This window comes from Xanthomonas melonis (assembly GCF_020783655.1).
Lineage (GTDB): Bacteria > Pseudomonadota > Gammaproteobacteria > Xanthomonadales > Xanthomonadaceae > Xanthomonas > Xanthomonas melonis.
In genome coordinates, this window is record NZ_JAJGQH010000016.1 from 1 (window position 1) to 57,671 (window position 57,671).

Here is a 57,671-nt window from a genome sequence, read left to right on the forward strand (position 1 = left end):
AGCCGCGCAACGTCTCGGCCGTACAGCCCACCTTGGCCGACACCGACACGATCGCCGACCACTGCGACGCGTACCCGTCCTGGTGGTCCAGCACCATCTTCACCGACCGCTCCCGGACCTCGGGGGAAAACTTGCTTGCTCTGCTCATGGCTCCATCTTCTCAAGTTATGGAGCCTCCGGGGTTCCCGGGGCCGTTCAAAGCTTCTAACACTTGCCGCCTGCTGTTCTGCAGGCAGAGATCGATGCAACCTTCGTTGATACCCGCGCTACACAGTAGGCAGAGGGTCAAGCACCTGACTTTGCTTGTCTTCCATTGGCAAAACGGATGTACGAAATTAGCTACAACTCAAGAGGCGGAGCCGGTCCCTCTCAAGCATGGACGGTACGAGACGAGTCACTGCCAGCAATTTTCGAGTGAAAGCCACCACTCGTCTACTTTATGGACGTAACGTAAGCAAGCCTGAATCGCAGGCAAAATCGCCCCTAGCAGGGGAAGGCGAAACCCATGGAAGTTAAAGCAAATACGTTGAAGGTTATGTGTATCCTCGCCTGCGCTTTGATGGCAGGCCAAGTCTCGGCTCAAACTGGCGGATGCTGTGCAGGTGGTGTAGGTGCCCAAGCAACAATGGGGCTGGGGGGGCGTAGCCCAGCAGCTGCCAACCTCACCCTAGATCCCGCTTGGTCGATCTACGAATTCCAACGTGACGGCGTGACATATCTGCAAATCAACGACGTCGCCGGGGAAGTTAGGGCAGTGGTCGCACGCGTTGATAATGCGCTCTGGGTACTGCCAATGGGCAAGGACGCCGATCGCGTCATAGTACCTGCAGCCAACACGATTTGGGCAAGTTCGTCGACGACGTCTCCAGCTGAGCTAGGACCTAGCGCAAAAATGGTATACCAGACCGCACACTTTACCGTGCGTGTCGAGCGGCAAGCCAACGTGGAACGCTGGAAGATTTCCCCGACGCGGTAACAACGGCTGTCTCGGACACGAGGAAAGTAAGTACTAACGCATGGCGGCGACGAAACAAGCCGCCATGCGACTTAAGCCGGGCCCGAAATTCATGTTCATCTTCAGGGGATTCACGCCGCACGGAATCCACCAAAGAAGTATCGGCAAAAACTCTCATGACGACCCCCTGCCCCCCTCGACCGCGCCAGACACGCGCGTGGATAAAATGCTTGCTGGACGCAGGCAGAAGTTCCAACGCGTTGAGTGTGCAACGATAAGCTGCAAGCTGCAGCCCAAGGGAGAGCTGCTGACAATCCCCTTGCATTAGACAGTCGAGCTTGGTGGAATTCAATCTCTCAAACGCAGCCGAACGCAGCGTTCGAAACAGGCCATGCGTTTCAATCTCCAATGGATATAACGCCGCAACATATTCATGCAGAAGCTGCGACTCCAGAACTGCCACGCGCGTTATCTCCATTGCTGCAGCATGGTGACCACGCTCACGAAGATCTGCTATAACCGATTTCCGCATCCTATTCATCTGGACGTTGATATCAGAGTATTCCACGACCCGATCCCGCAATGTCCGCTCAGCCGCGAGATAACTAGCTTGAATGGCCTTTTGAGCATCCGCCTTAATTCGCCCGATAGCGTCAAATCGGTTAAACGGCTTTACGAACCGCACACCAAAAACGAATAACAAAGTACTAACGAAGACATGAAAGATTTGAACCTCAAAAAGGCCAGAATTGTAATAACCAATCTCATATGTCTTTGGCAAAGTTATTGCTAACGCGAAATTCGCAAGCAGCGTCCCGAGAGCGGTCCCCGTCCACCCGTGACGACGCGTCAAGATAATTGCCGGGCCTATCAGGGCAGCCATCAGCATCTTCCGAAGTAACGGCTCCTGCGTATAGCCTAGTATATAAAAGAGGACAAGAATGACGACAACCGACAGTCCAAGATCTCGAGGCAGGTCTATGCGCGCCGGCTCTCGTTTTCGGGGCGACCACAACATGGCCGGAAGTAAGAAAATCAATATCCCCTGATAACTTCCCAACCAGTAGCGAACAAGGAATTCCAAGACCTTGTCCGTGCTCGGCCCGCCAAGGCTGGCATTGAGGACAATGCTCCACAGCGAATTAAAAAACCCAATGACAATCGCGAATGGAATTAAGAAAGGAGTCTGCTGAAAAAGCTTGCGCGCATAATGGCGTGCCAACCAGATGACGAACGCAATCATGGGGGCATGAACAAGTGGACTTATGTACGCCCAGGTCACGTCGTATCCCTGGTGCTGCGAGAGCGGAACACGCAGCCAAAGCATTGCTGCCGCATCACCTGCCAACAGGAAAGGCCACTCGCGATAGGGTCTGAATAAGAGGGTGACAACACGCAGGCCAACCGGCAGATACCACTGGTCGATTGAGCAATACCAAAGCGACAAAAACGCCAAGCAGTAGCACACGCTGATCAGCATGCCCCTGAGGACTTCTTTGGCTACCGCCATACCACCACTCCTTGGTTCCACGATGCTTCCTAGTCTGGAGGGAACTGCTTGGTGGAGTATAGCGATGGCGCACACATTGCGATAAAGGCTTGCACGTCTCGACCTACAGCGTGTGCGTTTAACGACACGTATTGCACTTTGCTGGTGCATCTGCCCCATGCATGGGTGAACCATGGGTTCGAGGGTAACACCAAGTAACGCATCTCATCGAGGATCCGCAAGCGCTTGACGCGATCAGGCGAATCGGACCTGGCCGCGTGGCTCGCATTGCCGGTGCCGCTTATGCCTGCGTGCATAAGACTTGGACATGAGGAGGCATTCCAAAAAAGAAAGCCGCGCATTGCGCGGCCTTCTTCGTTTTCCATGCTGATCTCGGCATAACCGACAGGATCAGCCCTCCATCTGCTCCAGCTCCTTGCCCTTGGTCTCGTAGACGTACTTGAGTACGAAGAAGACCGAGATGAAGGCGGCGACGGTGTAGATGCCGTAGGCACCGGCCAGGCCGATGCTGCCGAGCAGGATCGGGAAGCTGACGGTGATGGCGAAGTTGGAGGTCCACTGCGCGGCGCCGGCGATGGCCAGGCCCGAACCGCGGATCTGGTTGGGGAACATCTCGCCCAGCATCACCCACATCACCGGGCCCCAGGAGGCATTGAAGAACACCACATAGACGTTGGCGGCCACCAGCGCCAGCATGCCCATGGAGTCGGACATGGCGAGCTTGCCGTTGGGATCCAGCGAGGCCGTGGCGAACGCATAGGTGACCAAGGCGAGCGAGACGGCCATGCCGGCCGAGCCGATCCACAGCAGCGGCTTGCGGCCGATCTTGTCCACCAGCATCACCGTGACCAGGCAAGCGCCGATGCTAAGGCCGCCGGAGAGGACGTTGATCAGCAGCGCATCCTGTTCGGAGAAGCCCACGGCCTGCCACAGCACCGCGCCGTAGTAGAACACCACGTTGATGCCCACCAGCTGCTGGAACACGGCCAGGCCGATGCCGATCCAGACGATGGGGCGGATCTTGCCGGTGGCCTTGTTGATCAGGTCCGAGAACTTCGGCTTGTGCTGATCGGCGGCCATCGAGGCCGCAATCTCGCTCAGCTTGGTCTGCGCGGCGGCATTGCCGTACAGGCGCTTGAGCACCACCAGTGCCTGCTCGCGGCGCCCTTTGACCACCAGATAGCGCGGGCTTTCCGGAATGACCAGCAGCAACACCAGGAACAGGATCGAGGGAACCGCCTGCATCCAGAACATCCAGCGCCAGGCGGCCTGCCCGGCCCACAGCGGCTCGGTGGACGCGCCGGCGGCGTTGGCCAGCAGGTAGTTGCTCAGAAAGGCGCAGAACAGCCCGCTGATGATGGCGATCTGCTGCATCGTGGCCAAGCGGCCACGGTAGCGCGCGGAAGCGACCTCGGCGATGTAGGCCGGCGAGATGACGCTGGCCGCGCCGACCGCGAAGCCACCCATCACGCGGGCGAAGATGAAGAATGCCGAGCTATGCGAGGCGCCGGCACCAATGGCCGACAGCAGGAACAGCGCGGCGGAAATGATCAGCACCGCACGACGACCCCAACGGTCGGCCAGGCGTCCGGCGAAGAATGCGCCGATGGCGCAGCCCAGCAGCATCGAGGCGACCTCGAAACCGGTCTCGGCAGCGCTGGACTGGAAGGTCTGTTTCAGGCCATCGACGGTGCCATTGATCACGCCGCTGTCGAAGCCGAACAGAAAGCCACCAATCGTGGCCACACAGCTGATCAGGATGATGAAACGGGTGTTCTCGCCGGCATCGGGGGCGCCGTCAATGGAAACGCTGGACATGGGTTCACCTGGGAACATGCGAGGGAGCGGTCACCAAGCGACCGCATCGGCCGGCGGCGCAGGACGCCGCCGGCCACGGGACATCACCGCGTCAGATACTGATTGATCAGGTTCTCGTAGGCTTCCTGACGGCCGCTGATCTGCGTGGGCGCATTGCCGGCAGCATGCCTGGCCAGATCCGCCAAGGTGGTCTTGCCTGCCGCGAAGTCGGCGCCTGCGCCGCTGTCGAAGCTGGCATAGCGCTCGGCGCGCCAGCGTTCCAGCGGCGAAGACGTCAGCAGCGCATTGGCCACTTCCAGCCCGCGTGCGAACGCGTCCATGCCGCCGATGTGGGCCAGGAACAGGTCCTGCGGGTCGGACGATTCGCGGCGCACCTTGGCGTCGAAGTTCAGCCCGCCCGGCGCCAGCCCACCCTGGCGCAGCACCACCAGCATCGCGCCGACGGTGTCGTACAGGTCGGTCGGGAACTGGTCGGTGTCCCAGCCGTTCTGCGGGTTGCCGCGGTTGGCATCGATGCTGCCCAGCAGGCCGGCATCGGAGGCGACCTGCAGATCGTGCTCGAAGCTGTGCCCGGACAGCGTGGCGTGGTTGGCTTCGATATTGAGCTTGAAATCCTGGTCCAGGCCATGCTGGCGCAGGAAACCGATCACCGTGGCGCTGTCGAAGTCGTACTGGTGCTTCATCGGCTCCATGGGCTTGGGCTCGATCAGGAAGTTGCCCTTGAAGCCGATGCTGCGGCCATAGTCGCGCGCCAGGGTGAGGAAGCGCGCCATGTTGTCCTGCTCGCGCTTCATCTGGGTGTTGTGCAGGCAGGCATAGCCTTCGCGGCCGCCCCAGAACACGTAGTTCTCCCCGCCCAGCTCCACGGTGGCATCGATCGCGGCCTTGACCTGCACGGCCGCACGCGCCACCACGTTGAAGTCCGGGTTGGTGGAGGCGCCATTCATGTAGCGCGCATGCGAGAACAGGTTGGCGGTGCCCCACAGCAGCTTGATGCCGGTGTCGGCCTGGCGCTGCTTGGCGATGCCGACCATATGGCTGAGGTTGTGCTCGTACTCGCCGATGTCGTCCGCATCCGGTGCCAGGTCCACGTCGTGGAAGCAGTAGTACGGCACGCCGAGCTTGGTGAAGAACTCGAACGCCGCATCGGACTTGGCTTCGGCGCGCGCCAGCGCGGTGTTGCCCGCATCCCAGGGATAGGCGCGCGTGCCCGGGCCGAACGGATCGGCGCCGTTGCCGCAGAAGCTGTGCCAGTAGGCCACGGCAAAGCGCAGGTGCTCGGCCATGGTCTTGTCGCCGATTTTCTTGTTGGCGTCGTAGACCTTGAACGCCAGCGGGTTGTCCGAGTCGCGGCCTTCGAAGCCGATCTTGCCGATGCCGGGGAAGTATTCCTTGGCGCCGATGTACACGGTGTTGCTCATGGGGTGTGATGTCCTTGGTACTGGGGGAGTGATGAATCAGCCGGCGTAAAGCGGGCTGACGACGTGCAGATGCTTGAGGAAGGTCTGGTAGTGCTGCCGATATTGGGCGACGCGCTGCGGGTCGGGCTGCGCGGCAAGCGTATCGTCCACCTGCAGATGCTCCAGCACCACCTCCGACAACGCGGCGTCGCTGCCATCGTTGCGGTCGCAGGCCCACAGCGCCTGCAGTGCGGCGCCGAAGGCAGCGCCTTCGGGCTGGGTCGGTACCACGACCTGCAGGTCGAAGATGTCGGCCACCATCTGCCGCCACTGCGCGCTCTTGCTGCCGCCGCCGGTGAGCAGGATGGTATCGAACTGCAGGCCGGCAGCGACGAAGGCGTCGAAGCCGTTGCGCAGGCTGTAGGTGGCGCCTTCCATCGCGGCGCGGTAGAAATGCGCGGCGGTGGTGTTGTGCAGGTCCATGCCGAACAGGCAGCCGCGCGCGGCCGGCAGATCGGGAGTGCGCTCACCGTTGAAGAACGGCAGCAGTACCAGTCCATCGGCACCCGGCGCGGTGTCGGCGATCATCGCCTCGGTCTGCTCGCGGGTGATGGAGAACATGCGCATCACCGCCTCGGTGGCGACGGTGCAGTTCATCGTGCAGATCAGCGGCAGCCAGCCGCCGCTGGAGGAACAGAACGCGGCCCAGCGCGCATCGTCGTCCACTACCGGGTGATCGGCGTAGGCGAACAGCGTGCCGGAAGTGCCCAGGCTCATGGTCAGACGCCCCGGCACCACATTGCCGGTGCCGATGGCAGCCATCATGTTGTCGCCGCCACCGGTGGTGACGCGCACGCCAGCCGGCAGGTTCAACGCGGTAGCAGCGGCGTCGGACAACGGATACACCGCGCCGGTCTCCACCAGCGGCGGCAAGGCCGTGCGCAGATCGCGCTGCGCATCGACCGCGCCCAGCATGCGCTCGGACCACTGCCGGGTGCGCACGTCCAGCCAACCGGTGCCGGAGGCATCGCCGACTTCGGCAAAGCGCTCGCCGGTCAGCCAGAAGTTGATGTAGTCGTGCGGCAGCATCACCGTGGTCATGGCCGCATACGCCTCGGGGCGGTGCTTGCGCGTCCAAGGCAGTTTGGAGGCGGTATACCCGGCCAGGATCGGATTGCCTGCGGCCGCCACGCTGCCGGCGGCGCCGCCCACGGCGTCCATGATCTCGTCGCATTCCAGCGCGGTGCTGGTGTCGCACCACAGTTTCACCGGCGCGGTGACGCTGCCGTCGGCCGCCACCGGCACGAAGCCGTGCTGCTGGCCGGAGACGGAGATGCCGCGCACGCGCGCACGCTGTTCGGCATCGAGCTGCGCGAAGCAGTGCACGATGCCGTCGATCCACCACTGCGCCTGCTGCTCGCGGGTCCCGTCGTCGCGGCTGATCAGCTCCATCGGCGCGGCAATGGTGGCGACCACCGCGCGATCCTGCGGATCGTAGGCCACCAGCTTGACGCTCTGTGTGCCCACGTCCAGTCCTACGTACAAGCTCATTGCGTCACCAATCGGTTGTTGTTGAGTCCCACCTGCTGGGTGCGGCCTGCGCCCAGTTCCAGGTCCAGGGTCTGCCCGGCATAGGACAGTTGATAGCGCCCGCCACGATCGCTGTGCAGGCGTGCCTGCCGCAAGCGACCGGCGTCCCATTCCAGATCGACGCTGGCGCCGCCGCGCACACGCAGGCCACGTACGCTGCCGCGCGGCCATACCTTGGGCACGGCCGGCAACAGGAACACGCTGCCGCCCCAGCTTTGCAGCAGCATTTCGGTGATGCCGGCGGTGCCGCCGAAGTTGCCATCGATCTGGAACGGTGGATGGGCATCGAACAGGTTCGGGTAGGTGCGTTCGGGCGAAATCAGCAGCTGCAGGATGCGATACGCATGTTCGCCATCGGCCAGCCGTGCCCATAGGTTCAGCCGCCAGCCGATGCCCCAGCCGGTGGCGTTGTCGCCGCGGATTTCCAGCGAACGCCGCGCGGCCGCGGCCAGTTCGGGGGTATCGCGCAGGTTGATCTGGCTGGACGGATGCAAGGCGTACAGGTGCGAGACGTGGCGGTGATGGATCTCCGGCGCCTGCATGTCCCAGTCCTGCTGCCACTCCTGCAACTGCCCGGCCTTGCCGATGCGGTTGGGCGGCAACCGCTCGCGCAAGGCGGCCAGTTGCTGGGCCAGCTCCGCATCGACATCGAGCAATTTGCTCATGGCGATGCATTGCGCGAACAGATCGCGCAGCAGCTGCGCATCCATGGTGGGCCCGGCGCACACCGCCGCACCGAACGGGTGCTGGTTTTCCGGCGACATTGAGGGGGTGGTCACCATCGCGCCGGTCTGCGGGTCGCGCACCAGGGTGGCGACGAAAAACTGCGCGGCGCCCTTGAACAGCGGATAGATCTTGCTCAGGTAGGCACGGTCGCGGCCATAGTCCCAGCGGTCCCACAGCTGTTGCAGCAGCCAGACCCCACCCATCGGCCACAGGCTCCACTTGGCGCCATCGATCGGCCCGGCCTGGCGCCACAGATCGGTATTGTTGTGCACCACCCAGCCGGGTGCGTCGTACAGCGTGCGCGCGGTATGCGCGCCGGTCTGGGCCAGATCGAACAGCATGGATTCCAGCGGTTCGACGCATTCGTGCAATGCGTTGGCCTCGCTGGGCCAGTAGTTCATCTCGGTGTTGATGTTGATGGTGTACTTGCTTTCCCACGGCGGCTGCATCAGGTCGTTCCAGATGCCTTGCAGGTTGGCCGGCTGGGTGCCGGGCCGCGAGCTGCAGATCAACAGGTAACGCCCGTACTGGTGATACAGCGCGGCCAATGCCGGATCGTTGCCGTCGGCAAAGCGCCGCACGCGCTGATCGGTCGGCAACTGCGCGGCATCGCTGCTGCCCAGGTCGATCGCCACGCGCCGGAACAGGCGCCGATGATCGGCCAGGTGCGCGCGCAGCAAGGCGGGATAATCGAATCCGGCCGCCTTGCGCAGGCTTTCCGATGTCGACGCAAGCGGATCGCCATCGACCGCATCGAAGCGTCGATAACTGGTCGCGGCGGTCAGCAGCAACACCACTTCATCGGCAGCGTCGATCCGCAGGCGGTCGCGCACCTGGCTGAGCGTGCCGCCGGTGATCTTCGGAAGCACCCGCAAGGCGAACCGCAACTTGCCCTCGATACCGGCGAAGCCGCTGTTGCGACCGTGAAACAGCAGGCCGCCCTGCTCCGCCGTCACCTCGCCGGTCTGCGGGCTGTCGATGCCGACCCGCAACGAAATCGCACCAGGACGGTCGCACGACAAGCGCACCACGATGCATTGCGACTGCGCGGACACGAACACCTCGCGCCGATGCAGCGCGCCACCGGAGCGGAAGGTGGTAGTGGCCACCGCGGTGTCCAGGTCGAGCTGGCGACGGTAGTCGCTGATGTCATCGGCGCGATCGAAATCCAGCAGCAGATCGCCCAACGGCTGATACGGCATCTGCTTGAGCGGACGCGACAGCATGCTGGCGTCGGCCAGTCGCTCGGCGTCGGCGTAGCGGCCGGCGAAGATCAGCTCGCGCACCTTCGGCAACGCCGCCAGTCCATCCGGACTGGTGGCGTCGTAGGGACCGCCTGCATACAGCGTGTCTTCGTTGAGCTGCAGGCGCTCATGCGCGATGCCGCCCCACACCATCGCACCCAGTCGTCCGTTGCCGACCGGCAACGCCTCCACCCATTCGCTGGCGGGTTCGCGATACCACAACTGCAATGCATCCGCTGCGGCCACCGGCGGCAACGCGGTGGCTTTCGATAACTGCGCGGCATGTGCGATCACCGGCGCGGCACCCAGGACCGCGACAGCGGCTCCGGTTGCCTTGCACAGTTCGCGACGGGTCAGCACGGCCACCGCCGCACTGCCCTGCCGGAACCGCCCGCGACTGCCTTGCGGCGTTCCGGCATCTGCTTGCTCATCGACTGAAGACAGCCTGCGATCATCGGCGACGCGCTTTGCCGGACGCAATCTTGCGCTGCAACACGCTGACCGGCTTGCCGTCGTACTGGACGCTGGTGTCGGTCGCAGGTTCCAGCGCACCGGCATCGGCGCGCGGGCCGTCGACGAAGCGCACCTTGATGGTGCGGCTGGCCTGCATGCCGGTCCAGCTGCCTTCGCGCTTGCCGATGCTCAGCTCGCCCTTGGCCTGGTTCCAGACCAGCGGAATGCGGCTGAACTCGCCCTTCTCGTAGCCGTAGCCCTTGCCGTCGTCCTCGTACAGCGAGAACTGGCCATCGGCGCCGGTATAGACCACCACGGTGAGCGGTGCATCCGGCTTCTGGTCCACGTATTCCTGCACGGGGCCGGTCGGCACGATGGAACCGGCACGCACGAACAGCGGCATGCGCTCGATCGGCGCAGCCGCTTCGATGCTCTGGCCGCCCTCGTACCGCTTGCCGGTGGCGAAATCCAGCCAGCTGCTGCCGGCCGGCAGATAGACCTGCCGCGAGGTGGCGCCGAAGCGGGTCACCGGTGCGACCAGGAACGCCGGCCCGAACAGGTACTGGTCGTTGACGTCGCGGACCTTGGGATCGTTCGGGAAGTCCATCATCATGCCGCGCATGATCACGCCATCGCGCTGGTAGGTGTCACCGGCCAGGCTGTAGATGTACGGCAGCAAGGCATAACGCAGGCGGTTGTAGTAGGCCATGCTCTCGTAGAACGGCGTGCCTTCCGGGGCGATGTTCCAGATCTCGCGATACGGGAACTGGCCGTGCGAGCGGAAGATCGGCACGAACGCGCCGAACTGGAACCAGCGCGTATTGAGCTCGCGCCATTCGGGCAGGTGCGCCGGATCCTGGCTCTCGTAGCGCTTCTCCACCGCGAAGCCGCCGATGTCGAAGGTCCAGTTGGGCAGGCCCGACAGCGCCATGTTCACGCCAGCGGAAATCTGCTCGTGCAGGTCGTCCCAGCGCGAGACGATATCGCCGCTCCACACCGCCACCGCGTTGCGCTGGGTGCCGGCATAGCCCTTGCGCGAGAGGATGAACACGCGCTTGTCGTCGGCCGCGCGGTCGCCCACGTACACGCCGTGGGTGTGCGGCAACGGATACGAATTGAAGTACTCGGTGGACGAACCCAGTGCGTTGGGCGTGGTACGCGCCTTGCGCTCGCCGATGTCGAGATTGGAATGCACGTCCGGCTCGTCGGCGTCCATCCACCAGGCATCGAAGCCCTTGCTGTTGAGCTTTTCGTTGACCTGGCGCCAGAAGATCGCCTGCGCCTTTTCCGAATACGGATCGTAGAACGAGTTCTTGTAGCCCTTGCCGATCCAGTCCAGCTCACCCACTTCGACATTGCGCTTGAACATGAAACCGGCCGCGTCCAGTTCCTTGTAATTGGCGGTGGTGGGATAGAACTTGGGCCAGATCGAAATCATGATCTGCGCGTGCATGTCGTGCACGGCCTTGACCATGCCGTCCGGATCGGGGAAGTGCTGCGGATCGAAATCGTGCGAGCCCCAGGCGTCTTCCGGCCAGTACGACCAATCGAGCACGATGTTGTCCAGCGACAGCTTGCGCTTGCGGTATTCGGCCACCGCGCCCACCAGCTCGTCCTGGCTCTTGTAGCGCTCGCGGCTCTGCCAGAAGCCATACGCCCACTTGGGCAGCATCACCGACTTGCCGGTGAGTTCGCGGTAGCCGGCCACGGCTTGGTCGTAGGAATCGGCGGAAACGAAGTAGTAGTCGATCATCTGACCGGCTTCGGACCACAGCGACAGGTCCTTCGCTTCGGCGGCAGGCAGCGGATCGCGGTGCAGCAGCGCGATGTAGCTGGGATCGATCAGATCCCATTCGATCTTGACGGTGTGGCGCTGGCCCGGCTGCAGATCGAGGGTGAACTCGTGATTCCACGGGTTCCAGTTCTGGCGCCAGCGATCGATCACCAGCTTGCCATCCACGTACAGCTTGGCGTACTCGCTCGAGTACAGCGAGAAGCTGTGCTCGCCGCCGGTGAGCGCTTCGATCTCGCCCTCCCAGCTGACCTGCATGCGGCTGTCCTTGTCCTTGGTGATCGCCTTCTTGGGGAACTTGGTCAGGTCGCTGAGGTATTGATAGTTCACCTCGCTCTCGCGCCGCTCCAGCACCTGCTTGCCGTTGATGGCGTAGCGGGCGGTCAGCGCGCCGGCCTTGCCCTTGGCGTCGTACAGCTTGAGCGTCTTGGGCAGCGGCTGCAGGCCGCGCGGGTCGCCCAGGCGGCTGATCGAGTTGTTGTCCCAGAGCAGGCCGTAATTGCGGCTGGACACCAGGTAAGGCACCGCCATGTCGATGTTGTTCTGCTGCAGTTCGACGTTGCGGCCCTTCTGGTTCATCCAGCCCTGCTGGTGCTGGCCGAAGCCGTACAAGGCTTCATCGTCGGGCGACTGGAAGCGCTGGCGCACGCTCAGGTACTGCTTGCCTTCGACCTTGAGCGGCGCAAAGCTGCGCCCGCCGGCCACTTCCGACAGCACCGGCTTGCCGTTGGCATCGGCGAAGCTGACATGGCCGTCGACGGTTGAGACGGTGGCAGTGACCTTGCCGGTCTTCAGCTGCACGCTGTCGCCCTGCTCGGCCAGCTGGAACGCGGTGTCGCCCTGCACCGGCACCCGCATCAGGCTGGGGCTGCGCGCGAAGTCGCCATCGGGATCGGCGCTGACGCGGATGATGCCAGCATCGACCACCTGCAGCCGCACCGCAGCGGCGCCCTTGGTGCTGGGCACCACGGTGACGCCATCGGCGGCCTTGCGCACTTCCTGCGCGTGCGCGGCATTGGCCAACAAGGCCAGCGACAACGCCAGGCAGTGGGCGAGCGGCGTACGCCGATTGGAAGGCGCGGCGCTGGCGGAACGGATGGTGGTTTGCATGGTCACTCCCTTTGAATGGCGGAACGGCGCTGCGGGGGCAGCGCTGCATGGGTTGGAAGATCCGACGGCCGACCGCGGCGCGGGCGGGGACGACGTGCAGACACGGCAAGGTCGGTCGACCGCTGCCGCTTCCTGGCGCCGCCCGCGTCTGCCACGACTGCGCGGCGGCCGTGGATCGCGGTTACTTGTAGGTGCCGAGCTTGATCTTGAGCAGTTGCGGGGCGCTGGAGAAATTGACGCCGTAATCGGTCTGGTCACCATTCCAGTTGCGCTGGAACTTCCACTGCGTGCCCTCGTACACGCCCTCCTCGACGCGTTCGTAGATCATGTTGGCAGTGGCGTCGCCCGCCGGGTGCAGGGTCACGCGCGCGTGGTAGCCGGTGACCAGGAACTCGTCCGGACCCAGCTCGGCGATCAGGGCGGCACCGATCGGCTCCGGGTTACCCGGCGGCTCGCCCTTGAACCAGAACTGCGGCACGCCATAAGTGATGGTGGCGCTCCAGCGGTCGTTGAGCCTGAGCTCCTGCACGGCCTGGCCGGGTTCTTCGGCGGTACCGTGCAACTTGCCTTCGGACGCAGCCTTGGCGAACGGGCGCATGCCCATGCTCACCGCCTGGAAGCCCAGCGCAAACGGTGCCAGCGTTTCTTCGTTGACGTGCTTGGCGCCCAGCGGATAGTTGGAGTAACGGGTGAAGTCGATGCCGAATGCCGACCAGCCGATGCCGTCATGGCCCAGCGTGGGATACAGGTAACGCGCGTATTCCGGGCGGTTGCCGGTTTCGGCGACGAACAAGGCATTGTCCGGGCGCGCGTAGCGTTCCAGCACCGTGGTGTACATGCGGTATTCCGGCATGTAGATGTCTGGCGCCAGCAGATCGATATGCGGGCCGGCGGCCTTCCACACATCCAGCACGTTGTCGGTGGGGCCACCGCTGGCGTACTGGCCGGGCTGACCCGGATTGAAGGGCCCACGCAGCGCGGCATTGACGTACATCGGCAGCGGATATTCGGCCTTGCCGGCTTCGGTCACCTGGTCGATGTAACGGCCGATCGACCACGCATGGAAGATTTCATCGGCATCGGCGCCAAACACCTGCGCCCAGGTGCCGGGCTGCTTGTTCAAGCGCTTGAGCAGTGCATCCGGCACAGGGCCGTCGAACAGCTTCTGCGCCATCGGCGAGAAATCGCGCACGCTGCCGTAGGTGCCCGGCTCGTTCTGCGGCTGGATCATGATGACGGTGTGCTGCGGATCCACCTTCTTGAGGTGCTGCATGAAGGCGACGAAGGCCTTGCGGTCGGCGTCCAGGGTGGCCTGCGCATGCGGCGACAACGAACCGATCGCCTTGCCCTCGCGGGTGATCACGCGCGGGAACCGTTGATTGTCTGCCTTGACCCACAGCGGTGTGTAGGAAGGGCTGTTGTTCTTCCAGGTGGCGAACCACAGCAGCACCAGCTTCACCTTGTGCTCGCGCGCCTGGCTCAGCAAGGTATCGACGAAGGAGAAATCGAACTTGCCTTCTTCCGGTTCCACCTGCTCCCAGGCGATCGGCACCTGCACGGTGTTGGGGCCCAACACCTGCATCGCCGGCCACACCTTGTCCATGATGCCGGGATAGTTGCTGGAGTTGTTGACCTGCGCGCCAAGAATCAGGAACGGGGCGCCGTCGACCATCAACGCATGCTTGCCATCCTTGCTGACGAACTGCGGCATCGGGCTCTGTTCGGCCTGCGCCTGATTCGTGGCCGGGGTGGCGGCCGGCGCCGTCGCCGTTGGCGTGGTGGCGGCCGGTTTTGCGGCATCGCCCTGGTCACCGGATTGGCATGCGGCCAGGGCAAGCGTCAGCGCAGACAGCAGCAGCGGACGCAGGCAACGCGATGCGGTGATGGGGCGTGCGACGGGGATCTGCATGGACATAGGACTCCGTGTCACCAGGTATCGGTGCGAAATGGGGAAACAGGAAGGGTGTCGCGGTTGATCAGGTTGGCGTCGTCGGGGTTCTCGCTCCAGCCATAACGCACCGCGACCGGCGCAGGTACCGCATCGCTGCGCACCACGATGCGGTCGCCCTCGATCCGCGCAGTGGCCGGATGGAAGCGACGGTCGGCGCCGGCGATGCGAAAGCCCTGTGGTGCGCCGCCGCCTCGTACCTGCAGCGTACTGCCCTGCAGATCGAACTCCAGCTCGGCCTTGCCGTCGGTAAATCGCGCGCGCTCGAACACCGGAGCGCTGTACACCAGCGTCTGGCCGTAGGCCACGTGCCGTGCAGCCAGCGCCAGGCGATGCCCGACATCGCGCTTGTTGGTGGGGTGGATGTCGGTGGGATTGCCGATATCGATGATCACCGCCTGCGCGGTCGCCGGCAGCGCCAGCGTCTTGGACTGCGACTCGCGCAGCAGCGCCCACGGACTCAGCTCGCCCTTGTCGCCGCCAGCCTTGAAGTTGGCCAGCTGCACCCACAAAAACGGCAGGGCCTTCTGGCCACGTTCGGAGCGCCACTGCTGGATCATGGCGGCGAACTGTTCGCGGTATTTCAACGCACCGCTCTCGCTGGCATTGGTTTCGCCCTGGTACCAGATCACGCCCTTGACCGGGAACGGCTGCAACGGATGGATCATCTGGTTGTACAGCAGCGTCGGCAGTTGATTCTTGTTGTCGACCAGCGACACGCGCACCGCCGCAGGCCGGAACTTCCAGCCGTTCAATGCGCGCTTGGCGCCATCGTTGGTCTGCACGAAGCGCTGTGCGTCCGGGCCATGCATGCCGCCACCGCCGCTGAGATCCTCCACCCGGACCGCGATGTGGTTGACGCCGGCGTGCAGGACGGTGGCAGGCACCGGATAGACGCGCGCCAGGTTCCACTGCTTTTCGGTCGTGCCCACCTGCTGACCATTGACGTAGGTGATGTCCGAGTCGTCGATCTGGCCCACGCCCAGGGTGATGCCGGCCTTGGCCTCGGCCGCGCTCAGGGTCACCGTGGTGCGATACCAGGCAATCCCATCCATGCCATCGAAGCCGCTGGCCTCCCATTGCTGGCTGGTCGGGATGCTGTCCCAGTCGCTGTCGTCGAAGCCCGGCTCGCGCCACTGCGGGGTATCGCCTTCGACCTTGGGCCAGCGCGCGATGCGCTTGCCGGTGGCGGCCTGCGCTGCGGCATCGCGTTGCTTGATCGCCTCGATGGCTCCCTGGTTCTGGTCGGCGCTCAGCCCCAGCGAGGCGGCATCCATCCACGCCTCGATCGCGCTGCCGCCCCAACTGCTGTTGACGATGCCGATCGGCACGCCGGTACTGGCGCGCAGCTCCTTGGCGAAGAAGTAGCCCACTGCGGTGAATTCGCCGGCGGTGGCTGGCGTCGCCGCCTTCCATTCGCCGCCGGCCAGGCGCGTCTCGGGTCGCACCGACCACGACTTGGGCACCTTGAAGTGCCGCAGTTGCGGATCGTTGGCTGCAGCCACCGCCTGCGCGCCGTCGCTGGCCTGCGCCAACGGCCATTCCATGTTGGATTGACCGCTGGCCAGCCAGACATCGCCGACCAGCACATCGCGGACCTGCAACTGCCCGCCATCGCCCTGCACGCTCAGCACATAGGGACCGCCGGCGGCGTGCGCCGGCAGACTGACCTTCCATGCGCCCTGGGCGTCGGCCCTGGTGGTGGCGTGGCGACCGTCGAAGTCCACCCGGATGGAAGCGTTCGGCGTGGACCAGCCCCATACCGGCATCGGCTGGTCGCGCTGCAGCACCGCACCGTCACCGAACAACAGCGGCAGCGAAGGCTGTGCGCAGGCCAGCGGGCTACCCAGCATCAGACCCAGCAGGCAGGCGCGGCGGACGAAGCTAAAGGTCATGCAGTGATCTCCAGGGGCGGCGCAGCCGGTCGGCGCGCCACGATGCGACGGGGGACGAGGATGGACACGCTGGAACCGCGCGATGATGCGCGCAGGGCCGGCGCGCTCATTGCGGATCGCCGTAGAAGATGCCACGCCCGCCGGTGGCAAAGTACACCCGGCCCGGCAGACGCGGATCGCCGGTCACGCTGTACGGCCTGCCGAAGCGGTGCGCGTCGTCGTTGATGCGCAGCCAGTGCGCGCCTTCGTCGTCGGAGCGGAAGATGCCATCCACGCCGGCCACGCGTCCTGCCAGATACAGCGCCGGCGGCGCCCCGTCGTGCATTGGCTTGCCGATACCGAGCGAACGCGCTTCGTCCAGCCTCGCCAAGGTCTGCAGTTGGCCATCGCGCCAGCGCATCACCCCCAGCGAGGGATTGCTCAGATACACCACGCCTGCGCGCCAGGGGTCGGGGCGCAGCTGCGGGCGGGTCCGCCCATCGCGCGCCGGGTCGCCCACCCGCTGCCCGGTATCGCGGAAGCTGAGCGCGCCATCGGTGCTCGCGTACAGGCGGCCACTGGCGACATCGACCGCATACCAGCGCCGCGCATCGACCCGATCGGCCACCACCACGGCGGTATCGGGCAGCCCCTGCACGCGCTGCCAGTGCCTGCCGAAATCGGAGCTGCGCCAGTTGCCGCCATGCTCCGGCGCCCACACCACCTGCGCCGCATCCGCGCCAATGGCGATCGTGCCGGCGCCCTGCCCGGCCGGCGGCTCGCTGGCGAACGCGCTCCAGTGGGCTCCGCCATCGTGCGAATACAGCGCGCGGATTTCGTTGTTGCGGCGATTGCGCACGGTACCGCTGCGCACCACCGTCGATGGCTTCTGCCCGGCCGCATCGATGCTCTCGCCGTTGGTCAGCCGCGGCCCGCGATACTGCAGCTGCGCGGTGTCTAGGTCGTCGTGGCGAAAGCCGTCGATATCGCCCAGTGCGCTGAGCAGGTGCGCGCCGGCCATCGGGCTGAGCAGATCCAGCGGCACGGTTTCTTCCAGCCCGCGGTCCTGGAACCACCACTGCACCGGCTGCCCGCTGCCGGCGGCCTCGTGCAGATTGCGCGAAGCCCAGATGCCGTAGCCGGTGACGAACAGCGCGTGATTGCGGTCAAACGGGTCGATCGCCAACGCGCCGATCCAGTGCGGCGTGGCCTGCGCGGTCCAGGGCGCGGTGCTGTGATCGAAGCGTGCCCCAGCCAGCACCGGTACCCAGCTGCGTCCGCCGTCGGTGCTGCGGAACACCTCGTCGCGCGGGGTGTGGCGGCGGAAGGTGCTGGCCAGGATCACCTGCGGCTGCTGCGGATCCACCGCCACCGCACCCCAGCCGAAGCCAGCGCCGCTGGCTGGTTGCGCGAGCGGGCTGATCTGATCCCAGCGCGCCTGCGCCGGGCTGTACTTCCACAGCGCGCCGCCGGCCATCAGGTCCGGGCCGGGTTGGTCGCCATAGCTCAGGTACCAGTGTCCGTCGCTGCCGCCGGCCATGTGGCTGGGGCGCAGCCCCTGGGGCTGCCCGGCCACTGCGGACCAGGTGCGGCCGGCATCGTCGGAGACGTACAGGCTGGTCTGTTCGGTGGACACGCCGACATAGATGCGCGGCGTCGGTGCGCCGGCCTTCCCGCTGGCCGCGTCGAACACCACGAAGGCGATGCCCACCGCCTGCGCCTGTCCTACATGGTTGCGCGCGCTCGCGCCGGCAAAGGCATCGGCAGGAAACGTGGTCACCCGCGACCACCGCGCGCCACGGTCGTCGCTACGCCACAGCCCGGCGTCGCGCGAGCCCAGCAGCAGCACCCGCCCGTCGTGCGGGTCCACCGCCAACCGCTCGCCGTTGGCGCGCCCGAGCTGGTTGCCGCCCAGCTTGAACGGCAACGCGGTGCGCTGGAAGCTGCGGCCGCGATCGAACGAGCGCAGCACGGCGGCATTGCCGGCGCGTTCGTGCATATAGGTGCCCGCCGCCAGATAGATGGCCTCGGGGTTGGCAGGGTCGACAGCGAACGCATCGATCCCCATCAGGTTCCAGTCGTCGGCACCCAGCCAATCGGTCAGCGCCACCCACTGCTGTGCACCCGCATCCCAGCGATAGGCTCCACCGACATCGGTGCGGGCATAGGCAAGATCGCGCTCGGCGGGATGGAACAGCACCCCGGTGACGAAGCCGCCGCCGCCGATGGCGACGCTGCGCCAGTGATACGGCGCCGGTACAGCGGGCTCGGCCGCGGGGGCTACGGATGTCACGAAGAGCAACACCAGCGTCAGGCGAACGGTAGTCAGCCACGCATGTGCTGCGAAAAGGCGGCGCTTAGTAGGCGGATCGATCAAGGTGATCATTCCTCCGGCTCCCCTCGCGATCGACGGCAAGGCCATCGACAGGAAAAACACCGGTCCGACGAGCTGCCTGCACAGCTCGCCGGACCGGAGACGCACTTCCTACGGCGCGTTCTACAGGCTGGCCCGCAACGTCAGGCCATACCGACGATCGTTGATCACGAAGTCGCGGTAGCGCGACTCCACACCCAGATAGCTCTCGCGACGGGTATCGAGCAGATTCACGCCATCGAGCGAGATCGACCACACTTCATTGAGGTTGAAACGCAGCGAGGCATCCAGCTGGCCGAAACCCTTGTTGTAGACCGGCAGGTTGCCGGTGCCGTTGCCCGCGGTGGTCACCAGCCAGTCGCTGCGCCAGTTGTAGGCCACACGGCCCTGGAAGCGCGAGTTTTCGTAGCTGAGGATCGCGTTGTAGCTGTTCTTGGACAGGCCTTCCAACGGCACCGTCAGGGCCTGGCCGTTGGTGTCGGTGGCAGTGGGGCTCGGCGCCTCGCTGTCGACATAGGTGTAGTTGGTCTGCAGGCCGAAGCCGCTCAACCAGCCCGGCAGGAAGTCGAAGAACTGCGTGTAGCCCAGTTCCGCACCACGGATCCTGCCTGCATCGCCGTTGACCGGACGGGTGATCTGCCACACCTGACCGTCGTACACCTCATTGAAGACCGCGTTGGCGATGAAGCCTTCCACCTTTTTGTAGAACACGGTGCCGTACATCATCGAGCCCTGGCCGAAATACCACTCCAGCGCGGTATCGAACTGATCGGCCTTGACCGCTTCCAGGCTCGGGTTACCCGCGTTGCCGGTGAAGGTCGAGGCGCCACTGGACGATGTGCCGGTGCTCAGGCTCAGGTTCGGATTGAGGCGATCGAAGGTCGGGCGCGAAATACCGCGCGAAGCGGCGAAGCGCCATTGCAACTGGTTGCTCAGCATCCAACGCAGGTTCAGGCTCGGCAGCACGTCGGTGTAGGTCTGCTGGGCATCCACCGGGATCAGGCCGCCGCCTTCGGCGTCGGTACCGGTACGCACGCCCTGCGAACCGACCTCGGTGCGCACCACGCGCACGCCGATGTTGCCGTCGAACGGGATATCGCCGTCCACACCGAAGCGCAGCACGCCGTAGGCGGCGTAGGTCTTCTCGTTCTGCGTGTTGATGTTGTTGGGCGCAAATTGCAGCGGGGTGGCTCCGAAGGTCGCCAGGCTCTGCTCGTAGTTGGCCACCACCGAATCGGCAGCGGTCAAGGTCGGGCCGAAGGTGCTGCTCTTCCCACGGAAGAAATCGGTGATCGGATTGGTCGTCAGCGCGATGCTGGGGAACTGCGAGAACGGCGTGCCGGAGCAGTCGTTGAGGCACATGAAGCGCCATACGTTGCCCTTGGTCTCGGCATCGCGATCGGTGTAACGCACGCCGGCCTTGAAGCTGCGCACGAAGTCGCTGTCGAACGCCAGGTCCATGTCCGACCGCCAGGCGAACTCGGTGCCGGTGTTGTCGTCCTTGTTGTCCAGATGCCAGCGCCAGCCGTCGTAGTTGTTGACGTCGGCCAGGTAACCTTCCGCGCCGCTGGCGTCGGTCACCGACAGGCGTGGCAGATCGCCGCGGAAGTCCACATTGAATTGCGGACTGGTGTCCTGACCGGTGGATACGATGTAGCGCGTACCCTTGGTGGTGGCATCGACATACTGGAAGTCGGTACTCAGGGTCAGCTTCTCGTTGACCGTCCACTTGGCGCCCAGCGAGTAATCGGTGGTCACCGAATGCCGCTCGGTCAGGCTGGTGTTGGATTCGGTCGGCACGTTTTGGAACGAGCCGTTGACGAACTCGTTGCGGCCATTGACCTGGATGCCCGGCAAACCCTGGATCGGGGTGCCACCGGTCAGCGCGAAGAACGAATAGTCGTGCCAGCTGAAGTCGTAGTCCGAGCGCAGGACCTGCGTATAGACCTCCACTGCATCGTTGGGGCGCCACTGCATCGCGAATGCGCCGGTCTTGCGCTCACGCTCGCCGATGGTGGTGTTGATGCCCGCGCCGCGCGGCACCGCTACGCCCTGCCCCGCAAAGCCGGGCAGATCGGTTTGCACGAACCACGGTTCGATCGAAATGGTGTCCTGGCGGAACGGGCTCTTCTGCTGCGAGTAATTCACCAGGATGCCGATCTCACCGATGCCGGTCTGCCAGCGATCGCTGAACAGACCCGAGAACGCCGGCTTGCCGTCGTCGGCCAGGTCGTAATGGTTGTACTGCACGCTGCCGGCGATCTTGCGGCCGTCGTAGTCGAACGGCAGGCGCGTACGCAGATCGACGGTGCCGCCCAGGCCGCCTTCGATCATGTCGGCCGACGGATTCTTGTACACATTGACGCCGCCGAGCAGTTCGGCCGACACGTCCTCGAAGCTCAGGCCACGGCCGTCGTTGGCGGTGAAGATGTCGCGGCCATTGAGCTCGGTGCGCACCTGGGTCAGGCCGCGAATGGCGATCGAGCTGCCTTCGCCGTAGTTGCGCGAGATCTGGATGCCGGAGATGCGCTGCAGCGCTTCGGCGACGTTGTTGTCGGGCAGCTTGCCGATGTCTTCGGCAACGATGGAATCGACGATCTGCTCGGCGTTCTGCTTGACCAGCTGCGCCTTGGTGACGCTGCTGCGGGTGCCGGTGACCTGCACCGTGTCCAGCTGCTGGGTGGTGGCCTCGGAGGCCGGCGCGGCAGGAACCGATGCGTCCTGCGCATAGGCCTGCGCGCTCAGCAGCGCAGCCACGCTGACAGCCATCACCGAACGGCGGAAATCACGGATCGAACGCTGACCCACAGTCCGGCCTGCCGGAATGTGGCGATGTTGCAATGACATGGAGCTCCCTCCCAGGACGCATGTACTACTGATTTTTCCGGGCTGGTGCGTGAGTGCCCGCCCTGTCGTTGTCGCTGGCCCGCATCCGTGCGGCGTTGGCCGCGGTCGCTGGATGCGTGGTAGACCTGAAGCGGCCTACCTGGCTGGTGCGCCGGGAGCATAGGATGCGGCTGCAATGCCGCACCAATGAATTATTCGTGTAAACGTATTCTCAAATTACATAGCGTTGCCGAGAGGCTTTGCGCCTCCCGACATCATCGGTGATGGCCCACAGTATCGCAGTGGCGGGCGCGACCGTGCAATTGCGCGCACAGTGCGGGAGCGGTACCCACCACGGGATCCCCACCGCCCTGCGGCGCGTGGCCGCCATGCAACTACGCAGAACCCGCAGGGCCATGCTCGCACCACCACTCCATGCATCGAAGGATCGATGCATGGAGCGAGACTGTGTGGCTTACCAATTCATGCGCAGCACCAGCGAATAGCGCCGGTCGTTGACGAACTGGCTGCGCGTATACAAGCGTGTGTCCACCGCGCCGTCGGCATACGACGTCGGCCCCATCAACACCTTGGTCTCGGTGTTGGTCAGGTTGTTGGCCTGGACGCCCAATTGCAGATGTTCGTTGAAACGATAGAAGAACGAGCCGTCGAGCTGGCCGTAGTCGTCCGACCAGGTCGGCAGGCGCGTGGCCGCGTCGCTGGTGGTCAGCAGGTAGCGCGAGCGCCAGCTATAGGCCAGACGGAACGAGAGCGGTCCCTTCTCGTAGATACCGGCCAGGTTGTAGCTGCGCCGCGACAAACCCTCCAGCGGCAGCTGCACCCCGGTGACGTTGGTACGCGTGTACGGATCGGTCGCAGTGTTCACGCCGCCCCGGCTGTCGACGAAGGTGAAGTTGGCATTGACGCCGAATCCGCTCAACCAACCCGGCAGCGAATCGAAGAACTGCGTGTAGCCAAGCTCCGCACCACGGATGGTGCCTTCGTCCATGTTGTACGGCCGGGTCACCAGCCACTCGCGGTTGTCGTAGATCTCGGTGCGGTTCTGGGTGGCGAAGTAGTCCTTCACCTTCTTGTAGAACAGCGTGGCGTACAGCATGTCGCTGGTATCGAAGTACCACTCCAGCGCAGTATCGAACTGATTGGCCCGCATCGGCTTGAGCATGGGATTGCCGGCCGAGCCCACGAAGCCGATCGGATTGCCCGACGCATCGGTATCCACCGACAGCAGGATGAACGGCTGCAGCTGGGTGTAGTCCGGTCGCGCCATCGCCTTGGAAGCGGCGACACGCCACTGCAGCGAATCGGTCAGGCGCGCGCGCAGGTTGAGGCTGGGCAACACGTTGGTATAGCTGCCTTGCGAATTGTTCTCGAAGTACTGCCCTCGGTAGCGCGCCTGCAGCTCCGGCGTCACGTTGAGCTGGCTCATGTCCTGGAACTGGCCGAAGCCTTCGGCCTCGGCCTTGGTCTGCACGACACGCACGCCGACGTTGCCGTCCACCGGTACCCCCAACGCTTCGTCGTTGCCGAAGTACACCACCATGTAGGCGGCCTGGGTGCGTTCGAACTGGTTGTTGGTGTCCTGGGGCCGATACATGTCCGGCGCCCAACCCGAGCCACGCAGCGCGACGATCTGCTGCGACAGCAGCTGCGAAGCCCGGGCGTAGTTGGTGGCCAGCCCCCCGTTGGGGAAGTACAGGTTGCTTGGAACGGCAACCTTGCCGCGGAAGAAGTTGGAAAAGGCGAACTGCGAGGACTCGTTGGGCAGGAACTGCGACATCGTCGCCAGCCCGTTGGGCGTGCCCGGCACCGCGGCCCAGTTGTCCGACAGCACGCCCCAGTTGTAGCCGGAGTTCTTGTTGATCTGGTTGCGGTCGGTGGAGCGCATGCCGAAGCGCGCAAAGCGCAACCAGTCGCTGTCCTGGAAGGTGTATTCCAGGTCCACGCGCGCAGAGAACTGGCGCCCCTCGTTCCTGCCGAGGTGGTCCATCGCCGCAGCCCAGAAATAATTGGACTGGGTTCCCGCGAACGCCGGATCGGCAATGGTGATACGCGGATAGCGGCCGGACACGTCGTAGCTCAGCCCCGGCAGGTAGATCGCACTGAAGACGGTGAAATCCAGCTGGTCGTTCTCCGACTGCACCAGCTGCAGATCGCCCTTGAGTTGCAGGTTGTCGTTGAGGTAATGGCTGAAGCCCACCGACAGATCCGAAGTGGTGGTGCGCTGCGCGGAGTAGCGGTTGTCGGTGTTGAAGCGCACGCCGTCGCCGGTGAGCAGGCCACGCCAGGAGTTGGAAGAAGGCGAGCCGCTCTGGAACACGCCATCTTGGTCGTAGCGGAAGGTGGTGCCCGGCGCCGGAACGATGTTGTTGGTGCCATCGTTGAAGAACGCCGCGCGCTCCTGCCAGTTCATGTCGTAGCGCGACCGCAGGTACTGCGCATAGATCTCGGTGGAATCGCTGGGACGCCACTGGAACGAGGCCGCGATGCCGTTGCGCTTGCGTTCGTAGTCCAGCTGCCGCCAGTTGACGCCGCCCGGCACGTAGACCTCGCTACGATTGCTGCCCGCCAGCACTGGCGCATCGGTGCGGCGAACGTACGGCTCGGTCTGGATGCCGTCCGAACGGGTGGCCAGTTCCGAATGCGCGATATCGAACATGAAGCCCATTTCGCCCACGCCGGTCTGCCAGCGGTCGCTGAACAGGAACGATGCCGACGGCTTGTACTTCTTGCTCATGTCGCCGTAGTTGACGTCGACGTTGCCGCCGATGATCCGGCCCGGATTGTCGAACGGCATGCGCGTGCGCAGATTGATCGTGCCGCCCAGGCCGCCTTCGATGATTTCGGCCGACGGATTCTTGTACACGTCCACGCCGGCCATCAGTTCCGCCGGAACGTCCTCGAAGCTCAGGCCACGGCCACTACCGGCGCTGAAGATGTCGCGCCCGTTGAGTTCGCCGCGCACCTGGGTCAGACCGCGGATCATCACGCCGCTACCTTCGGCGGAGAAGTGATCGGGATCGCTGCGCGCAGCGAATTGATCGATGGTCACGCCGCTGACGCGCCGCAGCGTCTCGGTGACGCTGCGGTCGGGCAAGGCACCGATGTCTTCGGCACTGACCGAATCGACGATCTGCGCGGCATCGCGCTTGATCACCTGCGACTTGATCAGGCTGGCGCGCACGCCACGCACCTCGACCGTATCCAGGTCCACGGCGCTGGCGCCGGTATTGGACGCGCCACCGCGCGTGGATGGCGCCTGCTGCTGCGCGTACGCCGGCGCAGCCAGCAGCAACCCGATGCTGATCGCCATGGCGGAATGACGCAGTGGCTGCAAACGACGCGCACGCACGCCCGTCCCTGCCGAGGCATGGCTTGAAAACTTGTACATCCGAATCCCTCCCAGGACGCAAACGACTGAAGACTGGTTGTCGCGGCAGCAATGCGCCGCGTGATCAATGTGGAACCGGACATTGGCGCCCGATGCCTGCTCTCTCTCTACCTGGCAGCTGGGCCGCCGATCACCTGCCCGACTTCACGTGCGCTTCAGCGTGCGATCTGGCGCACAGATATAGGCGTGTGCTCTACCGTCAGCCAATGAAAAATTCACGGCAAGGTATGCATTTAAGGAATAGATATGGAAGAGTTCGGTCAGACAAAGGATTCCGGCCCGCGCAAGCCGGGATACAGGCGCCGCGCCGTGGTGCGCAGCGCCTGCAGAATGCGCTCGGCTCCCGGCGGCAGGACATAGTCGCGCCGCCGGATGATGCCGAACGATTCCATGCGCACGCCCAGTTCGATCGGCAGCACGGTCAGCAGCTTTGCCTGGATCAGCGGCGCCACCGATTCCACCGGCAAGGCGGTGAGCATGTCGGTGCCGCGCAACAGGGTCGAGGTGACCGGCAACGAGGACGTTTCGATGGCGTTGGTCGGCGTCTGTACGCCATGTTCCATGAACATCGAATCCAGCCGCGCGCGCAGCACGCTGTCGGCCGGCGGCAGGATCCAGCCATGTCGCACCAGGTCCACGTGCTGCAGCCCGGCACGGCTGGCCAGGGGGTGGCCAGCACGTGCGATCACCGAATGCGGCTCGTCGGCCAGCGGCTCGAATTCCAGCTCTCCCACGCCTTCGGGCCCGAGGATGCGGCCGATCACGATGTCCAGCTGTCCGTCCAGCAGTTTGGCCACCAACGGACGGCTGTAATCCATCTCCACCCGTACCAGGATGTCCGGAAACTCGCGCTTGACCTCGGCAATGGCCTGCGGCACCAGGTTGGTGCCGGGATTGACCACGGTACCGATCGAGGCCTGCCCCATCCGCCCGGCACGCAGCGCCGCAATTTCCTCCTGCGCGCGGCCGATCTCCGACATCGCCGCGCGGGCGCGACGGATCAGCACATGCCCGTACCAGGTCGGCTCGACGCCACGGGCATGCCGCTCGAACAGCTTCACCCCCAGCATGTCTTCCATTTCAGCCAGCAGCTTGGAGGCGGCCGGCTGGGTCATGCTGGCGGCTTCGGCTGCGCGCAGCACCGAGCGTTGCTCGTGCAGATGCAGCAGCAACAGCAGCTGACGGGTCTTGAGGCGAGCTGCGTTGAACCAGGGTGTACCGGAATTTGCCATGGGAGTGCGGTCGCGGCCGTGTATTCGTCGGAGGAATAGAATATGCCGAAAATTTCATTTGCCGCACATATCTCGCCGCGCGAGGCTAGCGCTCGCCGCAACCAGAGCCTCAGCGCTTCCAGGCGCGGCCAGAACAGACGTGACCCATCCCGACCGGATGGCAACACGCACGCCACAACCGCGGAGGTGCAAGACGATGACGGCAGCTTGTCGGCCACCTGCGGGCCGTAGCGCCACGCATGCGCGCATCGCCCCACCCTGCCGCGGCCCCCGTTCGTATCGCATTGCACCGCGGCGTTGGTGCCGGATCGCCTCCGGGCGCCGCGCCTGCGCAGTTGCGCACGCTCTTCCGACCATTGTGGCCCATCGGGCCGGCAATGCTCGCTTTCCGCTCTCTCGCGAGTAACCGCATGACTTCAGATACCACTGCCAGCCTGTTCTCCCTGCCCCTGGTCGCCATCCTGCGCGGCATCACGCCGGAAGACACGCTGGCCCATGTCGGCGCGCTGATCGACGCCGGCTTCGATGCGATCGAGATCCCGCTCAACTCGCCGCGCTGGGAGCAGAGCATTGCGCTCGCGCAACAGACCTATGGGAAGCGCGCCTGGATCGGCGCCGGCACCGTGCTGCGCAACGAGGACGTCGACACCCTGGCCGACATCGGCGCGCGCTTCATCGTCACGCCGAATACGCGGCCATCGCTGATTCGTCATGCGGTGTCGCGCGGCCTGACCGTGGTGGCCGGTTTCGCCACCGCCAGCGAAGCCTTCGATGCCATCGATGCCGGCGCGCAGGTCCTCAAACTGTTCCCGGCAGCCACCTATGGCGCGGCGCACGTGCGCGCGCTGCGTTCGGTGCTGCCCACGCACATCCCGGTCTACGTGGTCGGCGGCGTCAGCCCGCAGACCCTGGCCGGCTTCATGGCGCAGGGTGCCGCCGGTGCCGGCATCGGCGGCGAACTGTACAAACCCGGCCAATCCCTCGAAACGACCCAGACGCATGCACGCGCGTTCGTGCAGGCCTACCAGGAACTGCAAGGATGAAGATCACCCGCCTCACCACCTACCACGCCGCACCGCGCTGGCTGTTCCTCAAGGTCGAAACCGACGAGGGCATCACCGGCTGGGGCGAGCCGGTCATCGAAGGCCGCGCGCGTTCGGTGGAAGCCGCCGTGCACGAACTGGCCGGCTACATCGTCGGCAAGGACCCGGCGCGCATCAACGACCTGTGGCAGACCATGTACCGCGCCGGCTTTTACCGCGGCGGCGCCATCCTGATGAGCGCCATCGCCGGTATCGACCAGGCGCTGTGGGACATCAAGGGCAAGGCGTTGGGCGTGCCGGTGTACGAACTGCTGGGTGGCCTGGTGCGCGATCGCATGAAGACCTACCGCTGGGTCGGCGGCGACCGCCCCGGTGCCATCATCCAGCAGATCACCGACTATCGCGCGCTCGGCTTTGACACCTTCAAGTTCAACGGCACCGAAGAGATGAAGCTGATCGACAGCGCGCGCGCAGTCGACGCCGCCGTGGTCAAGGTGGCGGAAATCCGCGCCGCCTTCGGCAACACCATCGACTTCGGCATCGACTTCCACGGCCGCGTCGGCGCGCCGATGGCCAAGGCGCTGTTGCGCGAACTGGAGCCGTTCAAACCGCTGTTCGTGGAAGAACCGGTGCTGGCCGAGCAGGCCGAATACTACCCGCGCCTGGCCGCGAGCACCTCGATTCCGCTGGCGGCCGGCGAGCGCATGTTCTCGCGCTTCGAGTTCAAGAACGTGCTGTGCACCGGCGGCATCCAGATGGTGCAGCCGGACCTGTCGCATGCCGGCGGCATCACCGAATGCGTCAAGATCGCCGCCATGGCCGAGGCCTACGACGTCGGCTTCGCCCCGCACTGCCCGCTCGGCCCGATCGCGCTGGCGGCGTGCCTGCACGTGGACTTCGTCTCGCACAATGCGGTGCTGCAGGAACAGAGCATCGGCATCCATTACAACGAAGGCGCCGACCTGCTCGATTACGTCGTCAACAAAGAAGATTTTCACTGCGTCGATGGCAGCATTGCCGCCCTGCCCAAGCCCGGGCTCGGTGTGGAGATCGACGAAGACATGCTCAAGCGCGCCAACGAGAACCCGCCGGACTGGCGCAACCCGGTGTGGCGTCACGCCGACGGCAGCATCGCCGAATGGTGAGCACGCCCGAACATACCGCCGTGCTGTCGGTCGACAGCCGTTGCACGCACGGCGAAGGCGTGCTGTGGTGCGAACAGCGCCAGGCGCTGTACTGGGTCGACATCAGCGAGAAGCGCCTGTGGCGGCATCACCCGGCCACTGCGCAGTCGCGCTACTGGACGCTGCCAGATCGCCCGGGATGCATCGGCCTGATGGACGATGGCCGCGTGCTGGTCGCGCTGGCCAAGGCCATCGGCATCGTCGATCCGGATAGCACCGACGCCGATGCCCTGCCCTTCGAGAAGCTGGCCGATATCGAGGCCGACAACCCGCTCACGCGCAGCAACGACGGTCGCGCCGACCGCCACGGCAACCTGGTGTTCGGCACCATGGACGAACACGACAGCAAGGCCGCACGGGGAGCGCTCTATCAGTTCTCGCTCAAGCACGGCTTGCGCGCGTTGCCGTTGCCGGGCGTGTCCATTCCCAATTCGATCTGCTTCAGCCTGGACGGCCGCACCATGTACTACTGCGATTCGGTGCGCCCGCAGATCCTGTGTTGCGATTACGACCCGGAAACGGCGCAGGCCGGCAATACCCGCGTATTCACCACCCTGGATCGCGACGATGCCGAGCCGGACGGCTCCATCATCGACAGCCAAGGCCACCTGTGGAATGCGCAATGGCGTGCCTCGCGCGTGGTGCGCTATCGCCCGGACGGCAGCGTGGATCGGATCGTGCAGTTGCCGGTCAAGCACCCCACCTGCAGCGCCTTCGGCGGCGCGGCGCTGGACCGCCTGCATGTGATCTCCTCGCGCCTGGACCATAGCGCCGAGGAACTGGCCCGCATGCCCGAGGCCGGCGGCCTGTTCGTCTGCGACCTCGCCGTCGCCGGCCTGCTCGAAAGCCGGGTGGCCAGCGCATGATCGCCGTCGACTGGGGCACCAGCAGCCTGCGCGCATACCTGCTCGACGCCAACGGCGCCGTACTCGACCACCGCCGCGGCAGCGACGGCATCCTCGCCTGCCAGAACCGCTTTGCCGCCGTACTGAATGCATTGATCGACGGCTGGGAAGGCCCGGTGCTGCTCTCGGGCATGATCGGCAGCCGCAATGGCTGGGTCGAACAGGCCTACCTGCCCTGCCCGGCCGACACCGCGGCCCTGGCCGCAGCGATGCGCCGCTACGACGACCTGCTGCCCGGGCGCACCCTGTGGTTCGTGCCCGGCGTCAGCACCGGCGAACGCAACGGCGTGCCCGACGTGATGCGCGGCGAGGAAACCCAGCTGGTCGGTCTGCTCGCCAGCCTGGGCCAGGGCGAGCACGTCGCTTGCCTGCCGGGCACGCACAGCAAGTGGGCCACGCTCGCCCACGGCCAGCTGACCGACTTCGCCACCGTCATGACCGGCGAGCTGTATGCGGTGCTGAGCCAGCACAGCATCCTGGGCAAGCTGATCCCCGACGCCCACGCCGAGCTCGACGCGCCCGCGTTCCTGCTCGGCATCGAGCGCAGCGCCGAACCGGGCGGGCTCAGCCACCATCTGTTCGGCACCCGCACGCTGGGCCTGTTCGACCGCCTGGATGCGCAGGCGCTGCCTTCCTACCTGTCGGGCCTGCTGATCGGCCACGAATTGCGCGAACAGCGCGGCACGCACGCCACCGTGCATCTGGTCGGCAGTCCCGTGCTGGCGCAGCGCTATGCGCTGGCGTTGCAGCATCTAGGCGTTGACAGCCAGTTGCACCCGGAAGATCTGGCTGCCGCAGGCTTGTTCGCGCTGGCCAGGCAGCGCAGGCTGGCTTGATAGCAGCATGAGTGGATCTGATCACGCTGCCAGTCGTTGATTCACTTGGCTGGCGCGTGGCGACGCGTTCATCATGCCGAACTCTCAAAGATTGCAGCGGCGCCCCCTCATCCGGCGCTGCGCGCCACCTTCTCCCGAAGGGAGAAGGAACTAAAGCCCCTCTCCCTGCGGGGCGAGAAGGCACGGCTTACGCGCCACCGGCGCGCGTGCCTTGGAGCGCCCGCGCCGCGAGCGCGGGCCGGGGCGTAGAGTGGGCGTTGGGGTGAGGGTACGGCGGCAGACAGCCAACTCGACGAACTCACCCAACATCGCTCAAAGCGCGCACCGCCGTCAGCCGGACCTCACTAGCCGACGGGCACCACCTGCGCAGGACAGTAAGCAGCTGCTGCAGCAAAAAATCGCACGCTCCCCCCCAAAAATCACCAACCCCACACCCATCGCCCGACTGCTTTAGAATCGACAGGCTAAACGCCGGATCCTGCCATGCCTTTTGTTGTCACCGAAAACTGCATCAAGTGCAAATACACCGACTGCGTCGAGGTCTGCCCGGTGGATTGCTTCCACGTCGGCCCGAACTTCCTGGTCATCGATCCGGACGAGTGCATCGACTGCACCCTGTGCGAACCGGAATGCCCCGCCAACGCGATCTACCCCGAAGACGACGTACCGGCGGGACAGGAAGCCTTCGTGGCCCTCAATGCCGAGCTGGCCAAGGCCTGGCCGGTGCTGACCGTGCGCCAGGAACCGCTGCCCGATGCCGCCGAATGGGATGGCAAGCCGAACAAGCTGCCGCTGCTGCAGCGCTGAGGCACGCTGGTGCGCTCAATGCGCCACCGCCACAAACGCAGAACGGGCGCCCAAAGCGCCCGTTCTGCTGTTCTGGACCGCTGAACCCGCTCAGCCGCCGAGCTTGCTCTTCAGCGAGGAAATCACCGCCACCGGCGCGGCCGCCGTGGCCGGCATGCCGCGCGGATCCACCGCCGACACGTAGCTGCCCGCCTCGACCTTCACCACACGCACCAGGAAGCTGGAGCCCTCGTAGCTCACGTCGTAGGAGCCGAGCATCTGCGCCTTGCTGGCGATGGTCAGGCCGGGAATCTCGGCCAGGGCCGCACCCACCTTGGCAAACACCTCATCGCGCTCGCCCGGGGTGGTGAAGCCGCTATTGGCGCTCGCCGACGGCGGCGTGTTGGTCTGCTGGGTGGTCGAGGCCAGGCTCGGCACCTTCATCGCACCGGAGGTATCGGGCAGGTTCAGGTCCGGCGGCACTTCCAGCGGGCGGGCCTCCGGCGCCAACGCATAGTCGCCGCGCGCGCCCTTCTTGAACCAGCTGCAACCGCTCGTGGCGGCGACGGTGGCAGTCGCCAGCAACGCGAGCGACAGCACGCGGACGGGGGAAACGGAATGACGCATCGATAGATCTCCTGGGTCAGGCCGCGAGCATTTCGCGGCTGGAAAGCGCTTCCAACGCGATGGCGTCGGCGGCAAGGCGGTCGGCGGCAGGCTGGTGCACCGCAGAAAGTGGCAGCAGCGGCAGGCGCAGGCCGTGCCCGATCCCGGCACGCTGCAATAGCGCCTTGACGGGAATGGGATTGGATTCGATCCCGCAGAAACTGTGGTACTCGCTCAGGCGCGCGTCCCAGGCCAGGGCCGCTTCGCGCTGGCCGTTGCGGGCCAGCTCGCACAGGCGCCGATACGCGGACGGCAAGGCATTGGAGGCCACCGAAATCAACCCGGCAGCGCCGGACAGCATCGCTTCTGCGGCGCTGCCGTCGTCGCCACTGAGCACCACGAAACTGTCGCTGCGCAGTGCGACCAGCGCGGCCACCCGCTCGGACTCGCTGCGTGCTTCCTTGATGCCGACGATGTTGGGGTGATCGACCAGCTCGGCCACCGTCTCCGGCAGCAGGTCGCAGCCGGTACGGCCGGGCACGTTGTACAGCACCACCGGCAGCCCGCCCTGATCGGCGACCGCCTGGAAATGCGCTTTCAGCCCGGCCTGGGTCGGCCGCACGTAGGGCGGCGTGACCACCAGCGCGTATTGCGCGCCCAGCGCCGCAGCACGACGCGTCTGCGCAATGGTCTTGGCGGTGCCGGACAGGCCGGTACCGGCCAGCACCGGCACGCGTCCGGCCACTTGCGCCACGGCCACACGCAACAACGTGTCGTGTTCGTCGTCGCTCAGTGCGGCGGCTTCGCCGGTGGAACCGGCAACCACGATGCCCTGCACACCGCCGTGCAGCTGCTGCTCCAGCAGCCGCCGCCAGGCATCCAGGTCGAGTGCGCCGTCGGGACCGAACGGGGTCGCCAGCGCGGTGATGATGCCGGAAAGGGACAAGATTCTGCTGCTCTTACGTGACAGGGAAGGCCCGCGCGGGCGCGGGTTGAGACCACCCGCATGTTACTTGCGGCGCGAAAGCACGGGCAAGTATGCTGGTCACCGCCAGGGCGCCTGCCCGGGCGGCCATTCAGCCTGATGCAATGCCGGAAGCCCCTTTGACTGACTCGACTCCCCGGCCTTCGCCGACCGAAAACCACCTCCTGATCAACGCCTACACGACGCATCCGGAGTCCCCCCTGCTGCCCGTCACCCGCCGCATCGCCGACAGCGGCTGCAATCTCGTGGATGCCCGCCTGGCCACAGTGGGGCGCGATGTCTCGGTCACTGCGCTGGCCACCGGCTCCTGGGATTCGGTGGCCAAACTGGAAGCCATGCTGACCCGCCTCGAACGCGAGGAAGGCCTGAAGCTGGTGTGGTATCGCACCGGCCCCAAGCAGGCGCAGTCCAATCTACTGCCGTACATCGTCGAGGTGATCGCCGCCGACAAGCCCGGCATCCTGTTCCAGCTGGCCGATTTCTTCGACCGCCAGGGCATCACCATCGAAAACCTGCAGAGCACCCGCTACCGCGCCATGCAGACCGGCGCGGAGATGTTTTCGGCGCAGGTGACCATCGGCGTGCCGGCCAACATGCACATCGCCGCCTTGCGCGACGATTTCCTGGAATTCTGTGATCACCTCAATCTCGACGCGATCATGGACCCGATGAAGTTCTGAGGCAGGAGTTCTCCATGGCCATCGCGATGTCCGCGCTGAAACAGATGTTCGAGCACATCCGCTCGGAGACCGACTGGAATCTGGACGGCGCGCTGCGCTGGGAATACTTCTTCGCCGATCCGGCGCAGCAGCCGTTGCAGCAGCTGGCCGAACAGTTGACCAAGGACGGCTACCGCGTCATCGACATCTTCCTCGGCGAGCGCGACGAAGACGATGGCGACGACGAAGAGTCGTACTTCCTGCACGTGGATAAGGTCGAGCATCACACGCTGGAGTCGCTGGATCAGCGCAACGCGGAGTTCGACGCGCTCGCCAGACGCTTCCACGTGGCCGCTTACGATGGGATGGACGTCGGGCCGGCCTGACCGGCCACCGACCTGCCCCCTCCTTCAGGCCGAGCAACCATGACCGACGCCGCAACCGAACTTTCCGCCGCAACCCTGGACCTGCCGCTGGCCTTGTCCGGTGGCACCCAGGCCAACTTGCGCAGCTACGCCGGCCAGTGGCTGGTGCTGTACTTCTACCCGAAGGACAGCACCCCCGGCTGCACCACCGAAGGCCTGGACTTCAACGCGCTGCTGCCGCAGTTCAAACAGGCCGGCGCTGCGGTGCTGGGCGTCTCGCGCGACTCGGTGAAATCGCACGACAACTTCTGCGCCAAGCAGGGGTTCGCCTTCCCGTTGATCAGCGACGGCGATGAAGCGCTATGCCGCGCCTTCGACGTGATCAAGCAAAAGAACATGTACGGCAAGCAGGTGCTCGGCATCGAGCGCAGCACCTTTCTGCTGTCGCCCGAGGGACGCATCGTGCAGGAATGGCGCAAGGTCAAGGTGGCCGGCCATGCCGATGCCGTGCTGGCCGCGTTGAAGGCGCACGCCAAACAGTGACATCCCTCGTTTCCCGCGCTCTCCATCGCCCTGCCCCGGCAGGCGCGATGGCTCGCCCCTGCCCCATCACCTGGAAGACCCAATGACCCGAGGCAAGCGCATCTACGTGCTGGACACCAACGTGCTGATGCACGATCCCACCGCGCTGTTCAAGTTCGAGGAACACGACGTGTTCCTGCCGATGCAGGTGATCGAGGAGCTCGACAACGCCAAGAAGGGCACCTCCGAAGTCAGCCGCAACGCGCGCCAGGTCAGCCGCTTCCTGGACGAGCTGCTGGAGAACACCGATGCCGAGCAGATCCAGGCCGGCATCCTGCTGAGCCATCCTCAGGGCATCCAGCTCAAGGGCCAGAGCGCGATCGGGCGGCTGTATTTCCAGATCCACCCGATCGACCCGGGCCGCACCTTCGGCGCGATGCTGCCGGACAACAAGATCCTGGCCTCGGTGCTGGCGCTGCGCGAAGAAAACCCCGAGGTTCCGGTCATCCTGGTGTCCAAGGACATCAACCTGCGCATCAAGGCCTACATCAGCGGCCTGGTCGCGGAGGATTATCAGAACGACCGCGCGCTGGACGACTTCAGCCTGCTGTTCACCGGTGCGATCGAACTGCCGGAGGACTTCTGGCAGAAGCACAACCAGGACCTGCGCAGCTGGAACGAACGCGGCCGCACCCATTACGAGATCGTCCTGGCCGCCGACGAGGACTGGCACCCCAATCAGTATCTGTACCTGCCGGGCGAGGACGAGGTCGAACTGCGCGTGGCGCGCGTCGGCGGCGGCAAGGCCACGCTGTGCCTGGTCGACGACTTCCGCACCGCCCAGCACGCGGTCTGGGGCATCGCCGCGCGCAATCGCGAGCAGAATTTCGCGCTCAACGCCTTGATGGATCCGGAGATCGACTTCGTCACCCTGCTCGGCACCGCCGGCACCGGCAAGACCCTGCTCGCACTGGCCGCCGGCCTGGCGCAGACCCTGGACCAGCAGCGCTATCGCGAGATCATCATGACCCGCGCCACCGTCAGCGTGGGCGAGGACATCGGCTTCCTGCCCGGCACCGAGGAAGAAAAGATGACGCCATGGATGGGCGCGCTGACCGACAACCTGGAAGTGCTCACGCACAACCAGGAAGGCGGCTCGTGGGGCCGTGCGGCCACCAACGACCTGCTCGCCAGCCGCATCAAGATCCGCTCGATGAACTTCATGCGCGGGCGTACCTTCCTGTCGCGTTATCTGATCCTGGACGAGGCGCAGAACCTCACTCCCAAGCAGATGAAGACGCTGATCACCCGTGCAGGTCCCGGCACCAAGATCGTGTGCCTGGGCAATGTCGAGCAAATCGACACGCCTTACCTCACCGAAACCACCTCGGGCCTGACCTACGCAGTGGACCGCTTCAAGGCCTGGCCGCACAGCGCGCACCTCACGCTGCGCCGCGGCGAGCGCTCGCGCCTGGCCGACTTCGCCTCGGAGGTGTTGTGATGCGCAGCATGCGCGGCGCGGCGGCGCTTGCGGCGATCGCGCTGGCCGGCTGCGCCACCACGCAGGCGCCGTCCAGCGTGCCGACCAGTCTCAAGAGCGGGCAATCGTGGATCATCACCCGCCAGGGCATCGCCGAGCAGGTGCTGGACACCTGTTCGCGCGACAGCCCCGCACGCCAGCCTGGGCGCATCAGCGGCTACTGGGCGCCCACGCAGCAGCAGATCGAACTGCTGGAATCGCGCCAGGACGCGCTGACCCCGACCATCGCCGAACCGCGCGAATACGATCGCCAGTACGTTGGCGTGGTGATCCAGGGCCAGCAGCTGATCTATATCAACGCCTTCAAGCTGCCCAACGATCCACCGATCAGGCCGGCCCGGGAGGCGATCCGGGTCTGCGATGGTGGTAGCGCGTTCTGGGGGGCGCTGTACGATCCGCAGACCGGTGCGTTCTCGGACATCGCCATCAACGGCAGCCCCTGAAGCAGGCACTGTCGCGAGTCGGTGCACATGCAGCGCTCCGGCGCCGCACACCCCGCCCCCCGGCAGTGCAGAATCGGCACATGACCACGCCCAGCACGCTGTCCGCATTGACCATCGCCGGCTCCGATTCCGGCGGCGGCGCCGGCATCCAGGCCGACCTGAAGACCTTCGCCGCGCATCGTGTGCACGGCCTGTCGGCGATCGCGGCGCTGACCGCGCAAAACACCCGCGCGGTCACTGCGGTGCACATCCCGCCGATCGCCTTCCTGCAGGCGCAGGTGCATGCCTGTTTCGAGGATTTCGAGATCCAGGCAGTCAAGCTGGGCATGCTGGCCAACGCCGAGGTCATCCACTGCGTGGCCGATCTGCTGGAGACATATCGCCCCCCGTTCGTGGTGCTGGACCCGGTCATGGTTTCCACCAGCGGCGCGCGGCTGCTGGAAGACGCCGCGCTGGAGGCGTTACGTCATCGCCTGCTGCCGCTGGCGACGCTGATCACGCCCAACACGCCCGAAGCCGAGCTGCTGACCGGCCGCCGTATCGCCGATGCCGGCTCGGCCGAGCATGCGACCGCAGCCTTGCTCGATCTCGGCGCACAGGCGGTGCTGCTCAAGGGCGGCCATCTGCACGAAGGTGCACGCGTGGTCGACCGTTTCGACGATGGCGTCACCCAGGACGTGTTCATGCATCCACGCCTGCCGGTGGATGCGCACGGCACCGGCTGCAGCCTGTCGGCGGCGATCGCCGCACAGCTGTGTCAAGGCCTGTCGCTGCTCAATGCCTGCCAGGCCGGCATCGACTATGTGGCGCGCGCCATCCGCATCGGCCAATGCCCAGGCAATAGCGAGGTGGTGGTACTCGACCATTTTGGCGCCGCGCCGGGCGCATGAGCGTCCACAGCGAGCTCCTGAGCGCGAGCGCAGCGGATGGACATCGCTGGCAGCTGATCCGCCATGCGCCTGCACAGCCGATCGCCGCGTTGCTGTGGCTACCGGCACTGGGCGTGGCAGCACGGCATTATCAGCCATTCGCGACGGCACTGGCCTCTGCCGGCATCGCGGTGTATCTGCACGAATGGCGGGGCAACGGAAGCAGCACGCTGCGCCCATCGCGCCGCCACGACTGGGGCTTTCGCAGCCTGTTGGACGACGACATTCCCGCCAGCCATGCGCTGCTGGAGCGAGAAGCACCACACCTTCCGCACATCGTCGGCGGACACAGTCTGGGCGGACAGTTGGCCTGCTGCCATGCCGCGCTGCAGCCCATGCGCATCGCACACCTGTGGCTGGTTGCCAGCGGCTCGCCCTACTGGCGGCAGTTTCCGCGCCCCCTGCGCTATGCGCTGCCCGTGGCGTATCGCGCCCTGCCCTGGTTGGCCCGCGTGCAAGGCGTGCTGCATGGGCGGTCGCTGGGCTTCGGTGGCACCGAGGCGCGCAGCCTGATCGCCGACTGGGCACACGTCGGTCGCAGCAATCGCTATCGCGCCGCGGGTACCGCATGGAATCTGGAACGCGCGCTTGGCGCGCTTACGCTGCCGGTCACTGCTGTGACGTTTGCGCGCGACCGCTTCGGCCCGCCTGCGGCGTTGCACGCTTTGCTGCGCAAGATGCCGCAGGCACATGCCCACGTACGGCAACTGGACGATGCGCAGCTGGGCGTACGCAGCGATCATTTCGCCTGGATGAAGACACCGGCCGCCGTAGCCGCCGTGTTTGGAGACTCCTGCGGCAAGGCGGCCGACCGCTGGCGGATTTCACAAAGGGATTGACGACCCGTGCGGGCTTCCGCATAATTCCGCTCCTGACGAGGCGCCCGTAGCTCAGTTGGATAGAGTACCTGGCTACGAACCAGGCGGTCGGGAGTTCGAATCTCTCCGGGCGCACCATCTTCAGAAAAGTAAAAAAAAAACAGCATTGAATCGCGGTTTTTTCAGTTGAACCTTCGGTTGCACCGCACCGGATGGACAACACAAAACAAGACATGCGCCCGTAGCTCAGTTGGATAGAGTACCTGGCTACGAACCAGGCGGTCGGGAGTTCGAATCTCTCCGGGCGCACCAATCTTGAAGAAAACGACCAGCTTGCTGGTCTTTTTTTTGCCTGTCGCCATGGCTCCGATGCATCGATGCCCATCGCCGCTGCCGATCGCAGCACTGGCACCGATCGCGCACATGTCGGCCGACGATCGCTGCGCAGCTCGCATGCATGCACCAGCGATCACACCGTTGCACCTCGCGCGTCTGCGTCCGCGACCACCACGACCGGCAGCAACGACGTCACCGGATAGCCGGCGTCGTGCCACGCATCCAGCCCACCCCGCAACGGCCGCACATCGCGATAGCCCCGCGCGCGCATGCGTCCGGCCAGCCAGGCGGCAGACACTTCGCCGGGGCACGCACAGTAGATCACCACGGCACGTTCGCGCGGCACGCTGGCAAGGATCTGCGCCAGCTGCCGCTCATCGGCGAACATGGCGCCGGGGATCGTGTACGGCTGCAACTCGCGATACCCGGGCGCACGAATGTCCAGCACCGTGGGGCGCTGCGGCTCATCGCCTTCCAGCAACGGCAGCAACTCGTCCACCGCAATGCGCGCCTGTTCCAATGACCGCAGCAAGGCATGCCGCCGCCACCAGCGCCAGCCGACATAGCAGGCCAGCAGCACCGCCAGCACCACCACCGCACCGGAACCCAGCTCGGACAGGAAGACCAGCACGTCCTGCACCTGATCGGCGAACACCGCTCCCAGCCCCAGGCCAACCAGCGCCCAGAGCGCAGCACCGAACGCGTCGTAGCGCAGGAATGCCCAGAGCCGCACCTGGCTGGCGCCAGCCATCGGCACCGAGACCATCGACAGGCCAGGCACGAACTTCGCAACTGCCAGCACGCGCACGCCCCAGCGCGAGAAGAACCGCTCGGTCTTCTTCATGCAGGTATCGCGTGACAACGACAGCCGGCAGAGCGACTGCAAGGTGCGGTTGCCGAAGCGCCGCCCAGCCAGATACCAGGCCAGATCGCCCAGCAGGCTCGCCAATACCGACACGCCCAGCGCCACCAGGCCGGCCAACAAGGCATCGCTCCCGCCCGCCAACGCGTAGCCGGCGCCCACCAGCACCAGGGTCGGCAGTGCCGGCACCGGCAGCCCGAGCGACAATGCCAGTACGTTGGCGAAGACCAGCGCCAATCCGTACTGTTCGATCAAGCCTTGCATGCGGGGGCCCTGCGCGACGGCAAGCGGCCATTATCCGCGCCGCTGCCGATGCCCGACTACCCGACGGCGACGGAACGATACGTTTCCGCAAGCGAGCGCAACCAGTGGTCGAACAAGCCGTCGCCGCGCAGCGCCTGCCGCCACCAGCGCAAAGCCTCACCCTCTTCGCCGGGCCGCCAGGCCAGAGAGAAGGTTTCGTCGGCCTTGCGCGCGTCCACCGCCACTTCCTGCAGGCGACCGTCCTGCAGTGCCGCACGCGCATACGGCTCGGGCAGGAAACCGTAGCCGACCCCGGCCAGTTGCAGCAGCAGCTTGGTCTGCATGTCGGGAACGGTCAGCACGTCGCGCCCGGACAACACTCCCACCGTACGCGGCAGCAGACGTCGCGCCGAATCCGCCACCACGATCGCACGATGATCGGCCAGCTCGGCCGCTCCGGGCTGCTGCACATGCGCCAACGGATGCGTGGCAGCGACCGCGAAGACGAAGCGCAGGCTGCCGATCGGTTCGGCGACATAGCCACCGCCGCTGGGTCCCTCGCCGGCGGCGACGATCAGATCCACCCGTCGATCCAGCAAGGCTTCCCAGCAGCCGGACAGCGACTCGCTCAGCACGCGCAAGCGCGTGCTGTCGGCCACGGTATAGAACTGCAGGATCTGCGCCTGCAACAGCGCCACGGGCAGCACTGCATCCAGCCCGATCGCGAAGTCCGACTCCCAGCCGGAGGCCACCCGCCGCACCCGCACCTCCAGTTCCTGCGCCGCGCGCAGCAGGTGTCGTCCCTCACGCAACAGCTCGCGACCGGCCTGGGTCGGCGTGGCCTTGGGCCCTACCCGCTCGAACAACTGCACCCCCAGGTCCTGCTCCAGCTTGGTCACGGTGTAGGAAATGGTCGAGGGCACCTTGAACAAGACCTTGGCGGCCGCGGCGAAGGAACCACGGCGGTCGATCGCATCCAGGATCTGCAGCGCTTCCAGGCTGATTTTCATTGTTCGAATTTTTCGATGATAAGACTCGAATCTACTCGCTTTTTCTTGCGGGCGCAGAAGCGGAGACTACGCATCAAGCCGCTGGGCCCGATATTTCACCCCTAGCGAAAGTTCGAATCTACCAAGGAGCAAGCAGTATGTTGAACGTCCGCAAGAGCGACACCCGTGGCCGCGCCGAGCATGGCTGGCTGTCCTCGCGCCACACCTTCTCCTTCGCCAGCTACCACGATCCGCGGCATATGGGGGTGGGTCCGCTGCGCGTGATCAACGAAGACAAGGTGCAACCGGGCGAAGGGTTCGGCACCCACGGCCACCGCGACATGGAGATCATTTCCTACGTGCTGGGCGGCGCGCTGGAGCACAAGGACAGCATGGGCACCGGCTCGGTCCTGCACTATGGCGACGTGCAGCGCATGAGCGCCGGCAGCGGCGTGACGCATAGCGAATTCAACCACTCGGCCAGCGAGCCGGTGCACTTCCTGCAGATCTGGGTGATGCCCGAACGCAACGGAATCGCGCCGAGCTACGAGGAAAAGCATTTCGACGCCGACAGCAAGCGCAACCAGTTGCGCCTGATCGCCTCGCCCGGCGGCGAGGATGGTTCGCTGCGTCTTCATCAGGATGCGCGGCTGTACGCCACGATCCTGGACGGTGCGGCGCACCTGCGGCAGCCCTTGGCCGAGGGCCGCATCGGTTACGTGCAAGTGGCCCGCGGCAGCCTGACTGTCAACGGGCAGGTGCTGTCGGCCGGCGACGCGGTGCAGGTCATGGGTGAGCCGGAGATCGTACTGGGCGACGCCCACGACGCCGAAGTCCTGGTGTTCGATCTGCCGAAATGACGCAACCGGTGCCGCCGCACCCTGCCGCTGAAGCGAGGCGCGGCCAACAACCGCGCACTCGCATGCGTGCGGCGGCTCCGTCGACTCTGCAGCGATCCGCAACGGCCCTTGCCGGCGTCCAACGCCGGCGCACGCAGGCCGCAGCGGATCGGCCCTTCCGAAGCACCGCCGGCCCACCGACGCAACCCAACGCTGCGCCAGCCGCCTCGGAGACAGCGCCTGCGCCGCGCTCCGATATGTACGCGCGGCGCAGACGCCCATTCCCTTCCGTCAGGCCGCCTGCGGACGGGCCGGTCGCTCTGCGGCCGTGCCGGACTGCGGTGCAGATCCGTCGGCATCGCCGTTGACCAGCGCGAACAAGGCATCCGCATCGGCCTCCAGCACACGTGCCGAGCGCGCCAGATCATCGACCATTTGCGCCTGGTCGCGCGCCTGCACCCCGATGGACTGCAATGCCGTATTGGCGGTGGAGATGTCCTGCGCCTGCTCGCGGCTGGCGCTGGCGATCTGCTCGACGGTGGCGGTGACGCGCAACACCGACGTCACCATGTCCTGCATCACCACACCGGCCTGCTCGGCCAGACGCGAGCCATCGCCGACCTGATCGGTCGCATTGTCGATCAGCGAACGGATTTCCCGTGCAGACACGCTGCAGCGTTGCGCCAGATTGCGCACTTCGGTGGCCACCACCGCGAAGCCACGCCCCTGTTCGCCGGCGCGTGCCGCTTCCACCGCCGCATTCAATGCCAGCAGATTGGTCTGGAAGGCGATGCCATCGATGACCTCGATGATCTGGCCGATCCGGTCCGTGGCCGAACGAATACCGGCCGTGGTCTTGACGACCTGGGCAATGACGTCGGCACCGCGCCGCGCCACCGCCGCCGAGTCTTCGGCCATCTGCCGCGCCGATCCCGCATGCTCGGAATTGACCCTCACCGTCGCCGCCAGTTGATCGATCGTGTTCGACGTCCGCGCCACCGCGCTGGACTGGGTGGACGCGCGGCTGACCAATTCCTGATTGCTGGCGGAGATATGGTGCGACTCGCGCTGCACGTTCTGCGCGATGCTCATGGTCTGTCGCACCAGCGCGTGCATGCGCTCGGCCGAGCGCACCTGGTCGGTGACATCGGTAGCGTACTTGACCACCTTGTACGGCCGACCCGACACGTCGAGGATCGGGTTGTACGAGGCCTGGATCCACACCGCAGTGCCATCCTTGCGCAGCCGGCGATAACGCCCCGCATCGAACTGACCGCGCGCCAGCTTTGCCCAGAAATGGCGGTAATCCTCGGACGCACGGTAGGCGGCATCGACGAAGGTTCCGTGATGCCGACCGATCGCCTCCTCCGGCGTGTAACCCAGGATCGCCAGGAAGTTTTCGTTGGCGCTCAGCACATGCCCATCCAGATCGAACTCGATCACTCCCATGACCTTGTCAATGGCCTGGATGCGGCCATCCGCATCGGCCGAATCGACGACCTGCCGGGTCACGTCGGTGGCGTACTTCACCACCTTGTAGGGGCGCCCGTGCTCATCCAGGACAGGATTGTAGGACGCCTGGATCCAGACCTCCCGCCCGTCCTTGCCGATGCGTCGGTAGCGACCGGCATCGAATGCGCCGCGCCCCAGAGAATCCCAGAACGCGCGATAGGCGGCGGACTGGCGTGTGGCCGCATCCACGAACATGCCGTGATGCCTGCCGAGGATCTCATCGAGCCGATAGCCCATCACCTGCAGAAAATTCTGGTTGGCATCGAGTATCGTGCCGTCGAGCGAGAACTCGATGACAGCCATCACCTTGTCGATCGCCTCGATCCGCCCTTCGAAGTCGGCGGTCTGACGTACCTGTTGGGTGATGTCGGTGGCGTACTTCACCACGCGATAGGCCTTGCCGGCGCGATCGAGCAAGGGATTGTAGGACGCGTTGATCCAGACCTCGCGCCCGTGCTTGTCCAGCCGGCAGAAACGCCCCGCATTGAAGTCGCCGCGACGCAATGCGTCCCAGAACTGGCGATAGCTCTCGCTGTCGCGGTCGCTCGTGGTAACGAACATGCGGTGATGCTGGCCAACCACTTCGTCCAGCCGGTATCCCATCAGCGACAGGAAGTTCTGATTCGCATCCAGGATGCGGCCATCCAGATCGAACTCGATCACCGCCATCACCCGGTCCACTGCATTGGCCTTGTGCTGCAGCGCGCGGCTCCAGAAAGAGAACAGGCGTTCAAACAGCGGCGATAGGCGCATCACGTCGAAATCCGGGAAAGGGTCGACGTCATTAGCGGCGCACGGACGCCCGACTTGACCTCCGACGCATACCGCACTGCCTCCGTCACTGCGACTGGCGCAGTCTTCTGCATGTGTGCACTCCCAGCCAAAGCGCACCGAGATTCCGGACTGCGTCACAACGCTCCTGCAGCTGGTACCTGCATGCGGACCTACGTGATGCCGGCACACCGAATCGATCGCGTCACAACGACCCGACCCAGGCGAGCGATCGTGCGTTTCTTGTCCGCACCGGCCCGCTTGCGCGCGCCAATCTGCGATGCGCGACCTACAGCAAGCCGCCGCAGTGCTCGCCAGCAAGCCGGTGCGCTCGACTGGCAAGCCGCCGGCATCGCTCGCAATGCCACTGCGGCCTGCTGCGCGCAGGACCGCACCCCAGGCAAGCCCGCGTCAGCAGCAGGTCTGCTTCAGGAACGCGATTGAGCCCGGCGCGCCGTCCATTCGCCGACGCCACCGTCGCGGCGTATGCCTGATCGTCGGATGCCAACATCCGGATCGATGATCGACGCCGCGGACGCGCGTCGATGTGGAGGAAGCGTCGCCGGGACGCGGCGGCGTGTACGGCGAACCCATCGCAGCAGCTGTGGCTGGATCGGTTCATCGGCCGAGCTCGCACTACAAACCAACACCACGTTGTCGCACAGTGCCGTGCGCACCAGGTCCCAGACCGCCAGCGCGAAAACGCGCGCACTCCCGTGGCCCCATCGCACAAATAAAAACGCCTGCAAATCAGCGATTTGCAGGCGCTTCAGATACTGGCGGAGCGAGAGGGATTCGAACCCTCGATAGAGCTTTTGACCCTATACTCCCTTAGCAGGGGAGCCCCTTCAGCCACTCGGGCATCGCTCCAGTTTTCTCGATCTGCCGCGACATCCGTGGCAGGCCGCGAAGAATACCGGGTAAGAGGGGCTAAGGTAAACCCTTTATCGCGATCAATTCGAAGAATCGTCTCCGTGATGCGCGCCGGAAGCGACCGGCTCGTCCCCACGCTGGATACGCTGATAGATTTCTTCGCGATGCACAGCCACATCCTTCGGTGCGGTGATACCAATACGCACCTGATTACCCTTGACACCGAGCACGGTAACCGTGACCGAGTCGCCGATCATCAGGGTTTCGCCTACCCGGCGAGTGAGGATCAACATTTTGCAAATCTCCTGGAACCGGTGGTTTTCCCACCAGCATCGACGGCCTCCCGAGTGAGACGCGCCCTACGTAAGGGGAATAGACCAGAAATGTTAGCGGGACATCCTGCTGGCCATCAAGGCATAGCAGGACAAGTGTTCAGCCCAAGTGTTGCTTGACCCAGGAGGCGACCCCGTCGAGCGCGGTGGCAAGGGCGGGCCCGTCCTCGCCACCACCCTGGGCGAGATCCGGACGGCCGCCGCCCTTGCCTCCGATCTGACTGGCGATATGGCCGAGGAGTTCCCCCGCCTTCACTTTGCCAGTTGGGCTGCCGTTCACTCCGGCGACCAACGCGACCTTGCCGCCGGAAGCACCGGCCAGCACGACCACCGAATCGCCCAGCTGCTGCTTCAGGCGATCCATCGCATCGCGCAAGGCTTTCGCGTCGAACCCTTCCAGACGCACGGCGACGACCTTGACCCCCGCCACATCGACGGCACCGGCGCCCAGATCGGCGGTCGCGCCCGATGCCAGCTTGGCCTTCAACGATTCCAGTTCGCGCTCCAGACGCTTTTGACGCTCGGTCAGTGCGCGCACCTTGTCGACCACTTCGCCGGCATTTCCGCCAAGCAGGCTCGCCGCTTCGGACAGGCGCCGCTCTTCGTCGGCGACATGGTCCAACGCCCCTTGCCCGGTCACCGCTTCGATGCGACGTACGCCTGACGACACGCCGCCTTCGGAGGTGATCTTGAACAGCCCGATGTCGCCGGTACGGCTGACATGGGTGCCACCACACAGCTCGGTGGAGTAGCCGCCCATCTTCAGCACGCGCACGCGCTCGCCGTATTTCTCGCCGAACAGGGCCATGGCGCCGAAATCCAGTGCTTCCTGCATGGCCATGTTGTGCACTTCGACGCTGTGATTGGCGCGCACTTCGGCGTTGACCTTGCGTTCGATCACCGCCAGCTCTTCGGCCGTGATCGGCTGGAAATGCGAAAAGTCGAAACGCAGGCGATCCGGCGCCACCAACGAGCCCTTCTGCTGCACGTGCGTGCCCAACACCTCGCGCAGCGCCGCATGCAGCAGGTGCGTGGCCGAATGGTTGAGGATGGTCTTGCCGCGACGCTGCGCGTCGATGCCGCCCGCCAGCACATCGCCCAGCGCGAGTGCGCCTTCGGTGATGCGCCCGACGTGACCGTGGAACTGTCCGGCGAATTTCTGGGTGTCGGTGACGTCGATCGACACCCCCGTCTTGCTCAATCCGCCGCTATCGCCGACCTGGCCACCGGACTCGGCATAGAACGGCGTGCGATCGGTGAACACGATGACATCGTCGCCGGCTTCTGCGCGCTCGACGGGTCGCCCCTGCTTGAGCAACGCGACCACCTTGAGCGCATCGGCATCGTGCGCTTCATAGCCCAGAAACACCGTTGGCGACATGCTGGCGACCAGATCGGCCGGCAGTGCCACACCGCCACCGAACTTGCCCGCCGCACGCGCGGTCTCGCGCTGACGCTCCATGGAAAACTCGAAACCTTCCATGTCCACCCGCATACCGCGCTCACGCGCGATGTCGGCGGTCAGATCGACCGGGAACCCGTAGGTGTCGTAGAGACGGAACGCGTCGGCGCCCGGAATGACCTCCTGCGAGCGCGCCGCGATCTCGTCGAAGATCTTCATGCCGGCATCCAGCGTCTCGGCAAAGCGCTCTTCTTCGGCCAACAAGGCACGCGCAACGGTGTCCTTGGCCACCACCAGCTCGGGGTAGGCTTCCCCCATCAGCTCGACCAGGGTGGGCACCATCTTGCTGAAGAACGGCTGCCGCACGCCCAGCATCCAGCCATGCCGCAGCGCACGCCGGATGATCCGGCGCAGCACATAGCCGCGGCCCTCGTTGGACGGCAGCACGCCATCGACGATCAGGAACGAGCAGGCGCGGATGTGATCGGCGATCACACGCAGCGACTTGTTCTCCAGGTCGGTGATGCCGGTCAGTGCGCTGGCCTTGCCGATCAAGGCCTGGAACAGGTCGATTTCGTAGTTGGTATGGACGTGCTGCAGGATCGCCGCCAAGCGCTCCAGTCCCATGCCGGTATCCACGCACGGTGCCGGCAGCGGCACCAGGGTGCCATCGGGCTGACGGTCGAACTGCATGAACACCAGATTCCAGATCTCGATGAAGCGGTCGCCATCTTCATCCGGAGAACCGGGCGGACCACCGGCGATGTGGTCGCCATGATCGAAGAAGATCTCGGTGCACGGACCACATGGGCCGGTGTCGGCCATCTGCCAGAAGTTATCGGAAGCGTACGGGGCGCCCTTGTTGTCGCCGATGCGTACGATGCGGCTCTCCGGAACGCCGATCGTGTCGCGCCATAGCGCGAAGGCTTCCTCGTCGGTGTGGTAGACGGTGACCAGCAGGCGATCGGCAGGCAGCTTCCAGACCTGGGTCAGCAGCTCCCAGGCCCACGCGATGGCCTCTTTCTTGAAGTAATCGCCGAACGACCAGTTACCCAGCATCTCGAAAAAGGTGTGGTGACGTGCGGTGTAGCCCACCGAATCCAGGTCGTTATGCTTGCCGCCGGCACGCAGGCAGCGCTGCACGTCTGCAGCGCGCACGTAGCTGCGCTTCTCCGCGCCGAGAAAGACGTCCTTGAACTGGACCATGCCCGAATTGGTGAACAGCAGAGTCGGGTCGTTGCCCGGCACCAGCGGTGCGGAGGGCACGATGGTGTGACCCTTGCCCTCGAAAAACGCAAGGAAGTCGCGACGGATCTGGGAAGTGCTGAATTTGGCAGGTGCGTTCATGAGCTGGCATTGGGCGGGCGGCGGTCCCGGTCACCCAATGAGATGTGGGCGCAGATGAGCGGAACAACCTGAAACCACGAAGGGTAGCAGGCCTGACGCCCTCAGTCCTCAAGCTCGAAGCGCGTGGCGCTTCGGATGCTGCTGCCATCGAACCCCCGCCGGGCCAGCAACTCGGCGGCCTTTCGACGCTGCGACAGATCCACCGGCCCCTGCTCGCCGAACCGGCGGCGGACCAGATCGCGCGCATTCTCGGTCCAGTCGCCTTCGAAGGTGGCCATCGCAGCGCCAATCGTGTCGCTGTCCAGGCCATGGGTACCGAGCTCTGCACGGATGTGCAGGGGGCCGTACCCCGAACCTGCCCGGTTTCGTACCACTGCGGCGGCAAAACGGGCGTCGTCCTGCCACCCCTCTCCCGCCAGCCGCTCCACCGCCGCCTGCGCGGCGTCCGGCTCGATCCCCCGCGCCAGCAGCTTGCGGTTCAATTCCTTGCGCGAATGCTCGCGCCGTACCAATAGCCCCAGCGCGCGCTGGACCGGCGTTTGCTCCTTGAACCGGCGCGCTCGCTTGGGTGCGGGCTCCTGCTCGTCCATCGTGACCTGTCCTCGATGACCCCATCAATGCGCCGTCCCTGGCGCCTGCCCTCCTGGCCCTCGATAGATCTACCGCGAGAAACGACGGCACTGACCCCGCCGCTCCCGCGATAGAAAAACGTGTAACGACATTGCAGACCGAATACCCCGGGCCTCAGCAGCGGCCGGGGCCGACACGCCGGGCTATGGAGTGCATCGCAGCCCGCTGGGCTGCGCTCCCATCGGGTGGCCCGGCGGCCAGACAGTCTGGTTATTCCTTCTCGGCGTCGTCGCCCTCTTCGCGCGGCGCCTCGGCAGGCTGGAACTTCTCGCGCAGCTCTGCTTCCAGCTTGGCCGCTACCTGCGGGTTGTCGCGCAGATAGCCGCGTGCATTGTCCTTGCCCTGGCCGATGCGCTCGTCGCCATAGCTGTACCAGGCACCGGCCTTGTCCACCAACTTGGCTTCCACGCCCATGTCGATCAGTTCACCCTCGCGACTGATGCCTTCGCCGTAGAGGATTTCGGTGACCACCTGCTTGAACGGAGGCGCCAACTTGTTCTTGACCACCTTGATCTTGGTCTGGTTGCCGATGATCTCGTCACCCTTCTTGATCGAACCGATCCGACGGATGTCCAGGCGCACCGAGGCGTAGAACTTCAGCGCATTACCGCCAGTGGTCACTTCCGGACTCTGGCCCGGCATCATGACGCCGATCTTCATGCGCAACTGGTTGATGAACACCACCAGGGTATTGGAGCGCTTGATGTTGCCGGTCAGCTTGCGCAGCGCCTGGCTCATCAGGCGGGCCTGCAGGCCCGGCAGCTGATCGCCCATTTCGCCTTCGATTTCGGCCTTCGGCGTCAGTGCGGCCACCGAGTCGACCACCACGATATCGACCGAGCCCGAGCGCACCAGCATGTCCGCGATCTCCAGCGCCTGCTCGCCGGTATCCGGCTGCGACAGCAGCAGATCGTCGACGTTCACCCCCAGCTTGGCCGCATAGATCGGATCCAGGGCATGCTCGGCGTCGATGAAGGCTGCGGTGCCGCCCTTCTTCTGGCACTCGGCGATCGCCTGCAGGGTCAGGGTCGTCTTGCCCGAGGACTCGGGCCCGTAGATCTCCACCACCCGGCCCTTGGGCAGGCCGCCGATCCCGAGCGCGATGTCCAGCATCAACGAGCCGGTCGGAACCACCTCGACTGCCTCGATGACACGGTCGCCCATGCGCATGACCGAACCCTTGCCGAATTGCTTTTCGATCTGGCTCAGTGCGGCGGAAAGGGCACGCTTCTTGTTCTCGTCCATCTGGGTAATCCTTGTCAGTGATTTCGGTGTGGAGCCAATGTAGCGGCGGTGTATCGCAGAGGCTGAGACTGCTGGCGACACACTCAGATTAACGATGCGGCAGGTGCCCCGGCAGCGGGATTGCCTGCAAGACCGGCTGGGAAAACCCCCAGCCCGCGCCTCGGCACAGCCCTCAGCGGTTGGGCCTCAACAGCCCGCAATACAGGCCCTCGATGGCGAAATCCTGATCCGGCTGCACTTCGATCGGCGCGTAATCCGGGTTGCGTGGCAGCAGGCGGATACGATCCTTGCCGATCTTCAGCAACTTGACGGTGATCTCTTCGTCGATGCGCGCCACCACGATTTGCCCGGAGCGTGCATCGCGGGTGCGGTGCACACCGATCAGGTCGCCGTTGAAGATGCCTTCGTCGCGCATCGAATCGCCCTGCACCTTGAGCAGGTAATCCGGTGACGGCGAGAAGAACACCCGGTCGAGCACGACGAAGTCGTCCGACCCGATATCGGCGCCGATCGGTAGACCCGCTGCAACGCGACCCAGCACCGGCAGCCGCAGTACGTCGTCGCGTTGGGGCTCACTGATCGGCGGCGTCCGCGACTGCGCGCCCTGCCCGGCCAGCCGGATGCCGCGCGCCTGCCCTGCGACACGGCGGATCGCACCCGCCTGCTCCAATGCCTCCAGGTGATACTGCGCGGCGCGCACGCCCTTGAAGCCGAACGCGCGGGCGATCTCGGTCTGCGACGGCGGCACGCCGTCGGCATCGATGCGTTCGGCGATCAAGGCCAGGATTGCTTGCTGGGTATCGGTCAGGTCCATGGTTAGTAGTATTACTACTAACTGCGCCATGCGCAATAGCGTCGAAGCAAGGTGTCCGGTGGATCGCTAACGCCGGCTGCGCCAGATCGAGAACAGGATCCAGATGCCGCACAGGCCGGCGCCGATGAAGCCACCAACGCCCAGCCCCAGCAGCCAGCGGCTGGCGCTGCCACCGACACTGTTCATCACGATCGAGGAGCCGATGACCAGCGCTGCAGTCACGATGCCCATGGTCAGCCGGTTGGCGGCGCGATCGACCTGCTCGCCGAACTCGCGCAAGGCGCGTGTTTCCACATGCAGTTGCAGCTTGCCGCGCCGCGCGGCCTGGATCAGGCGCTTGAGATCGCGCGGCAGATCGCCGATCAGATCGATCGCACCGGTCACGGTGCGACGGCTGCGGCTCAGCATGGCGCTGGGTGCGTAACGTTGCAGGACCACCCGTTCGAGGTATGGCTGCGCTTCGCTGGCCATGTCGAAATCCGGATCGAGCTGGCGCCCCATTCCCTCGAGCGTGAGGAAGGCCTTGATCATCAGTGCCAGATCCGACGGCAGCGTCAGACCGTGATCGCGCAGTATCGCAGTGACGTCGCCGAGCATGGCGCCGATGTGCAGTTCCTTCAGCGGCACGCCCCGGTACTGATCGACGAACGCGCCGATGTCCTGCTGCAGACGTGGTTCGTCGATCTCCAGACTGTTGCCGGCCCATTCCAGCAGCACATCGATCACCGCTTCGGCATCGTGGCTCACCATGCCGTGCAGCAATTGCGCGACCTGGAACCGGCGCTGCTCGGAGACGCGCCCGACCATGCCGAAGTCGATGACGGCGATACGCCCGTCGCGCAGATAGAAGATATTGCCCGGGTGCGGGTCGGCGTGGAAGCAACCGTCCTGCAGCACCATCTTGAGCACGATACCGGCGCCGGCGCGCGCCAGTGCCCTGCGATCAAGGCCGGCTGCGTCCACCGCCTGCAAATCGCGCCCGGGGATGCCGTCGATGAAGTCCTGCACATTGAGCGACTCGCACGTCCATTGCCAATGCACCGCCGGCACCACCACCTGCGGGTCGTGCGCGAAGTTGGCTGCGATACGTTCGGCGTTACGGCACTCGGCGGCGAAATCCAGTTCGCGCCGCAGCGAAACCGTGAATTGCTGCACCACTTCGGCCGGACGATATCGCTTCAGATCCGGCGCGCGGGTCTCGACGATTTCCGCCAACCGCGCGAGCAGGCGCAGGTCCGCCTCGATGGTGTCGCCGATCCCGGGACGGCGGATCTTCAACACCACCGGCGTGCCGTCGGCCAACCACGCGCGATGGGTCTGTGCCAGCGAAGCGGCCGCCAGCGGCTGCTCGTCGAGCCGGGCGAAGACGCTGGACGGTTCGGCACCCAGTGCGGCGATCAGTTGCGGCAGGATCTGTTCGAATGGCAAGGCCGGCACCGCATTCTGCAGTTCGCTCAGCTCTTCGATCCATTCCGGCGGCAGCAGATCCACTCGCGTGGCCAGCACCTGGCCCAGCTTGACGAAGGTGGGGCCGAGTTCTTCCAGCGCACGCCGCACGCGCTGTGCAGCGGACATCCGCAGGCGGCCTTCGGCATTGCTCCAATGCAGCAGCTTGCCAGCCCGTTCGAGCACATCGGCCAGCCCGATCCGGCGCACGATGTCGCCGAAGCCGTAACGGATCAGCACGGCGGCGATTTCCTGCAGCCGGCCCAGATCGCGTACGGTGCCAAGCGCCTCCCACATCAGCGCACCGCCAGTCGTTGCTGGAGCCGCTGGCCGTGCAGGCGCCAGTGCGGCCGGTCCGACGGCGCAGGACCAGGCGCCCAACGGCGCCCGATGCCACAGCCTGCGTGCGGGCGATGCCGGGCGGCGCCAGCATGCTGCATGCCACATCCCTGTGCATGGCCAGGTGACTGCGCGCGCGCAATGCAACGTGCAGACGACATCGACCACCTGCCAGTGCGCAGGGTGATCTGCCATGGAGCGACTTCAACAACGGAGAACGCGGACATCGGCACATGCGGTCGGCAACCAGACCCTGGTTTGTAGCCTATCTGCCGGCAGATGTCGCGCGTGCCCACCGCAGCGCAGTGCGCTCGGCTGGCGCAGCCGCGCGGTGCGGCCCGTCAGTAGCGCAGCCGCAGGGTCAGCCCGTAGGTACGCGGCGCGCCGAGAAAGGCATTCCAGGAGCCGGCCTGCAGCGGCGTATCGATGACGATCTGGCGGTAGGTTTCGTTGCCGAGATTTTCCGCCCACGCTTCCAGCAGCCAGCGCCTGTCGGGAGCACCGATGCCGACGCGTGCGTTGAGCAGGGTATAGGCCGGTTGCACTTTCTGCGGATCCAGATCCGAGCCCGCGTTGTAGTCGGACATGTACTTGGCGCCGATGTTGAAGCGCCCGGTGAGCCCATCGCCCAGCGCATGCTCGTAGGTGAGCGACAGATTGCCCGACCAGCGCGGGGCGAAACTCACCCTGCTGCCCGGCAGCAGGGCCAGCTCCGCATCCGGCAGCGGCTCGTTGCCGTAATAGGTATCGGCGTAGCTGAGTCCGCCTTGCACCATCAGCCCCGGAAGCGCGCCCTGCCAGAGCACTTCGGCATCGACGCCGCGCGAAATGACGGTGGGGATGGAACGCACGACGAAGCTGGTGCCGAGAAAGTTATTGAGCTGGAAGTCGCTGAAATCCTGATAGAACAGCGTGGCATTCAACAACAGATTGCCGCCCAGCCAGGTGGTCTTGGCGCCGAGTTCGTAGCTGTCGACGAACTCGCCCGGAAACGAGGTGTCGTCCACCGGCACGATTCCCTGCACGCCGCTGGACAAGCCGTTGGCCGACTGCACGCGATCCAGATTGAAACCGCCGGCCTTGTAGCCGCGTGCGGCCGAGGCGTACGTCATCAACGCATCGCTCCAGCGATAGGCCAGCTTGACGGTACCGGACCATTCGCGTTCGGTGCGGCGCTGTTCGGTCAGGCGACCGGCATGGGCGAGGTTGGCCCAGGGCAGACAGCTGAAGCCGATCACTTGCGGCGCAATCGTCGGCACCGCGGCAGCCGGCACGCCACGTGCGGTGAGCGCCGCGCCGATGCGGCGCAGCGCCGCCGCATCGACCTGACCGTTCGGCGCGAGGTAGCTGGCGCACGCCGGACTTCCATCGGGGTTGGCGAACGCCGATCGCAGCGCCTTGTGCTCATAGGTGTAGCGCAGCCCGGCGACCACATCCAGCGCATCGGTGGCGTGCCAGGTGTTGTTGGTGAACAGCGCCACGCTGGTGCCGTCCTGACGGAAGCGATCCTGGCTTCCCTGCCCCTGGAACAGGCTGCCGACGGGCAGCCCGGTGGCATCGGCAAGAAAACGCGATGCGTCGGCACGCGCGGCCAGCGCCGGATTCACGCGGGCCAGCAAGACACTGGACAGATAGGGTTCGTACACGCTGCCGAAGCGGTAGGACTCGTTGCGGTGCAGCGTTTCGTCGGCATAGAACGCCCCCAGCAGCCAGTCGAAACGCTCGCTCGATCCGGCCAGCCGCAGTTCCTGGCTGAAGGTCCGAAACCGGGTGAGCATCTCGTCTTCGCGCGGCGCGCGGTACAGGATGTCCGCAGCGCTGTAGTCGAAATCCAGGCCGTTCACCGATTTCCAGTCGCGCAGCGCGCTGATCGAGGTCAGCACCGCCTGGTTCAACCACGGGGTGGTCCAGTCGACCTGCGCCGACAGGCCCTGGTCGCGGATATCCTGTGCGGTGCTGCGATTGCTGTAGGCGCGACGGCGTTGCGGCGCGGCGCGGTCGATCGTGCCCTGCCCACCCGGCGTCAGCGCATCCACCAGCGCGGCAGTCGGGCCGCGCTCGGTGGCAACGGTGACGCAGCAGTTCTCATCGCGGTCGGTGACGTCTGCGGCCAGATTGATGTCCAGGTCGTCGGTCGGCTCCCATAGCAGCTGCACGCGCGCGGTCCGCAGATCCTGGTCGCCGTCATCGGTGGCGGTGCGCGGGCCCGCACCGGTGGTCACCTGTTCGAAACCATCGCGTCGGCGCCTGGCCGCGTACACGCGCAACGCCGCGCTCTCGCCGACGGCATCGTTGAATGCGCCCGCGATGCCGAGCGCGCCGTAGTTGCCGGCGGTGATCTCGGCATCGGCGCTGCGGGTGAAACTGGGACGCCGCGTCACCACGTTGATGACACCGGCCGAGGTGTTCTTGCCGAACACCGTGCCCTGCGGCCCCTTCAGCACTTCGATCCGTTCCAGCTCCCCCAGATCGGCGAAGCTCACGCCGTTGCGCGCACGCGCCACGCCGTCGATGACCACGCCGACCGACGACTCCAGCCCGGCATTGTCGCCCACCGTGCCGATGCCGCGGATCCGGGCCGTGGTCTGCGCCGCGCTCTGCGAGCTGGTCACGATCAGCCCCGGTACCAGCACCTGCAACTCCTTGATGTCGTGCACGCCACTGTCCTGAAGCAGCTGTTCCGGCAGCACCGAGACCACCACGGGCACGCTCTGCAGCGACTCTTCGCGCTTTTGCGCGGTCACCTTGAGCGTTGCCAGGGTCGCCGGTTCGTCCTGGTCGGTAGGCACCGCCGTCTGTGCGCGGAGCGGATGTGCGGACAGGGCCGCGAGGAGTGCGAGCGCCAGCGCGGCGCGAGGGTGCCGTTGCAGATGCATGAGTCTTCCCCGACGAAGCGCTACCCGAGCGGCGCCATGGGCAGCGCCGCCTCGCGCGAGGGCTCATCATTGTCCGATCCGCCGGACGGAAGCCAGCAGCAAGCCGAAATCGCCGTGCCCGCGGCGAACGGTGCCGCCATTCAGAATGCATGCCCGAGATGCACGCGGGGGAACGCGTCGGCGTCCGGACACGCAGGCGCTGGCGTGCGAACGACGCCGCCACGCCGCGCTCGCCTAGAGCAAGGCGCTCAATCCGGCGAGCGCGGCGGCCACCGTCTGGCGGCGCACGGCATCGCGATCGCCGTCGAACTGGTACAACTGCGCGGTGGCATACCCACCCCGCCGCTTCCAGCCGATCCACACCGTACCGACCGGCTTGCCTTCGCTGCCACCGCCGGGGCCGGCGATTCCCGTCACCGCCACCGCGATGCTGCCGCCAGAACCGACCAAGGCACCGGAGACCATCTCGATGACGGTTTCCCGGCTGACCGCACCATGGATCTCCAGGGTCTGTGGACGCACCCGCAGCAAGGCCTGCTTGGCCTCGTAGCTGTAGGCGACGATGCCGCAATCGAACCAGTCGGAAGAACCGGCGATGTCGGTCATCGCCTTGGCGATCCAGCCGCCAGTGCAGCTTTCCGCTGTCACCAGCCGCTCGCGTGCAGCACGCAGCTGCACGCTCAGCGCCTGGGCGAGCTGTTGAAGATCAGGGTCGGCAGGAGACGTCATTGCATGGATCGCATTGGGCAGCGCCCACTTTTATCCGAATTCACAGGCGCTGTCTGCCCGCATCGTGCCCGACGCCCGGCGCGCAGACAGCTTGCCGGGGTGAGCAATCCACCGATGAGGCGACCACCGCGACGGCCTGCGTTACGAAGCGCCACGCCTTGCACTGATGCCACGCCGGCGGCAGGTCAGGCTTCCCAGTCTTCGCGGCGGTCGGGCAGCATCGCACGCAACGGCGCACCATCCTCGCCTGCGGCCAGGCGTTCGGCCTCCACCAAGGGCAGATCGACTTCGAGCAGCCAGCCGTGCTCGTCGCCCTGCTCCCCACGCACCACTTCCAGCTGATGCAGCTTGGAGCGCAGGCGTCCGGCCGAGGGCGGCAAGCGCAGCTGCCCGGTGACGTGCCGCAGATCCAGACGCTGGCCGAGCGCGCGTTGCAGCTCCTCCAGCCCCCGCCCGTCACGTGCGGAAATCCACACGCGTTCGCGTCGCGCCGGATCCGGGATGCCGTCCTGGGCATCGTGACGGACTTCGGCGCCCTCGATCCTGTCGATCTTGTTGAACACCAGCAGTTGCGGCAGATCGCCTGCGCCTACGGCATGCAGCACCTCGTCGACCTGCAGGATGCGTTCTTCGCGCAGGGGGTCGGCCGCATCGACGATGTGCAGCAACAGATCGGCCTCGCGCGCCTCCGACAGGGTCGAGCGAAACGCCGCCACCAGTTCGTGAGGCAGATCGCGTACGAAGCCGACCGTGTCGGCAAGAATCGCGCTGCCGCCCGGCAGTGCGATACGACGCACGGTGGGATCGAGCGTGGCGAACAACTGGTCGGCGGCGTAGGCCTCGGCGCCGGTCAAGGCGTTGAACAGCGTGGATTTGCCCGCGTTGGTGTAACCGACCAGCGCAATGCGCGGCAGTTCGCTGCGCAACCGCGCGCGCCGCATCTGGTTGCGCTGCACTTCGACCTTTTCAAGTCGCTTCTGCAACTGCTCCACCCGCTTCTGCAGCAGGCGACGATCGGTTTCCAGCTGGGTTTCGCCCGGCCCGCGCAGGCCGATCGAACCACCGCGCTGGCGCTCCAGGTGGGTCCAGCCGCGCACCAGTCGTGTGGCCATGTGGCGCAACTGCGCCAGCTCGACCTGCAACTTGCCTTCGTGGCTGCGCGCACGTTGCGCGAAGATGTCCAGGATCAGGCCGGTGCGATCGATCACGCGCCGCTCCAGATACCGCTCCAGATTGCGTTCCTGGCCGGGCGACAAGGTGTGGTTGACCAGCACCAGATCCGCGCCGGTGGCCTCGGCAGCCGCCTTGACCTCTTCCAGCTTGCCGCTGCCGATCAGGGTGGAGGGACTGGGCTTGTCGATGCGCGCGGTGAGCGTGGCCGCCACCGTGGCGCCCGCCGACTTTGCAAGGTCGGCGAACTCCTCCAGCACATCCTCTTCGGCAGGTCCACCGGAGTGGGTCTGGATCAACAACGCGTGTTCACCCTTGCGTGAGCGATCAAACACGCACTACTCCGTTACTGCTCGACGTCGTCATCTTCCGCCTGATTGCCTTCATTGGACTGCACATACCCACCACCCGGCCCCACGCGCACGTTGCGCGCCGGCACGACCGTGGAGATGGCATGCTTGTAGACCATCTGACTCACGGTATTGCGCAACAGCACCACGAACTGGTCGAACGACTCGATCGTGCCCTGCAGCTTGATGCCGTTGACCAGATACACGGACACCGGTACCCGCTCGCGGCGCAGCGCGTTGAGGAACGGGTCCTGTAAAGATTGCCCCTTAGCCATCACAAACTCCTTCATTATTGTTCTTATTGTCCCGGTCGACACCTGCTATCCCCAGCCGGTCCCGGAAACGCGATGTTACACGCCTGAAGGCGGCCGTAAAGCGCGACGATGGCCGAGGAAGCCGGCAAAAGCCTCGTCCAGTCGATGCCGGTCGCGCGCGGGGTCGAACCAGCGTGCGTCGAGCTCGCTACGCAGCCAGGTCAGCTGGCGCTTGGCCAGTTGCCGGGTCGCCTGCACCGCCCTGTCGCGGAAATCGGCCAGGCTGCCGGCGCCGTCCAGATACTCCCAGGCCTGGCGATACCCCACCGCGCGTACTGCCGGCAGATCCAACGGCGCGGCGACCGCGCGCATCTGCGGCAGCGCCCGCAAGCGCTCCACTTCTGCCAGGAACGCCTGCCCCAGCATCGCA

At 65.4% G+C, this 57,671-nt stretch carries 41 protein-coding genes, 3 tRNA genes and 1 pseudogene (1 of these 45 running past the window's edge); 15 read left to right on the forward strand and 30 right to left on the reverse strand.

Annotated elements, in window-relative coordinates; all coding sequences use genetic code 11:
• The 13 genes and pseudogenes from LL964_RS15970 to LL964_RS16030 form a co-directional block, all read right to left on the reverse strand.
• A pseudogene (locus LL964_RS15970) lies at nt 1-148 on the reverse strand (IS3 family transposase); the annotation flags it as partial.
• 766 nt (nt 149-914) lie between these two features.
• Nucleotides 915-2,465 (reverse strand): MASE1 domain-containing protein, encoded by a 1,551-nt coding sequence (locus LL964_RS15975; protein ID WP_104588350.1) that lies wholly within the window; start codon nt 2,463-2,465, stop codon nt 915-917.
• Nucleotides 2,466-2,855: 390 nt separating this feature from the next.
• Nucleotides 2,856-4,283: a sugar porter family MFS transporter gene (locus tag LL964_RS15980; protein WP_167395403.1), complete on the reverse strand. Its 1,428-nt coding sequence runs from the start codon at nt 4,281-4,283 to the stop codon at nt 2,856-2,858.
• Between the two features lie 83 nt (nt 4,284-4,366).
• Nucleotides 4,367-5,704 carry a xylose isomerase gene (gene xylA, locus LL964_RS15985; protein WP_104588348.1) on the reverse strand — a complete coding sequence of 446 codons (1,338 nt, stop codon included), beginning with the start codon at nt 5,702-5,704 and terminating at the stop codon, nt 4,367-4,369.
• A 36-nt stretch (nt 5,705-5,740) separates the two neighbouring features.
• Nucleotides 5,741-7,234: a xylulokinase gene (gene xylB, locus LL964_RS15990; protein ID WP_104588347.1), complete on the reverse strand. Its 1,494-nt coding sequence runs from the start codon at nt 7,232-7,234 to the stop codon at nt 5,741-5,743.
• A complete protein-coding gene (locus tag LL964_RS15995) occupies nt 7,231-9,603 on the reverse strand; it encodes a glycoside hydrolase family 95 protein (RefSeq protein WP_104588364.1) in 2,373 nt (790 codons plus the stop codon). Before LL964_RS15995 ends, xylB begins: the two co-directional genes overlap by 4 nt.
• A gap of 91 nt (nt 9,604-9,694) precedes the next feature.
• Nucleotides 9,695-12,598, reverse strand: a complete 2,904-nt coding sequence (locus LL964_RS16000) for a TIM-barrel domain-containing protein (protein WP_104588346.1) — start codon at nt 12,596-12,598, stop codon at nt 9,695-9,697.
• A 181-nt stretch (nt 12,599-12,779) separates the two neighbouring features.
• Complete coding sequence (gene galD / locus LL964_RS16005; protein ID WP_167395402.1) at nt 12,780-14,513, reverse strand: GH35 family beta-galactosidase GalD; 1,734 nt, start codon at nt 14,511-14,513, stop codon at nt 12,780-12,782.
• A gap of 11 nt (nt 14,514-14,524) precedes the next feature.
• Complete coding sequence (locus LL964_RS16010; RefSeq protein WP_104588345.1) at nt 14,525-16,441, reverse strand: sialate O-acetylesterase; 1,917 nt, start codon at nt 16,439-16,441, stop codon at nt 14,525-14,527.
• A gap of 106 nt (nt 16,442-16,547) precedes the next feature.
• Complete coding sequence (locus LL964_RS16015) at nt 16,548-18,806, reverse strand: beta propeller repeat protein (RefSeq protein ID WP_104588344.1); 2,259 nt, start codon at nt 18,804-18,806, stop codon at nt 16,548-16,550.
• A gap of 111 nt (nt 18,807-18,917) precedes the next feature.
• Nucleotides 18,918-21,641 (reverse strand): TonB-dependent receptor, encoded by a 2,724-nt coding sequence (locus LL964_RS16020; RefSeq protein ID WP_104588343.1) that lies wholly within the window; start codon nt 21,639-21,641, stop codon nt 18,918-18,920.
• A gap of 454 nt (nt 21,642-22,095) precedes the next feature.
• Complete coding sequence (locus LL964_RS16025) at nt 22,096-25,029, reverse strand: TonB-dependent receptor (RefSeq protein ID WP_104588342.1); 2,934 nt, start codon at nt 25,027-25,029, stop codon at nt 22,096-22,098.
• 260 nt (nt 25,030-25,289) lie between these two features.
• On the reverse strand, nt 25,290-26,261 hold the full coding sequence (locus LL964_RS16030) for a LysR family transcriptional regulator (protein ID WP_104588341.1): 972 nt from the start codon (nt 26,259-26,261) through the stop codon (nt 25,290-25,292).
• Between the two features lie 410 nt (nt 26,262-26,671).
• On the opposite strand from LL964_RS16030, the gene LL964_RS16035 reads away from it, so the two are divergent.
• The 5 genes from LL964_RS16035 (at nt 26,672) to fdxA (ending at nt 31,036) form a co-directional block, all read left to right on the forward strand.
• Nucleotides 26,672-27,304 carry a 2-dehydro-3-deoxy-6-phosphogalactonate aldolase gene (locus tag LL964_RS16035; protein WP_104588340.1) on the forward strand — a complete coding sequence of 211 codons (633 nt, stop codon included), beginning with the start codon at nt 26,672-26,674 and terminating at the stop codon, nt 27,302-27,304.
• Nucleotides 27,301-28,449 carry a galactonate dehydratase gene (gene dgoD / locus LL964_RS16040; RefSeq protein ID WP_104588339.1) on the forward strand — a complete coding sequence of 383 codons (1,149 nt, stop codon included), beginning with the start codon at nt 27,301-27,303 and terminating at the stop codon, nt 28,447-28,449. Before LL964_RS16035 ends, dgoD begins: the two co-directional genes overlap by 4 nt.
• Complete coding sequence (locus tag LL964_RS16045; protein ID WP_104588338.1) at nt 28,443-29,354, forward strand: SMP-30/gluconolactonase/LRE family protein; 912 nt, start codon at nt 28,443-28,445, stop codon at nt 29,352-29,354. Before dgoD ends, LL964_RS16045 begins: the two co-directional genes overlap by 7 nt.
• A complete protein-coding gene (locus LL964_RS16050) occupies nt 29,351-30,229 on the forward strand; it encodes a 2-dehydro-3-deoxygalactonokinase (protein WP_104588337.1) in 879 nt (292 codons plus the stop codon). Before LL964_RS16045 ends, LL964_RS16050 begins: the two co-directional genes overlap by 4 nt.
• A 483-nt stretch (nt 30,230-30,712) precedes the next feature.
• Complete coding sequence (gene fdxA / locus LL964_RS16055) at nt 30,713-31,036, forward strand: ferredoxin FdxA (protein ID WP_039404267.1); 324 nt, start codon at nt 30,713-30,715, stop codon at nt 31,034-31,036.
• A gap of 90 nt (nt 31,037-31,126) precedes the next feature.
• Here the strand turns inward: fdxA and LL964_RS16060 are convergent, their stop codons facing one another.
• Both LL964_RS16060 and dapA read right to left on the reverse strand, forming a co-directional pair.
• The gene (locus LL964_RS16060; protein WP_104588336.1) at nt 31,127-31,642 is read right to left on the reverse strand and encodes a hypothetical protein; all 516 of its coding nucleotides are present in this window, start codon (nt 31,640-31,642) and stop codon (nt 31,127-31,129) included.
• A 16-nt stretch (nt 31,643-31,658) separates the two neighbouring features.
• Nucleotides 31,659-32,567 carry a 4-hydroxy-tetrahydrodipicolinate synthase gene (gene dapA, locus LL964_RS16065; protein ID WP_104588335.1) on the reverse strand — a complete coding sequence of 303 codons (909 nt, stop codon included), beginning with the start codon at nt 32,565-32,567 and terminating at the stop codon, nt 31,659-31,661.
• Between the two features lie 92 nt (nt 32,568-32,659).
• Between dapA and LL964_RS16070 the strand changes: the two genes are divergently transcribed.
• From LL964_RS16070 to LL964_RS16110, 9 genes are all read left to right on the forward strand, one after another.
• Nucleotides 32,660-33,286 (forward strand): glycine cleavage system transcriptional repressor, encoded by a 627-nt coding sequence (locus LL964_RS16070; RefSeq protein WP_011036914.1) that lies wholly within the window; start codon nt 32,660-32,662, stop codon nt 33,284-33,286.
• A gap of 14 nt (nt 33,287-33,300) precedes the next feature.
• Complete coding sequence (locus LL964_RS16075) at nt 33,301-33,651, forward strand: ribonuclease E inhibitor RraB (protein WP_167395401.1); 351 nt, start codon at nt 33,301-33,303, stop codon at nt 33,649-33,651.
• Nucleotides 33,652-33,690: 39 nt separating this feature from the next.
• Nucleotides 33,691-34,173, forward strand: a complete 483-nt coding sequence (locus LL964_RS16080) for a peroxiredoxin (protein WP_104588334.1) — start codon at nt 33,691-33,693, stop codon at nt 34,171-34,173.
• A gap of 82 nt (nt 34,174-34,255) precedes the next feature.
• Complete coding sequence (locus tag LL964_RS16085) at nt 34,256-35,653, forward strand: PhoH family protein (RefSeq protein WP_104588333.1); 1,398 nt, start codon at nt 34,256-34,258, stop codon at nt 35,651-35,653.
• Entirely contained in the window at nt 35,653-36,135 is a 483-nt protein-coding gene (locus LL964_RS16090; protein WP_104588332.1) for a hypothetical protein, read from the forward strand. The genes LL964_RS16085 and LL964_RS16090 overlap by 1 nt, the downstream gene beginning before the upstream one ends.
• Before the next feature lie 80 nt (nt 36,136-36,215).
• Nucleotides 36,216-37,025 (forward strand): bifunctional hydroxymethylpyrimidine kinase/phosphomethylpyrimidine kinase, encoded by an 810-nt coding sequence (thiD, locus tag LL964_RS16095; RefSeq protein ID WP_167395400.1) that lies wholly within the window; start codon nt 36,216-36,218, stop codon nt 37,023-37,025.
• Nucleotides 37,022-37,903, forward strand: coding sequence for an alpha/beta hydrolase family protein (locus LL964_RS16100; RefSeq protein ID WP_104588330.1), 882 nt, complete (start codon nt 37,022-37,024; stop codon nt 37,901-37,903). The genes thiD and LL964_RS16100 overlap by 4 nt, the downstream gene beginning before the upstream one ends.
• Before the next feature lie 40 nt (nt 37,904-37,943).
• Nucleotides 37,944-38,020 (forward strand) — tRNA-Arg (locus LL964_RS16105).
• A 97-nt stretch (nt 38,021-38,117) separates the two neighbouring features.
• Nucleotides 38,118-38,194 (forward strand) — tRNA-Arg (locus tag LL964_RS16110).
• Nucleotides 38,195-38,351: 157 nt separating this feature from the next.
• Here the strand turns inward: LL964_RS16110 and LL964_RS16115 are convergent.
• Entirely contained in the window at nt 38,352-39,344 is a 993-nt protein-coding gene (locus tag LL964_RS16115; protein WP_104588329.1) for a DedA family protein/thiosulfate sulfurtransferase GlpE, read from the reverse strand.
• Nucleotides 39,345-39,400: 56 nt separating this feature from the next.
• Nucleotides 39,401-40,333, reverse strand: coding sequence for a LysR family transcriptional regulator (locus LL964_RS16120; protein ID WP_104588328.1), 933 nt, complete (start codon nt 40,331-40,333; stop codon nt 39,401-39,403).
• Between the two features lie 137 nt (nt 40,334-40,470).
• On the opposite strand from LL964_RS16120, the gene LL964_RS16125 reads away from it, so the two are divergent.
• On the forward strand, nt 40,471-41,172 hold the full coding sequence (locus tag LL964_RS16125) for a pirin family protein (RefSeq protein WP_104588327.1): 702 nt from the start codon (nt 40,471-40,473) through the stop codon (nt 41,170-41,172).
• Between the two features lie 270 nt (nt 41,173-41,442).
• Here the strand turns inward: LL964_RS16125 and LL964_RS16130 are convergent, their stop codons facing one another.
• From LL964_RS16130 to miaA, 13 genes are all read right to left on the reverse strand, one after another.
• Nucleotides 41,443-43,389 (reverse strand): methyl-accepting chemotaxis protein, encoded by a 1,947-nt coding sequence (locus tag LL964_RS16130; protein ID WP_208621474.1) that lies wholly within the window; start codon nt 43,387-43,389, stop codon nt 41,443-41,445.
• Between the two features lie 822 nt (nt 43,390-44,211).
• Nucleotides 44,212-44,304: transfer RNA gene (locus tag LL964_RS16135), tRNA-Ser, on the reverse strand.
• An 83-nt stretch (nt 44,305-44,387) separates the two neighbouring features.
• A complete protein-coding gene (gene csrA, locus LL964_RS16140; RefSeq protein WP_003481884.1) occupies nt 44,388-44,600 on the reverse strand; it encodes a carbon storage regulator CsrA in 213 nt (70 codons plus the stop codon).
• A gap of 139 nt (nt 44,601-44,739) precedes the next feature.
• A complete protein-coding gene (gene alaS, locus LL964_RS16145) occupies nt 44,740-47,388 on the reverse strand; it encodes an alanine--tRNA ligase (RefSeq protein ID WP_104588325.1) in 2,649 nt (882 codons plus the stop codon).
• Nucleotides 47,389-47,489: 101 nt separating this feature from the next.
• Nucleotides 47,490-47,978 (reverse strand): recombination regulator RecX, encoded by a 489-nt coding sequence (recX, locus tag LL964_RS16150; RefSeq protein ID WP_104588324.1) that lies wholly within the window; start codon nt 47,976-47,978, stop codon nt 47,490-47,492.
• 250 nt (nt 47,979-48,228) lie between these two features.
• On the reverse strand, nt 48,229-49,263 hold the full coding sequence (gene recA, locus LL964_RS16155) for a recombinase RecA (protein WP_104588323.1): 1,035 nt from the start codon (nt 49,261-49,263) through the stop codon (nt 48,229-48,231).
• A gap of 172 nt (nt 49,264-49,435) precedes the next feature.
• Nucleotides 49,436-50,077, reverse strand: a complete 642-nt coding sequence (gene lexA / locus LL964_RS16160) for a transcriptional repressor LexA (protein ID WP_104588322.1) — start codon at nt 50,075-50,077, stop codon at nt 49,436-49,438.
• A gap of 66 nt (nt 50,078-50,143) precedes the next feature.
• Nucleotides 50,144-51,820, reverse strand: coding sequence for a 2-polyprenylphenol 6-hydroxylase (ubiB, locus tag LL964_RS16165; RefSeq protein WP_104588321.1), 1,677 nt, complete (start codon nt 51,818-51,820; stop codon nt 50,144-50,146).
• Between the two features lie 383 nt (nt 51,821-52,203).
• Nucleotides 52,204-54,738, reverse strand: a complete 2,535-nt coding sequence (locus tag LL964_RS16170; RefSeq protein ID WP_104588320.1) for a TonB-dependent receptor — start codon at nt 54,736-54,738, stop codon at nt 52,204-52,206.
• Nucleotides 54,739-54,972: 234 nt separating this feature from the next.
• On the reverse strand, nt 54,973-55,467 hold the full coding sequence (locus LL964_RS16175; protein ID WP_104588319.1) for a CinA family protein: 495 nt from the start codon (nt 55,465-55,467) through the stop codon (nt 54,973-54,975).
• A 185-nt stretch (nt 55,468-55,652) separates the two neighbouring features.
• Nucleotides 55,653-56,972: a ribosome rescue GTPase HflX gene (gene hflX / locus LL964_RS16180; protein ID WP_104588318.1), complete on the reverse strand. Its 1,320-nt coding sequence runs from the start codon at nt 56,970-56,972 to the stop codon at nt 55,653-55,655.
• Between the two features lie 11 nt (nt 56,973-56,983).
• On the reverse strand, nt 56,984-57,262 hold the full coding sequence (gene hfq, locus LL964_RS16185; RefSeq protein ID WP_005915027.1) for an RNA chaperone Hfq: 279 nt from the start codon (nt 57,260-57,262) through the stop codon (nt 56,984-56,986).
• A gap of 75 nt (nt 57,263-57,337) precedes the next feature.
• On the reverse strand, nt 57,338-57,671 hold the end of the coding sequence (gene miaA, locus LL964_RS16190; RefSeq protein WP_104588317.1) for a tRNA (adenosine(37)-N6)-dimethylallyltransferase MiaA. 650 nt of this gene lie beyond the right edge of the window; 334 of the gene's 984 nt are visible here — the last part of the coding sequence; the start codon falls outside the window, past its right edge — the gene reads right to left on this strand; the stop codon is at nt 57,338-57,340.

What these genes read in the sequence shown, in the direction of transcription:
- csrA (WP_003481884.1), bottom strand. Translation starts at nt 44,600, where the DNA reads ATGTTGATCCTCACTCGCCGGGTAGGCGAAACCCTGATGATCGGCGAC.
- LL964_RS16175 (WP_104588319.1), bottom strand. Translation starts at nt 55,467, where the DNA reads ATGACGTCTCCTGCCGACCCTGATCTTCAACAGCTCGCCCAGGCGCTG.
- LL964_RS16090 (WP_104588332.1), top strand. Translation starts at nt 35,653, where the DNA reads ATGCGCAGCATGCGCGGCGCGGCGGCGCTTGCGGCGATCGCGCTGGCC.
- fdxA (WP_039404267.1), top strand. Translation starts at nt 30,713, where the DNA reads ATGCCTTTTGTTGTCACCGAAAACTGCATCAAGTGCAAATACACCGAC.
- xylB (WP_104588347.1), bottom strand. Translation starts at nt 7,234, where the DNA reads ATGAGCTTGTACGTAGGACTGGACGTGGGCACACAGAGCGTCAAGCTG.
- LL964_RS16070 (WP_011036914.1), top strand. Translation starts at nt 32,660, where the DNA reads ATGCTGGTCACCGCCAGGGCGCCTGCCCGGGCGGCCATTCAGCCTGAT.
- lexA (WP_104588322.1), bottom strand. Translation starts at nt 50,077, where the DNA reads ATGGACCTGACCGATACCCAGCAAGCAATCCTGGCCTTGATCGCCGAA.
- LL964_RS16100 (WP_104588330.1), top strand. Translation starts at nt 37,022, where the DNA reads ATGAGCGTCCACAGCGAGCTCCTGAGCGCGAGCGCAGCGGATGGACAT.
- LL964_RS16045 (WP_104588338.1), top strand. Translation starts at nt 28,443, where the DNA reads ATGGTGAGCACGCCCGAACATACCGCCGTGCTGTCGGTCGACAGCCGT.
- dgoD (WP_104588339.1), top strand. Translation starts at nt 27,301, where the DNA reads ATGAAGATCACCCGCCTCACCACCTACCACGCCGCACCGCGCTGGCTG.
- thiD (WP_167395400.1), top strand. Translation starts at nt 36,216, where the DNA reads ATGACCACGCCCAGCACGCTGTCCGCATTGACCATCGCCGGCTCCGAT.
- LL964_RS16115 (WP_104588329.1), bottom strand. Translation starts at nt 39,344, where the DNA reads ATGCAAGGCTTGATCGAACAGTACGGATTGGCGCTGGTCTTCGCCAAC.
- LL964_RS16075 (WP_167395401.1), top strand. Translation starts at nt 33,301, where the DNA reads ATGGCCATCGCGATGTCCGCGCTGAAACAGATGTTCGAGCACATCCGC.
- LL964_RS16035 (WP_104588340.1), top strand. Translation starts at nt 26,672, where the DNA reads ATGACTTCAGATACCACTGCCAGCCTGTTCTCCCTGCCCCTGGTCGCC.
- LL964_RS16000 (WP_104588346.1), bottom strand. Translation starts at nt 12,598, where the DNA reads ATGCAAACCACCATCCGTTCCGCCAGCGCCGCGCCTTCCAATCGGCGT.
- galD (WP_167395402.1), bottom strand. Translation starts at nt 14,513, where the DNA reads ATGTCCATGCAGATCCCCGTCGCACGCCCCATCACCGCATCGCGTTGC.
- LL964_RS16030 (WP_104588341.1), bottom strand. Translation starts at nt 26,261, where the DNA reads ATGGCAAATTCCGGTACACCCTGGTTCAACGCAGCTCGCCTCAAGACC.
- LL964_RS16080 (WP_104588334.1), top strand. Translation starts at nt 33,691, where the DNA reads ATGACCGACGCCGCAACCGAACTTTCCGCCGCAACCCTGGACCTGCCG.
- LL964_RS16060 (WP_104588336.1), bottom strand. Translation starts at nt 31,642, where the DNA reads ATGCGTCATTCCGTTTCCCCCGTCCGCGTGCTGTCGCTCGCGTTGCTG.
- xylA (WP_104588348.1), bottom strand. Translation starts at nt 5,704, where the DNA reads ATGAGCAACACCGTGTACATCGGCGCCAAGGAATACTTCCCCGGCATC.
- LL964_RS16170 (WP_104588320.1), bottom strand. Translation starts at nt 54,738, where the DNA reads ATGCATCTGCAACGGCACCCTCGCGCCGCGCTGGCGCTCGCACTCCTC.
- LL964_RS16120 (WP_104588328.1), bottom strand. Translation starts at nt 40,333, where the DNA reads ATGAAAATCAGCCTGGAAGCGCTGCAGATCCTGGATGCGATCGACCGC.
- recX (WP_104588324.1), bottom strand. Translation starts at nt 47,978, where the DNA reads ATGGACGAGCAGGAGCCCGCACCCAAGCGAGCGCGCCGGTTCAAGGAG.
- LL964_RS15980 (WP_167395403.1), bottom strand. Translation starts at nt 4,283, where the DNA reads ATGTCCAGCGTTTCCATTGACGGCGCCCCCGATGCCGGCGAGAACACC.
- ubiB (WP_104588321.1), bottom strand. Translation starts at nt 51,820, where the DNA reads ATGTGGGAGGCGCTTGGCACCGTACGCGATCTGGGCCGGCTGCAGGAA.
- recA (WP_104588323.1), bottom strand. Translation starts at nt 49,263, where the DNA reads ATGGACGAGAACAAGAAGCGTGCCCTTTCCGCCGCACTGAGCCAGATC.
- alaS (WP_104588325.1), bottom strand. Translation starts at nt 47,388, where the DNA reads ATGAACGCACCTGCCAAATTCAGCACTTCCCAGATCCGTCGCGACTTC.
- LL964_RS16085 (WP_104588333.1), top strand. Translation starts at nt 34,256, where the DNA reads ATGACCCGAGGCAAGCGCATCTACGTGCTGGACACCAACGTGCTGATG.
- LL964_RS16020 (WP_104588343.1), bottom strand. Translation starts at nt 21,641, where the DNA reads ATGTCATTGCAACATCGCCACATTCCGGCAGGCCGGACTGTGGGTCAG.
- LL964_RS16015 (WP_104588344.1), bottom strand. Translation starts at nt 18,806, where the DNA reads ATGATCACCTTGATCGATCCGCCTACTAAGCGCCGCCTTTTCGCAGCA.
- LL964_RS15975 (WP_104588350.1), bottom strand. Translation starts at nt 2,465, where the DNA reads ATGGCGGTAGCCAAAGAAGTCCTCAGGGGCATGCTGATCAGCGTGTGC.
- LL964_RS16125 (WP_104588327.1), top strand. Translation starts at nt 40,471, where the DNA reads ATGTTGAACGTCCGCAAGAGCGACACCCGTGGCCGCGCCGAGCATGGC.
- hfq (WP_005915027.1), bottom strand. Translation starts at nt 57,262, where the DNA reads ATGGCTAAGGGGCAATCTTTACAGGACCCGTTCCTCAACGCGCTGCGC.
- LL964_RS16010 (WP_104588345.1), bottom strand. Translation starts at nt 16,441, where the DNA reads ATGACCTTTAGCTTCGTCCGCCGCGCCTGCCTGCTGGGTCTGATGCTG.
- LL964_RS16050 (WP_104588337.1), top strand. Translation starts at nt 29,351, where the DNA reads ATGATCGCCGTCGACTGGGGCACCAGCAGCCTGCGCGCATACCTGCTC.
- LL964_RS16025 (WP_104588342.1), bottom strand. Translation starts at nt 25,029, where the DNA reads ATGTACAAGTTTTCAAGCCATGCCTCGGCAGGGACGGGCGTGCGTGCG.